The organism is Allobosea thiooxidans (genome assembly GCF_900168195.1).
GTDB lineage: Bacteria > Pseudomonadota > Alphaproteobacteria > Rhizobiales > Beijerinckiaceae > Allobosea > Allobosea thiooxidans.
Genome location: NZ_FUYX01000004.1, coordinates 443,245 through 485,373, shown reverse-complemented (window position 1 = coordinate 485,373; position 42,129 = coordinate 443,245). Strand labels below are relative to the sequence as shown.

40 protein-coding genes and 1 tRNA gene (1 of these 41 only partly in view) are annotated in these 42,129 nt (G+C 67.7%); 17 read left to right on the top strand and 24 right to left on the bottom strand.

Annotated features, from left to right (window positions below; genetic code table 11):
* The 7 genes from B5Y19_RS10525 to B5Y19_RS10495 form a co-directional block, all read right to left on the bottom strand.
* Positions 1-427, bottom strand: a 427-nt coding sequence (locus tag B5Y19_RS10525; RefSeq protein ID WP_139384341.1) for a dihydrodipicolinate synthase family protein, incomplete at its 3' end; no start/stop codon positions are given.
* Between the two features lie 8 nt (positions 428-435).
* Positions 436-1,860: an FAD-binding oxidoreductase gene (locus B5Y19_RS10520; RefSeq protein ID WP_055729754.1), complete on the bottom strand. Its 1,425-nt coding sequence runs from the start codon at positions 1,858-1,860 to the stop codon at positions 436-438.
* A gap of 2 nt (positions 1,861-1,862) precedes the next feature.
* Positions 1,863-2,546: an aspartate/glutamate racemase family protein gene (locus B5Y19_RS10515; RefSeq protein WP_055729753.1), complete on the bottom strand. Its 684-nt coding sequence runs from the start codon at positions 2,544-2,546 to the stop codon at positions 1,863-1,865.
* Positions 2,543-3,205, bottom strand: coding sequence for a flavin reductase family protein (locus tag B5Y19_RS10510; RefSeq protein WP_055729752.1), 663 nt, complete (start codon positions 3,203-3,205; stop codon positions 2,543-2,545). The genes B5Y19_RS10515 and B5Y19_RS10510 overlap by 4 nt, the downstream gene beginning before the upstream one ends.
* Before the next feature lie 5 nt (positions 3,206-3,210).
* Positions 3,211-4,455 (bottom strand): N-carbamyl-l-glutamate amidohydrolase ErtE, encoded by a 1,245-nt coding sequence (locus B5Y19_RS10505; protein ID WP_055729751.1) that lies wholly within the window; start codon positions 4,453-4,455, stop codon positions 3,211-3,213.
* A gap of 5 nt (positions 4,456-4,460) precedes the next feature.
* Positions 4,461-5,810, bottom strand: a complete 1,350-nt coding sequence (locus B5Y19_RS10500; protein ID WP_055729750.1) for a hydantoin-5-propionate amidohydrolase — start codon at positions 5,808-5,810, stop codon at positions 4,461-4,463.
* Positions 5,811-5,856: 46 nt separating this feature from the next.
* The gene (locus tag B5Y19_RS10495) at positions 5,857-6,954 is read right to left on the bottom strand and encodes a thiohydantoin desulfurase (RefSeq protein ID WP_055729749.1); all 1,098 of its coding nucleotides are present in this window, start codon (positions 6,952-6,954) and stop codon (positions 5,857-5,859) included.
* 118 nt (positions 6,955-7,072) lie between these two features.
* On the opposite strand from B5Y19_RS10495, the gene B5Y19_RS10490 reads away from it, so the two are divergent.
* The 5 genes from B5Y19_RS10490 to B5Y19_RS10470 all read left to right on the top strand — a co-directional run bounded on the left by B5Y19_RS10490 (position 7,073) and on the right by B5Y19_RS10470 (position 11,141).
* Positions 7,073-7,999 carry a LysR family transcriptional regulator gene (locus B5Y19_RS10490; protein WP_055729748.1) on the top strand — a complete coding sequence of 309 codons (927 nt, stop codon included), beginning with the start codon at positions 7,073-7,075 and terminating at the stop codon, positions 7,997-7,999.
* Between the two features lie 144 nt (positions 8,000-8,143).
* Positions 8,144-9,019, top strand: a complete 876-nt coding sequence (locus B5Y19_RS10485) for a substrate-binding periplasmic protein (RefSeq protein WP_244555549.1) — start codon at positions 8,144-8,146, stop codon at positions 9,017-9,019.
* A 14-nt stretch (positions 9,020-9,033) separates the two neighbouring features.
* Complete coding sequence (locus B5Y19_RS10480; RefSeq protein ID WP_055729853.1) at positions 9,034-9,783, top strand: amino acid ABC transporter ATP-binding protein; 750 nt, start codon at positions 9,034-9,036, stop codon at positions 9,781-9,783.
* Between the two features lie 9 nt (positions 9,784-9,792).
* On the top strand, positions 9,793-10,467 hold the full coding sequence (locus B5Y19_RS10475) for an amino acid ABC transporter permease (protein WP_055729747.1): 675 nt from the start codon (positions 9,793-9,795) through the stop codon (positions 10,465-10,467).
* Positions 10,467-11,141 carry an amino acid ABC transporter permease gene (locus B5Y19_RS10470; RefSeq protein WP_055729746.1) on the top strand — a complete coding sequence of 225 codons (675 nt, stop codon included), beginning with the start codon at positions 10,467-10,469 and terminating at the stop codon, positions 11,139-11,141. Before B5Y19_RS10475 ends, B5Y19_RS10470 begins: the two co-directional genes overlap by 1 nt.
* 19 nt (positions 11,142-11,160) lie before the next feature.
* Here B5Y19_RS10470 and B5Y19_RS10465 read toward each other — a convergent pair whose 3' ends face one another.
* On the bottom strand, positions 11,161-12,012 hold the full coding sequence (locus tag B5Y19_RS10465; protein ID WP_055729852.1) for an NHL repeat-containing protein: 852 nt from the start codon (positions 12,010-12,012) through the stop codon (positions 11,161-11,163).
* A gap of 74 nt (positions 12,013-12,086) precedes the next feature.
* On the opposite strand from B5Y19_RS10465, the gene hydA reads away from it, so the two are divergent.
* Complete coding sequence (gene hydA / locus B5Y19_RS10460; protein ID WP_055729745.1) at positions 12,087-13,529, top strand: dihydropyrimidinase; 1,443 nt, start codon at positions 12,087-12,089, stop codon at positions 13,527-13,529.
* A gap of 17 nt (positions 13,530-13,546) precedes the next feature.
* Here hydA and B5Y19_RS10455 read toward each other — a convergent pair whose 3' ends face one another.
* Positions 13,547-14,494, bottom strand: a complete 948-nt coding sequence (locus B5Y19_RS10455) for an N-carbamoyl-D-amino-acid hydrolase (RefSeq protein WP_055729744.1) — start codon at positions 14,492-14,494, stop codon at positions 13,547-13,549.
* 253 nt (positions 14,495-14,747) lie between these two features.
* Entirely contained in the window at positions 14,748-15,680 is a 933-nt protein-coding gene (locus B5Y19_RS10450) for a LysR substrate-binding domain-containing protein (protein WP_079591424.1), read from the bottom strand.
* Between the two features lie 124 nt (positions 15,681-15,804).
* Here B5Y19_RS10450 and dapF point away from each other — a divergent pair, with 124 nt between their 5' ends.
* The 6 genes from dapF to B5Y19_RS10420 all read left to right on the top strand — a co-directional run bounded on the left by dapF (position 15,805) and on the right by B5Y19_RS10420 (position 20,699).
* Entirely contained in the window at positions 15,805-16,677 is an 873-nt protein-coding gene (gene dapF / locus B5Y19_RS10445; RefSeq protein ID WP_055729742.1) for a diaminopimelate epimerase, read from the top strand.
* Positions 16,674-17,429, top strand: a complete 756-nt coding sequence (locus B5Y19_RS10440; RefSeq protein WP_055729741.1) for an amino acid ABC transporter ATP-binding protein — start codon at positions 16,674-16,676, stop codon at positions 17,427-17,429. The genes dapF and B5Y19_RS10440 overlap by 4 nt, the downstream gene beginning before the upstream one ends.
* A gap of 43 nt (positions 17,430-17,472) precedes the next feature.
* Positions 17,473-18,264 (top strand): ABC transporter substrate-binding protein, encoded by a 792-nt coding sequence (locus B5Y19_RS10435; protein ID WP_055729740.1) that lies wholly within the window; start codon positions 17,473-17,475, stop codon positions 18,262-18,264.
* Between the two features lie 79 nt (positions 18,265-18,343).
* Entirely contained in the window at positions 18,344-19,042 is a 699-nt protein-coding gene (locus tag B5Y19_RS10430; RefSeq protein ID WP_055729739.1) for an amino acid ABC transporter permease, read from the top strand.
* A gap of 1 nt (position 19,043) precedes the next feature.
* Positions 19,044-19,730, top strand: a complete 687-nt coding sequence (locus B5Y19_RS10425; protein WP_055729738.1) for an amino acid ABC transporter permease — start codon at positions 19,044-19,046, stop codon at positions 19,728-19,730.
* A 3-nt stretch (positions 19,731-19,733) separates the two neighbouring features.
* Positions 19,734-20,699 (top strand): 1-aminocyclopropane-1-carboxylate deaminase/D-cysteine desulfhydrase, encoded by a 966-nt coding sequence (locus B5Y19_RS10420; protein WP_055729737.1) that lies wholly within the window; start codon positions 19,734-19,736, stop codon positions 20,697-20,699.
* A gap of 43 nt (positions 20,700-20,742) precedes the next feature.
* Here the strand turns inward: B5Y19_RS10420 and B5Y19_RS10415 are convergent, their stop codons facing one another.
* The 5 genes from B5Y19_RS10415 to B5Y19_RS10395 form a co-directional block, all read right to left on the bottom strand.
* Positions 20,743-22,032, bottom strand: coding sequence for an NAD(P)/FAD-dependent oxidoreductase (locus B5Y19_RS10415; protein ID WP_079591423.1), 1,290 nt, complete (start codon positions 22,030-22,032; stop codon positions 20,743-20,745).
* Positions 22,033-22,302: 270 nt separating this feature from the next.
* Positions 22,303-23,124, bottom strand: a complete 822-nt coding sequence (locus B5Y19_RS10410; RefSeq protein WP_079591444.1) for an ABC transporter permease — start codon at positions 23,122-23,124, stop codon at positions 22,303-22,305.
* Between the two features lie 44 nt (positions 23,125-23,168).
* Positions 23,169-24,110: an ABC transporter permease gene (locus B5Y19_RS10405; protein WP_055729850.1), complete on the bottom strand. Its 942-nt coding sequence runs from the start codon at positions 24,108-24,110 to the stop codon at positions 23,169-23,171.
* Between the two features lie 7 nt (positions 24,111-24,117).
* Positions 24,118-25,722 carry an ABC transporter substrate-binding protein gene (locus B5Y19_RS10400; RefSeq protein ID WP_079591422.1) on the bottom strand — a complete coding sequence of 535 codons (1,605 nt, stop codon included), beginning with the start codon at positions 25,720-25,722 and terminating at the stop codon, positions 24,118-24,120.
* A 126-nt stretch (positions 25,723-25,848) separates the two neighbouring features.
* Positions 25,849-26,706, bottom strand: a complete 858-nt coding sequence (locus B5Y19_RS10395; RefSeq protein ID WP_055729848.1) for a LysR family transcriptional regulator — start codon at positions 26,704-26,706, stop codon at positions 25,849-25,851.
* Positions 26,707-27,094: 388 nt separating this feature from the next.
* Here B5Y19_RS10395 and B5Y19_RS10390 point away from each other — a divergent pair, with 388 nt between their 5' ends.
* Together B5Y19_RS10390 and B5Y19_RS10385 are read left to right on the top strand one after the other, a co-directional pair.
* Positions 27,095-28,318, top strand: a complete 1,224-nt coding sequence (locus tag B5Y19_RS10390; RefSeq protein ID WP_055729847.1) for a cyanate transporter — start codon at positions 27,095-27,097, stop codon at positions 28,316-28,318.
* Positions 28,319-28,387: 69 nt separating this feature from the next.
* Positions 28,388-29,584, top strand: coding sequence for an amidohydrolase family protein (locus B5Y19_RS10385; RefSeq protein WP_055729846.1), 1,197 nt, complete (start codon positions 28,388-28,390; stop codon positions 29,582-29,584).
* Positions 29,585-29,641: 57 nt separating this feature from the next.
* On the opposite strand, the gene B5Y19_RS10380 is transcribed toward B5Y19_RS10385, so the two are convergent.
* Positions 29,642-30,874, bottom strand: a complete 1,233-nt coding sequence (locus B5Y19_RS10380) for a benzoate/H(+) symporter BenE family transporter (RefSeq protein ID WP_079591421.1) — start codon at positions 30,872-30,874, stop codon at positions 29,642-29,644.
* A gap of 110 nt (positions 30,875-30,984) precedes the next feature.
* On the opposite strand from B5Y19_RS10380, the gene pdxR reads away from it, so the two are divergent.
* Positions 30,985-32,472, top strand: coding sequence for a MocR-like pyridoxine biosynthesis transcription factor PdxR (pdxR, locus tag B5Y19_RS10375; RefSeq protein WP_055729844.1), 1,488 nt, complete (start codon positions 30,985-30,987; stop codon positions 32,470-32,472).
* Positions 32,473-32,623: 151 nt separating this feature from the next.
* Here pdxR and mnhG read toward each other — a convergent pair whose 3' ends face one another.
* The 7 genes from mnhG to B5Y19_RS10340 form a co-directional block, all read right to left on the bottom strand.
* Positions 32,624-32,992 (bottom strand): monovalent cation/H(+) antiporter subunit G, encoded by a 369-nt coding sequence (gene mnhG, locus B5Y19_RS10370; protein WP_055729843.1) that lies wholly within the window; start codon positions 32,990-32,992, stop codon positions 32,624-32,626.
* On the bottom strand, positions 32,989-33,270 hold the full coding sequence (locus B5Y19_RS10365; RefSeq protein WP_055729842.1) for a K+/H+ antiporter subunit F: 282 nt from the start codon (positions 33,268-33,270) through the stop codon (positions 32,989-32,991). The genes mnhG and B5Y19_RS10365 overlap by 4 nt, the downstream gene beginning before the upstream one ends.
* Positions 33,267-33,752 (bottom strand): Na+/H+ antiporter subunit E, encoded by a 486-nt coding sequence (locus tag B5Y19_RS10360; RefSeq protein WP_055729841.1) that lies wholly within the window; start codon positions 33,750-33,752, stop codon positions 33,267-33,269. Before B5Y19_RS10360 ends, B5Y19_RS10365 begins: the two co-directional genes overlap by 4 nt.
* A complete protein-coding gene (locus B5Y19_RS10355) occupies positions 33,749-35,392 on the bottom strand; it encodes a monovalent cation/H+ antiporter subunit D (RefSeq protein ID WP_210190116.1) in 1,644 nt (547 codons plus the stop codon). Before B5Y19_RS10355 ends, B5Y19_RS10360 begins: the two co-directional genes overlap by 4 nt.
* The gene (locus B5Y19_RS10350) at positions 35,389-35,730 is read right to left on the bottom strand and encodes a Na+/H+ antiporter subunit C (protein ID WP_079591419.1); all 342 of its coding nucleotides are present in this window, start codon (positions 35,728-35,730) and stop codon (positions 35,389-35,391) included. The genes B5Y19_RS10355 and B5Y19_RS10350 overlap by 4 nt, the downstream gene beginning before the upstream one ends.
* On the bottom strand, positions 35,721-38,624 hold the full coding sequence (locus tag B5Y19_RS10345; protein ID WP_055729838.1) for a monovalent cation/H+ antiporter subunit A: 2,904 nt from the start codon (positions 38,622-38,624) through the stop codon (positions 35,721-35,723). Before B5Y19_RS10345 ends, B5Y19_RS10350 begins: the two co-directional genes overlap by 10 nt.
* Positions 38,625-39,070: 446 nt before the next feature.
* Positions 39,071-39,155: transfer RNA gene (locus tag B5Y19_RS10340), tRNA-Leu, on the bottom strand.
* A 275-nt stretch (positions 39,156-39,430) separates the two neighbouring features.
* Between B5Y19_RS10340 and B5Y19_RS10335 the strand changes: the two genes are divergently transcribed.
* Both B5Y19_RS10335 and B5Y19_RS10330 read left to right on the top strand, forming a co-directional pair.
* Positions 39,431-40,435, top strand: a complete 1,005-nt coding sequence (locus B5Y19_RS10335) for a complex I NDUFA9 subunit family protein (protein ID WP_055729837.1) — start codon at positions 39,431-39,433, stop codon at positions 40,433-40,435.
* Positions 40,436-40,458: 23 nt separating this feature from the next.
* Positions 40,459-41,139 (top strand): HAD family hydrolase, encoded by a 681-nt coding sequence (locus tag B5Y19_RS10330; protein WP_055729836.1) that lies wholly within the window; start codon positions 40,459-40,461, stop codon positions 41,137-41,139.
* 12 nt (positions 41,140-41,151) lie between these two features.
* On the opposite strand, the gene B5Y19_RS10325 is transcribed toward B5Y19_RS10330, so the two are convergent.
* A protein-coding gene (locus tag B5Y19_RS10325) for a 2-hydroxyacid dehydrogenase (protein WP_055729835.1) crosses the window boundary here: on the bottom strand, positions 41,152-42,129 show its 3' portion. 18 nt of this gene lie beyond the right edge of the window; only the last 978 of its 996 coding nucleotides appear in the window; the start codon falls outside the window, past its right edge — the gene reads right to left on this strand; it ends in the stop codon at positions 41,152-41,154.

Sequence of the window (42,129 nt, the reverse complement as noted above, 5' to 3'; positions counted from 1 at the left end):
GGAAATCCTGCAGCACGAAGGGCGTCTTCGGCCCCAGCGTCTCGGCCGCCATGGCGTAGTAGGAGAGGATCTGGTCGTCGGTGCGCAGCGTCGAGGGCGGCGCGACCATCACGCCGGCAGCGCCGTCGCCCATCACGCTGTCGCTGAGCTCGCGCATCGCGGCGAAGCCGGACGCCGAGACGCCGGCGACGACCGGGACGCGGCCGTCCACCCGCTTCAGCACGCGGCGCACGAAGATGCGGGATTCGTCCGCCGTCAGCTTCGGCGCCTCGCCCATCATGCCGAGCACGGTGAGACCGGTCGCGCCCTTCTCCAGATAGAAGTCGACCATGCGGTCGGTGCTGTCGAGATCGAGCGCGCCGGTCTCGGTGAAGGGCGTCACCGCGATGACATAGACACCCTTCGCGGTTTCATCGAGCAGAGCCATGGTCGTCCTCAGTTCTTGGTGGCGGCAGGCATGAGCTTGCCGGGGTTGAGCAGCCCTGCCGGGTCGAGCAGGTGCTTGAGCTGGTGCATCAGTTCGAGTTCGAGCGGCGCCTTGCGCAGCGGCATCTCGTCGACGCGCAACTGGCCTATGCCGTGCTCGGCGCTGATCGAGCCGCGCCGGCGGCCGATCTCGTCATGGACAATGCGGGTGAGTTCCGGCGCGATCGCCGCGAAGGCGGCCGGATCCTGGCCCTCGGCCGGCAGCAGGTTGTAGTGCAGGTTGCCGTCGCCGAGATGGCCGAAGACGATCGGCCTGACGCCGGGCGCCACCCTCCGGACGGCGGCGTCGGCGACGGCCACGAATTCGGCCATGGCCGAGACCGGCATCGAGACGTCGTGCTTGGCCGCCTTGCCCTCGCGCACCAGCGCTTCCGAGACGCCTTCGCGGATGCGCCAGAAAGCCTTGGCCTGCGTGCCGTCCTGCGCGATGGCGGCGTCGAGCACGAGGCCGGCTTCGATGCCCTCGGCCAGTGCGGCTTCGAGGCGCTCGCGCAGTTCAGGTTCGTCGTCCTGGTCCGAAAGCTCGATCAGCACGGCCGCCGGGGGCGTTGCGGCCAGTGGCAGGCGGGCATCGCCGATATGGCGCAGGATCAGCGCCAGGCACTCGCCGGTCATGAACTCGAAGGCGGTCAGCCGGTCGCCGCAACGGTCGCGGACCGTCGCCAGAAGCGCGAGCGCGGCAGCGGCGTCCCGAACCGCGACGAAGGCGCTTGCCCGGGCATGCGGCCGGGCGAAGAGCTTGAGCACCGCGCCGGTGATGACGCCGAGCGTGCCTTCCGAGCCGATGAAGAGGTCGCGTAGGGCGTAGCCGGTATTGTCCTTGCGCAGCGCCGTCAGCCCGTCCCAGACGCGCCCATCGGCGAGGACGACCTCGAGCCCGAGGGTGAGCTCGCGCATGGTGCCGTAGCGCAGCACCGCGACGCCGCCGGCATTGGCGGCGAGATTGCCGCCGATGGTGCAACTGCCCTCGGCGCCGAGGCTGAGCGGGAAGAAGCGTCCGGCTGCCCCGGCTGCCTGCTGAACCTTGGCAAGGACGACGCCGGCATCGACGGTGATCGTGTTACCGACCGCGTCGATATTGCGAATGCTATTCAGTCTCGTAAGCGATAAGATGATCGCCTGGCCCGATGCGTCGGGCGTCGCCCCGCCGGACATGCTTGTATTGCCGCCCTGCGGCACGACCGGCGCCTTGTGGCGTGCGCAGATGCGCATCACGGCGGCGACATCCGCCGTCGAGCCGGGCCGGACGACGGCGCGCGCGGCGCCGCGATATTTGCCGAGCCAGTCGGTGATGAAGGGCGCCTGGTCCTGCTCGGAGACGAGGACGTTCGCCTCGCCGAGGACCCCGGCGAGTTCCGCGATCAGATCGTCCATCCTCAGGCTCCGCGGAGGGGACGCCCGCCCCAGCCCAGCTGCACGCGCCCGATCGCCATCGTCACCGCCGCTTGCGTCGGCTCGACGATGGGGATGCCGAGCTCCCGTTCCAGCGGTTCACGAAAGCGCGCCATGCCGGCGCAGCCCATGACCAGCACATCGGCATGATGCGCGTCGCGCAAGGTCCTGCCGACGGCGATCATCCGGCCGAGCGTGAGCGCATCATCGGCCATCTCGGCGATGGTCAGGTTCACCGGCAGGTCGCCGGCAAAGCGGTCCATCATCCCCATGGCGCCGAGATAGCGCAGATGGCGCGGGATCGAATTCTGCAGCATCGCGACGATGCCGAAGCGCTGGCCCAGCGTCAGCGCCGTCAGCACGCCGGATTCGGCGATGCCGAGCACCGGCTTCTCGCTCTGCTCGCGCAGCGCATGCATGCCGGGATCGGAGAAACAGGCGATGACAAAGGCGGCCGCTTCATTCTCCAGCCCGGCGGCGCGCTTCAGCAGGGCCGGGATCAGCCCGTCGACATCGCGCTGCGACTGGATGCCGGGGGGGCCCTCGGTCAGCGTCAGGCATTCGATCGCGGGGCCGCCGGCCATGCGCAGCGGCGTGACCGCGACATCGATCTCCTTGGTCACGCGCACGGTCGAGTTCGGATTGATGACGTAGATCGTGCCGCTCACGACACCTCTCCTTCCGGGGTGGTTTGCGTCCGCTCGCGCCAGCCTGCGAGCGTCTGGCGCGGCTCCTGAAAGCGGTCGCCCAGGCCGAGATACCAGTCCGCGCCGTGCAGGCGGCCGACGAGGTCGAGCTTGTCGATGTCGACATGCAGGCGCTCGTCGACGATGCCGTCGCGGATGTGGAGATGGACGATCTCGCCGACGACGAGGTTGCGGTGCCGCGTGCCGAGCGAGAGCGAGACCGTCTCGCGGCATTCGAGCTGGACCGGGGAGGCGGCGAGCCTTGGCGCCGCGATGGTGATGCTCGGCGCGGTCGCGAGCCCCGCCGCCTCGATCTCGTCGATCTCGCCGGGGAAGTCGATGGCGCAGATCTGCATCGCCTCGACCATGGCGCGATCGACCAGGTTGACGACGAAGCTGCCGGTCTTGCGGATGTTGCGCATCGTGTCCTTCAGCGGCGAGGGCGCATTGTCGCGCCCCTCGATGCCGAGGACGACCAGCGGCGGTGCATGGCTGAAGACGTTGAAGAAGCTGAAGGGCGCGGCATTGGCTCGGCCCCCCGCATCGACGCTGGTGACGAGCGCGATCGGGCGCGGCAGCACCGTATTGACGAGGAGCTTGTAGAGATCGCGCTCCGCCAGATCGCCCGGGGCCCAGTCCATCGGCTCTAACCCAGGCTCACATCGAGCAGGCGCACCGTCTCGGCCAGCACGCGCGCTCCGTCGCCGGCCTGTTCCGGCGTGATCGACTCTTCCGGCGCATGGCTGCGCCCGTCGAGGCAAGGCACGAAGATCATGCCGACCGGGCCGATATGGGCGATCTGGACGCCGTCATGGCCGGCGCCGCTGGGCAGGTCGCGCGTGGCGAGCCCGAGCGAGGTGGCGGCATTGGCGATGGCCGAGCGGATTTCCGGCGCGCAGGCGGTCGGTGCGACATGGCTGATCGGCTCGACCGCGATGGTGAGGCGCAACTCCTCCAGAGTCGGGCGCAGGTCGCGCACCAAGGCATCGCCGAAGGCCTTGACCGCCGCCTCGTTGCCGGAGCGGACCTCGAGCGTCAGAACCGCCTCGCCGGGCACGGCATTGGCGGCGTTGGGGCTGACTTCGATGCGCCCGAAAGTGGCGACGAGCGGCTGGTTGTCCCGCGCCGTGGCGAGCGCCCGCTTATAGGCAGCCTCGACCAGCCTGGCGGCACCGACCAGCGCGTCGGCCCGCAGCGGCATCGGCGTCGCGCCGGCATGGTCGGCCCGGCCGGTGACGACGATGCGCTCGCGGCGGATACCGACGATATCGGTGACGATCCCGATCGGGATCTGCTCGTTCTCGAGCACGCGGCCCTGCTCGATATGGACCTCGACATAGGCCGCGACGCCATCGGCGGGGCGCTTGACCGCAGCAAGTTCCTCCGGCCGGCCGCCGATGAAGGCGATGCCTTCGCGCAATGTCATGCCGTCCGGGCGGGTGAGGGCGAGGTGCTGCTCGCTGAGGGCGCCCGCGAGCGCGCGGCTGCCGATGCAGGAGAGGCCGAATTCGCTCGGCTCCTCCGCCAGGAAATCGACGACCTCAAGGGTATGGCGCAGCCTGTCGCCGCGCTCGCTGAAGCTCTGGGCGACCTCCAGCGCGGCGAGCACGCCGAGGATGCCGTCATAGCGGCCGCCGGAGGGCACCGTGTCGGAATGCGAGCCGATCAGGATCGGCTTAAGCGCCGGGTCGGCGCCGGCGAGGCGGCCGATCAGGTTGCCGGCCGCGTCGAACTCGGTCTCCAGCCCGGCCTCGCGGAATTCCGCCGCCAGCCATTCGCGGCCTTCGAGGAAGCGCGGGGTGAAGGAGCGCCGTGTCCAGGGGCGCTCGGGATCGGTGATCCCGGAGAGCGCTTCGATGCGCCGCCACAGCCGGTCCTGATCGATCGCCATGACGCTCAGGCCGCCGGGCGCAGGAAGCGGCCGTCACCGGCCTTGTTGCGGATCTCCTTGCCGTCCCAGGCGAGCTGGCCGCGGACATAGGTCGCGGCGACGCGGACGCGGAATTCGCGGCCTTCCATCGAGCTCCACTTCACCGCCGCCAGGCTCTTGCTCGGATCGTGGATGAAGCGGCCGGGCTCCAGCACGGTGATGTCGGCATCGGCGCCGGCTTCGAGCCGGCCCTTGTCGGCGAGGAGGAAGGCCTTGGCCGGTCCCTCGCAGAGCTGCTTCACCACGATGGTCGGAGAAAGGCCGTGCTCCTCGCAGCCAGTCCAGAGCGCCGGCAGCAGCGTCTCGATGCCGGGGCCCCCCGAGGTGTTCTTGAAGATCATCGGGTCGCCCTTCTTCTCCAGCCCCCAGGAGACGTGGTCGGACGAGATGAAGTCGCAATGGCCGGCGGCGAGGTGGCTCCAGAGCAGGTCGCTCTCGGCCTTCGGGCGGATCGGCGGATAGTGCTTCACCTTGGCGCCGAAGCGCGGCACATGCTCCTCGGCGTTGAGCATGAAGTACTGCACGCAGCTCTCGACCGTCGCCTTGTGGCCGGCGCGCTTGTACATGTTGCAGATCTCGAAGCCGCGCGAGGTCGAGACGTGGACGGCATGGGCGCGAGCCCCGGTCTCGGCGCCGAGCTCGTAGATGCGGGCGGTGGCGAGGTTCTCGACCAGCGGGGTATGGGCGCGCAGGAAGGCGTCCGGGCCGGTGTCGCCGGCTTCGGTCAGCTTCGCGATGTTGCGCCTTGTCATCTCCTGGTCCTGGTTATGGACGCCGCAGAGCAGGCCGGTCGGCTCGATCAGCTTGAAGGCTTCGTAGAGCGTGTCGTCGCCGATGCGGGGAAAGCGCGTCGGGTTGGCCTCGAAGGTCGAGAACTTGAAGGCGCAGGCGCCGGCCTCGACCAGGCCGGGAATGGCATGGAGCCCGTTCTCGATGGTGATCGTGGCGTAGAGCGCGACGTCGACATGGGCGTCGCGCTCGACCACCGCGACCTTCTCGTTGAAGAGCTTGGCGCTGGTGACCGGCTCCGGCTCGTCATAGGGCATATCGACCATGACGGTGACGCCGCCGGCCGCCGCCGCGCGCGAGCACATGCCGATGCCTTCGTGATTGGCCTGGCTGCCCGAGTGGACCTGGCCGTCGATGACGCCGGGCATGATCCACTGGCCGCGGAAATCCTGGGTCTCGCGCGCCGAAGGCGGCGTGCCTGAGCCGACCTTGCCGATCTTGCCGCCGGTGACGGCGACATAGCCGTCTTCGATGATCCGGTCGGAGAGCACGATGTTGCCGCGGAGGACGAGGTCGAAATCGCTCATGGTCAGGGTATCCGGTTGTTCCTGCGGGGTATGCGGAGCGCGTCGGCTAGCTTGCGCGGCCGAGCGCGTAGTCGGTGAAGTTCATGCCGAGCGCCTTCTCGACGATCGGATAGACGCTGGGGTCGGTCACGCTGGAACTCAGCGGGATCTTGTCCTTGGGCACACGCAGCACCCAGAGTTCCATGCCCTCGCGGACATGGCCGGCGCTGACCGGCTGGCCGTCGCTGTCGAGCGTGGTGATCACGTCCGGGAAGGAGGCATGGCGGGCGCCGTCGAGATCGGTCACGGCCATGTATTCGTTCATGACATGGATGATGCGGGCTGCGGCGGCGGTGCCGACCTGGATCGTGCCGATGTCGAAGGCTTCGTTGGTGTAGCGGACATCCTTTCTTGCGACGGGGCCGCGCGCGATGATCGAGCCGCCGGTCTGGTCGCAGATCGCGTCGATCACGGCGTTGCCGCCCTTGGGCTTGGCGTCGAGGATGCGTTCGCCCAGCGCCAGCGCCATCGAGATGCCGCCGAGCGCGGCGTTCTTGCGGACGTAAGCCGCCGAGACCGGGTTGCGGCAGGAGGCGATGAAGCCGCCCGACATGTCGGAAGCCGTGCGCAGAATCGGCGAGACCTTGGCCGTCGCGCCGCGGGTCACAAGCTCGATGTACTGGTTCTTGGCGCGATTGCCGCCGACCGCGACCTGGATCGTCGCCTCCGGGCTGTTGGCGAGGCCGATCGAGCCCATGTCGCCGGTGGGATGGGCGCGGATGTCGCCGACCGCGTCGACCACCTTCACGCCCAAGATTGCGCTCGGCAGCCAGGCGTTCAGCGTGCTCGACATGCCGTTCTGGCCAATGATCAGGCCGTAGATCGGCTTGCCCAGCGCCTCCTGCAGCAATTGCACCGCCTTGACGTAGTCGATGCCCCACATCTCCCATTCGGTCGTGCCGGCTGGCGCGCCGATGGCGGCGGCGGTGGCGATGATGGCGTCGTCGGGGATCTCGTCCATGGTGACGAGTTCGGGCCTGCCGGTGTTGACCGCGGCGGTGCCGAGCATCCGGCCATGATCGGCCCAGCCCCCGCCGCCCGCGGCGAAGACCGAACCGCCCGCAACGGCGGCCTCGACATCCTTCATCGTCAGAAAGCGTCTCATCGGCCGGCCTCTTCCCTCTCGCGAGCCGGTCGTTGCCGGCGCAGGGCCAAGCTTAGAGCGCTGTACGCGAAATGAATCATGCTTATTATGCGGCCGATCATAACGGGATGTTATCCGCATGCGGCTCAATCTGCGCCAGATCGAAGTCTTCCGTGCCATCATGATCACCGGTTCGATCAGCGGCGCGGCGCGGCTGCTCTCCGTCTCGCAGCCAGCGATCAGCCGCCTGCTCGCCTATACCGAGGACAGGCTGGCGTTGCGCCTGTTCGAGCGCGTCCGCGGACGCGTCCAGCCGACGCCCGAGGCGCGGCGGCTCTTCCAGGAGGTCGATCAGGTCCATCAGGGCGTGGTTCGGGTCAACGAGCTGGCGGACGAGCTGCGCGAGCGCGGCACCGGCTCGGTGCGGATCGTCGCCAGCCCGAGCGTCGGCCAGGCGCTGGTGCCGGACGCCATCGCCCGTCTGCGCGAGCGCTTTCCAGACCTGCGCGTCGAGTTCGAGGTGCTGACCCTGCTCGAAATCATCGCCAAGGTCGTCGCCGGCCGCGCCGATCTCGGCGTCTCGATCCTCCCCGTCGACGAGCCGACGCTCGACATGGAGGTGCTGACCGAGGGGCGCCTGATGGTGATCATGCCGCGCGATCACGCGCTCGCCCGGCTGCGTGTCGTCCGCCCAGCCGACCTTGCGCCCTATCCGCTGATCGGCTTCGGTCCGCAGACGCCCTATGGCGACGTCGTCGGGCGCGCGCTCGCGCTGAAATCGGCTCCGCTCAGGATCAGCACGGTCGTCCGCTTCACGCCGGTCGCCTGCGCCATGGTCCGTGCCGGTGCCGGCATCGCGGTCGTCGACGAGTTCGTGCTGCGCGGCCGCACCTGGCCGGAACTGGTGTCGCGCCCGCTCGCGCCCAAGACGCGCGTGCGGGCGCATCTGCTGACGCCGCGCTTCGAGCCGCTATCGCGCACGGCGAGCGCTTTCGTCGACATTCTGCGTGGTCTGGTGCCGCCTCTGCCGAAAGGCCAGGAGGCAGAGACGGTCGATAGCGCTTAACATCATGTTATGGAAACCCGACAAGAAATAATTGGCAGGGCATGATTTCGCCCTGTTAGGTTTCGCTCCAGACGTGGCCGGATTGTTGCAAGAACAGGGGCGCAACGATCGCGGCGTCGCCGTCGTACAACGGGAGCGGGAAGCATGAAGCTGAATTCGATCGGGGTGGCGCGCGCCGCCATCAGGGGCATGGCGTTGGCCGCCCTCATCGCGACTCCGGCCATGGCGCAGGACGCCGACCATCCGCAGGGCGAGAAGCTGAAGGTCGCCTGCGATCTCGGCTTCGCACCCTTCTGCTTCAAGACGCCGACCGGCGAGACGACCGGCTTCACCTATGACATGTCCGTCGCGCTGGCGAAGCAGCTCGGCCGTCCCGGCGTCGACGTGACGGATTCGAACTTCTCGGCGATCTTCGCCGGCTTGTTCTCGAAGCGCTACGAGATGATCCCGGCGCCCACCAACATCACGCCCGAGCGCGCTGCGCAGATGCTGTTCAGCGAGCCCTATATGCCGACGGGCCTCGGCTTCCTCGTCAAGAAGGGCGGCAAGATCGCCAATCTCGAAGAGCTGAAGGGCAAGGCGCTGACCGTCAACAACGGCTCGATCTCGGACAAGTGGCTGACCGACAACGAGGCCAAATACGGCTTCACCATCCAGCGCTACAACAAGAACGCCGACGCCGTGCAGGCGGTGATGATCGGCCGCGCCTTCGCCAATGTCGCCGATGCGCCGGTCTCTCGCTATGTCGCGACGCAGACGCCGATGGCGGATGTCGCCTTCGTGCTCGACAGCGGCCGCAATTTCGGCATCGCCTTCCGCAAGGAGGACGCCGCCTTCCGTTCGCAGGTCGAAGGCGCTCTGGAATGCATCAAGACCGACGGCACGCTCGCGAAGATCCACGAGAAATGGTTCGGTGTGAAGCCGGATGCGGGCTCCTCCTCGGCGAAGGTCTATCCAGGCACGGGCGCTCCGGATTTCGAGGGCTACGACGCCGCCGAGCGCAAGGCCGCCTGCAAGTGACCGCGCAGCCCGCCATGACGGCCGCATCGCCCGAGACGATCGTTTCGATCGAGGGGCTGCGCAAGAGCTTCGGCCAGGTCGAGGTGCTGCGCGGCGTCGATCTCAAGGTCGGCAAGGGCGAGGCCGTCGTGATCGTCGGCTCCTCCGGCTCGGGCAAGAGCACCTGCCTGCGCTGCATCAATCGCTTGGAGGAGCCGACCGCGGGCATGATCCGCGTCGGCGGGCAGGAAGTCACCGGCCCGAAGGTCGATCTCGACAAGCTGCGCCGCGGGATCGGCATGGTCTTCCAGGGCATCCATCTCTACCCGCACAAGACGGCGCTGGGGAACGTGACCCTGGCGCTGCGCAAGGTCGTCGGCCTGGGCAAGGAGGAGGCGGAGGCGAAGGCCCGCCACCATCTCGAGGTCGTCGGTCTCGCCCACAAGGCCGATGCCTACCCGGCCGAGTTGTCCGGCGGCCAGCAGCAGCGCGTCGGCATCGCCCGCGCCATGGCGTTGGAGCCGCAGGTCATGCTCTTCGACGAGCCGACCTCGGCGCTCGATCCCGAACTCGTCGGCGAAGTGCTCAACGTCATGGTCCGCACCAAGGAGATGGGCATGACCATGATCGTCGTGACCCATGAGATGAAGTTCGCGCGTGACGTCGCCGACCGCGTCGTCTTCATGGACCACGGCGCGATCCTGGCCGAGGGCACGCCGCAGGAGATCCTGGTCAACCCGCAGCACCAGCGCATCCGCGATTTCGTGATGCGCTCCCACGGCTGACGGGCGCCCATGGACCAGATCGTCCGCTACTTCTTCGATTTCTCGCTGATGTCGGCCTATTGGCCGGACATCCTGCGCGGCTTCCTCATCACTGTCGAGATGTCGATCCTGACGATCGTGATCGGCATCCCGCTCGGCCTCGCGCTCGCGGTCCTCAGGCTCTACGGCATCCGCCCGCTGAACTGGCTGATCATCTTCTACATCGACTTCTTCCGCTCGATCCCGCAGCTCGTCCTGATCGTGCTGGCCTATTTCGCGCTGCCCTATTTCGGGCTGGTGCTGGAGCCGTTCACGGCGACGGTGCTGGCGTTGGCGATCGTGCTCTCGGCCTTCGCGGAGGAGATCTTCTGGGCCGGCATCAACGCGGTGCCGAAGGGCCAGTGGGAAGCCGGGCGCTCGACGGGCCTCAGCTTCACCAGGACGCTGGCCTACATCATCCTGCCGCAGGTGGTGCGCATCTCGATCCCGCCGCTGACCAACCGCGCCATCGGCATCAGCAAGGGCACGACTTTGGGCTCTGTCGTGGCCGTTCCTGAGCTGCTCAACGTCACCTCGAGCATTCAGTCCAACGTCGCCAATCCGACGGCGCTGACCGTCGGCGCGCTGCTTTTCCTCCTGTTGTTCCTGCCCTTCGTGCGCTTCACGCGCTGGCTGGAGCACGCCTACGCTCATCCGAGGTCGTGATGAACGAACTCGTCACCACATTCTTCAATCTCGACGTCCTCGCCGAGGTCTGGCCGCTGCTGCTGCAGGGCTTCTGGATGACGCTGGCGCTCGCCGCCGTCGCCGTCCCGCTCTCGGTGCTCACGGGCATCGCCATCGCCATGGCGCAGGACGTTCCGAGCAAGCTGCTGCGCTTCCTGCTGATCGCCTATGTCGACGTGCTGCGCGCGATCCCGCCGCTGGTGCTGCTGATTTTCATCTTCTTCGGCCTGCCTTTCCTCGGCCTGAAGCTGAACGAGTTCACCGCGGCCGTGCTGGCGCTGACGCTGAACGGCTCGAGCTATTTCGCAGAGATCTTCCGCGCCGGCATCGAATCCGTGCCGAAGGGCCAGCGCGAGGCCGCGCGTTCCACCGGCCTGAGCTGGTACAAGAGCATGATCCATGTCGTGGTGCCGCAGGGCACGCGCAACGTGCTTCCCGACCTGGTCAGCAACACGGTCGAGCTGGTGAAGCAGACCTCGATCGCCTCGGCGGTCGCGCTCCAGGAGCTGCTGCGCTCGGCCCAGCTCGCCCAGGGCCTGCTCTACAACCCGACTCCGCTGATTGCCGCGGCGATCGTCTACTTCCTGATGTTCTGGCCCTTCGTGCGGCTGGTCTCGCGCCTGCAGAACCGCACGGCCGTGTCGGCGGCGTGAGGCGGCACGCCCCGTCGCCTCAGATCGCGACGGGGAAAAGCCGGGTGATGCGGTTCGGATTGGTCTCGGCGAGGAAGATGTCGCCCGCGGCCCCGAGCCAGAGGCCATGGGCGCCGTTGAGGACCGGCCGGCAGCGGCCGAGCAGGGCGCCATCCGGCGAGAGCAGGCTCAGCGTCGGGATGGAATCGCAGACATGAATCCGGTCTTCCGCATCGGCGATGACATCCTGGGGGCGCAAAAATGCGTCCCACACGGCCAGACACGCCCCTTCGGCACTGAAGCTCTGCACGCGGCTGTTCTCGCGATCGGCGACGATGACGCGCCCGTCGCTGAGCACGCAGATGCCGTGCGGCGTCAGGAAGGCGCCGGGTGCGGTTCCAAGCGAGCCCCAGCTTGCGATCAAGCTGCCGCTCGCATCGAAGCGATGGATGTGGCCGTTGCCATAGCCGTCGGCGACATAGAAGCCGCCATCGGGCGCAAACGCGATGTCGCTGGGGTGGTTGAAGGGCTGGCCCGGCCGGTGGCTCTCGCCGATTTGCTTCTGAACGCGGCCTTCGTCATCGCAGAAGAGGATGCGATGGGCGTCGCGGTCGACGATGGCGAGGCCGCCAACGGGCATGGTCGCGATCTTGTGGGCATCGAGGCAGAGCGCCTCGCCCCAGCTCCTCAGGAAGCGGCCATCGGCCGCCAGCGTGACGACGCAGGGACCATCTGGGTCCACGGCGCTGTCGCGGCGCAGCAGGACATGGACGAGACCGTCCCTGTCGACCGCGAGATCGGTGATCCGTCCCGGCGTCGAGGGCAGGGCGCCCCAGGGACGCTCGACGCCGTAGAGCCTGCCGCCGAGCGCGACGCGCAATTCCGTTTTCATCCTGACCTCGTCGCTGTTTCGCGCGCCGCGGGTGCCCATCGCTTCAGGGCCCCGGCCGCAAGGGGAGAAAGACCATGAGCGAATTCGATCTCGTCATCCGCGGCGGCACGGCCGTCACCGCTTCCGAAATCGGGGCTTTCGACATCGCCATCGCCGGCGGCCTCGTCGTCGCGATCGGCGCGGGGCTGCCGCGTGGCAAGGAGGAGGTCGATGCGCAGGGTTTGCTCGTCCTGCCCGGCGGCGTCGACAGCCACGTCCATCTCGACCAGCCCTTTTCTTCCGGTGCGGACATCGCCGACGGCTTCGACAGCGGCACGGCCTCCGCCGCGGCGGGCGGTACGACGACGATCGTCTGCCATGCCCCGCAGATCCGCGGCGGCTCGCTTGCCGGCGCCGTCGCGGCCTATGCCGAGAAGGCGAAGCAGGCGCGGATCGACCATGCCTTCCATCTGCTGGTCAACGATCCGACACCTGAGGTGCTGGAGCGCGAATTGCCTGCGCTGGTCGAGGCCGGGCACCGCTCGGTCAAGATCTTCATGACCTATGACAGCAACCGGCTCGGTGACGCACAGATCCTGCAGACGCTGGCTGCGGCCAGGCGCGCAGGCGCGCTCGTCTGCGTCCATGCCGAGCATCACGAGCTGATAACCTGGCTGACGCAGGCGCTGCTGGCGGCCGGGCAGACGGCGCCGCGCCATCTCGCCTGGGCCAAGCCGATGGTGGTGGAGCGCGAGGCGACGCATCGCATCCTCGCGCTGGCCGAGGCGTTGGATACGCCGATTCAGATCTTCCACGTCTCCGGCCGGCAGTCGGGCGAGGAAGTCGAGCGGGCGCAGGCGCGCGGGCAGAAGGCCTGGGCCGAGACCTGCACGCAATATCTCGTGCTCGACGAGGCTGACATGGACCGCCCGGGCTTCGAGGGCGCGAAATTCATGATCTCGCCGGCTCTGCGCTCCGCTGCGGATCGGGAAGCGCTCTGGCGGTTCCTGCGCGACGGCGTCATCGACATCGTCTCGTCCGACCATTCGCCGCTGCGCCACGACGATCCGCGCGGCAAGAAGCAGCATGGTGAGAACGCGCCCTTCAACAAGATCCCGAACGGCGTGCCCGGTCTCGCGGCGCGGTTGCCCATCCTCTACTCGGAAGGCGTCGCCAAGGGGCGCATCGATCTGCGCCGTTTCGTCGATCTCGTCGCGACCAATCCGGCCCGCCGTTTCGGCCTGGCGCCGCGCAAGGGTGCGCTCGCTGTCGGGGCGGATGCCGATATCGTGCTGTTCGATCCGAACCGCCGCGTCACCCTGACCAAGGCCATGCAGCACCATGGCAGCGACTACACGCCCTATGAGGGCATGGAGGTGCAGGGCTATCCGACGGCGACCTATCAGCGCGGCCGCCTCGTCTTCGACGGCGAGCGCGTGCTGGCTCAGCCGGGGCAGGGGCAGTTGCTGGCGCGCGGCCCTTATGCCGAGATCGCGCCGACCGGCGGCTTTCCGACCCCGTTCGATCCGTTCCGCTGAAGCCGGCAAGAGGGCGCTCAGGCGCCCTCAGGCTTTCCGAGCGGGGCGCCGACGCCGGTCCGCTCGGTGATCAGGCCGTAATGCTCGACGCGGCGGTGGCGAATGAAATCGAAGATCGTCGCCTTGCCGAAACGGGTGTCGTCGAGATCGCAGGGATGGACGAGCACGCCGTCCTCCTCATGCTGGACCTCGCCGACGATCTTGCCGTCCGGCGCTGCGATCAGCGTGCCGCCGAAGAGATGGTGCCCGTCTTCCGTGCCGGCCTTGGCGACGGCCACGACCCAGGTCGAGTTCTGGTAGGCGCCGGCCTGCACCGAGAGGCGGTGATGGAACAGCCGGTCTGCCGCAGTCTCGTTCTTCGATTGCGAGTTGGCGGAAGGGGTGTTGTAGCCGAGCACGACCATCTCGACGCCCTGTAGGCCCATCACGCGATAGGTCTCGGGCCAGCGCCGGTCGTTGCAGATCGCCATACCCATGAGACCGCCTTCGAATTCCCAGACCGGGAAGCCGAGATCGCCGGGCTCGAAATAGCGCTTCTCGAGATGCTGGTGGGCCCGCTCGGGATCGAATTCGACATGGCCCGGCAGATGGATCTTCCGATACTTGCCGACGATCCGGCCGCCGCGGTCGACGAGGATCGAGCTGTTGAAGTGGCGCCCCTCCGGGGTGAGCTCGGCATAACCGAAGCTCATGGCCATGCCGAGGGCCTTCGCCTTGTCGAAGAGCGGCTGCGTCTCCGGGCCGGGCATGCTGTGCTCGAACCATTGATCCGCCTCGGCGCGGTCCTCGCTGTACCAGCGTGGGAAGAAGGTGGTCAGCGCCAGTTCGGGGTAGACGATGAAGGTCGCGCCCTGCGCCTTCGCCTGCTCCATCAGCGCGATCATGCGGTCGATGACCTGCCTGCGGCTGTGGGCCTTCTGGATCGGCCCCAGTTGAGCGGCGGCGACTGTGACGATGCGTGGCACGTTCGTTCCTGATCAGATCGGGGCGGGGTTGCTCGATCCTGCTCCGCCGGGCCCCTTCGCGGCCGCTGCGTCGCCTCCGAGGCTGGCTTTCGCCAGCGCCGCCCCATGGTTGTCGGGTCGTGCTGGAGACTTAGACCGCCGCTTCCCATTCTTCATATGCTTTGATTGGGAGTGGTCATAATCCGACGTTATGCATTTGCCGGCCGGGCAGGCCTCTCGACACGGCCGCGATCAACGCCCCCGGCGGTACCGGTCATGACATGCGCTCCGTCAAGCCACGCGCGGCCAGCCGCCGGGCGATTGTCGTGATCGCTTCCGTCGTCACCTCGGCGATCTCGTCTCCCAGCCGATTGCGGCCGGTGGCGTCGGGGCGCCACAGATTGACGGCGTAGGCGATCGGCTGTGCCATCGGCCGGACCACCACCTGCGTGCCGTCCGATGCCAGCGCCGTCATCGGGTTGACGATCGCGACGCCGAGGCCCGCGCCGACCATCGCCGCCATCGACGACGCGGTCGTCGTCTCGATCGCCAGGCGAGGCGTCACCCCGGCACCCTGGAACCAGAGGTCGACGCGGCGGCGATAGGTGTCCTCGTCCGAATAATAGATGACGTCGTACTCGCCGAAATCGGTCGGCCTCAGCCTGTCGTGCTGCGCGAGCGCATGGTCGGGAGGCATGATGCAGACGAGGTCGCCACAGCGCATCGTGGTGGTGACGCCGGCCGTGCCCGAAATATTACCCTCGACGAGCGCCAGGTCGAAGAATTTGGCGAGGATGTCCCGCGTCAGCGCGCCTTCCTCCAGCGAATGGACCTTGAAGGTCGTGTCGGGCCGCTTCTGCCGCAGGGCGCGGATGACTTCCGGGATCAGTGCATGGGCAAAGGCCGGCAGGCAGGCGATGGTGAGCCGATGCAGCCGTTCGCCCCGGATGGCCAGCGCGGCCCGCTCGATCTCCGCGAGGCTGAGGAAGGAGCGCTGCACCACGATATTCAGGGCAAGCGCCCGCGAGGTCGGCTCCAGGCGCCGGCTCTTCCGCTCGAACAGCGCAAAGCCGAGCTGGGCTTCGAGCGCCTTCAACTCGCGGCTGATCGTAGGCTGCGAGGAGGCCAGTTCCTGCGCGGTCTCCGTCACGCTCAGCGTGCGCAGCAGGGTCTGGAACATCTCGAGCTGACGATGTGTCAATCGCACGGCATCCCTCCGCTGGTCGATTATATCGAAAATGAATGAATAGGGCACAAACAAGAATTTGACGGCATGAATTCGCTTGATAGCTTGCCATCGAGATGTCGCGAAAGACCGGGGGGACGACGCGGTGTTCAGGGGCGATCGCCGCTTCCTTGCTGGCGAGGGGACGGAGTTCATCAAGTGCCACGGCCTGGGCAACGACTTCGTCGTTGTCGACGGGCGCGATGCCGGATTCACGCCGCCACCGGAGTTCATCCGCTGGATCTGCGATCGCCGCATCGGCATAGGCGGCGACCAGCTCCTCGTGCTCGAACCCGGGCGCGCGCCCGGAGCGACGTTTCGGCTGCGGATCTACAATGTCGACGGAACCGAGGCGCCGGCCTGCTTCAACGCCACGCGCTGCGTCGCCTGGCTGGTGATGGAGGAGAGCGGGCAGGAGCATGTTCTCGTCGAGACCGTCGGTGGGCTGATCGCGGCCCGGCGCGAGGGGCCGAGGCGGGTGAGCCTGAAGATCGGTCGCCCACAATGGGATTGGCGCGCCATTCCGCTCGCCTGCCCGCTCGAAGAGGCGGGTGCGAGCCTCGAGAATGGCCCGCTGCGGGATCCGGTTGCCGTCAATGTCGGCAATCCGCATCTCGTCTATTTCGTGCCGGAGCGGGACGCGCTCGACGTCGTCGCCCTGGCCGATCCGATCCAGAAGGGGCCGGGCCTGCCCGAGCAGGCCAATATCGGTGTCGCCGAGATCGCAGGAGAGGCCACCATTCGCCTCGTCGTCTACGAACGTCCCGGCATCCTGACGCTGGCCTGCGGCAGCGGCGCCTGCGCGGCGACGCTGGCCGCGCGCCGGCGTGGTCTGATCAGCGCGGACGCCGTCACCGTCGAAATGCCCGGCGGCACTCTGCGCGTCGAGGTTGGGGAGGGTGACGAACTCACCCTGACCGGTGATGTCGCGGTCTCCTTCTCCGGGCGCATCCCCTCCAGTGATACGAGGCCGCGATGAACGCCGCCCCCATCGTCGTCGTCGACAAGATCTACAAGACCTTCCCACCGGGCCATGGGCGCGTCGCCCATCGTGCGCTGGACGACGTTTCGCTGACCATCGCGCCGGGGGAGGTTCTGGTCATCATCGGCCCCTCGGGCTCCGGCAAGAGCACGCTGCTGCGCACGCTCAACGCGCTGGAGACAGTCGATGAGGGCGGTATCACGGTGAACGGCATCTCGCTCACCGACGGACGCGCCGATCTGAACAAGATGCGCGCCGAAGTCGGCATGGTGTTCCAGAATTTCAACCTCTTCCAGCACAAGACGGCGCTCGACAACGTGGTCATGCCGCAGACCGTCGTGCGCCGGCGGCCGCGCGAGGAGGCGCTTGCGCGTGCCCGTGCCCTGCTCGAGCAGGTCGGGATCGCCGACCGCGCCAGTCATTACCCGAGCCAGCTCTCGGGCGGCCAGCAGCAGCGCGTGGCGATCGCCCGCGCTCTGGCGATGGATCCGAAGCTCATGCTGTTCGACGAGGCGACGTCCGCGCTCGATCCGGAGATGGTCGGCGGCATCCTCGACCTGATGCGGCGCCTTGCGGGGGCGGGGATGACCATGGCCGTCGTGACGCACGAGATGGGTTTCGCGCGCGAGGTCGCCGACCGCGTGATCTTCATGGATCAGGGCCGCATCGTCGAGGAAGGGGTGCCGGACGCGCTGTTCTCCGCGCCCCAGCAACCGCGGACGCGGGCATTCCTCGATCAGATTTTGTGAGGACGGCGTGGCCAGAACCACGCCTGGAGAGGGAAGAACGGTCATGTTGAACTTGCGCAAGACATTTCTTGGCGTCGTGGCGGCCTGCCTCGGCATCGCCGGCGCCGCCAAGGCGGACGAGATGGACGAGATTCTCAAGCGCGGCGAGCTGCGCGTGGCCGTGCAGTCGCAGGGCGCGCCCGTCAGCTTCGTCAACAAGAAGGGCGAGCGCACCGGCCTTGCGGTCGAGCTGGCCAAGATGATGGCGACCGATCTCGGCGTGAAGGTCGTGTTCCAGGACTATGACTGGAAGGGCCTCATCCCCGCGCTTCAGGCCGGCAAGGTCGACATGATCGCCGCCGACATGACGCCCACCCCGCAGCGTGCCGCACAACTGCTGTTCTCGCGCCCGATGTTCTACCAGGAGACCGTGGCGGTCGCGCTGAAGGATTCCCCGGCCAAGAGCTTTCAGGACCTCAACAAGAGCGGGCTGAACCTCGGCGCCACCCAGGCCAGCTCCTATGGCGAGGCGATCAAGCGCTTCATGCCGCAGGCCACGCTCAAGGAGTTCGCCGGCGGCACCGCGGCCGTGGCGCAGGCCCTGTCGGCAGGCCGCCTCGATGGCGCCGTCTCCGATCTCGGCAACGTCTCGAATTTCGTGCGCGAATTCGGCAACCTGAAGATCCTCGACGGCGTCATCACCCGCGAGCCGCTGGCCTTCGCCGTCCAGGCCAATCACTTCCATCTCAAGCATTGGCTGGACAACTATGTCGAGCTGATCACCGCCGATCGCCGCCTCGACAAGCAGGTCGAGTATTGGTGGAACAGCAGCGCCTGGGAAAAGGACCACAAGTAAGACGAGCGGGCCGGCCCTCCCCGGGCCGGCCCGTCCTTGCGGCCGTCTCGCGCCGCGATCCTGACGCGAACGGGCCGGGATGAGCTGGATCCTAGACTTCTACAACTACAAGATCGTGGCGCAGTATCTCGACCGCTTCGCCACGGGCATGGCCGCGACGCTGACCGCCGCGGGGATCAGCCTCGTGCTCTCCGTCCTGCTCGGCATCCTGATCGCACTCGTGATGCTGTCGAAGAAGGCATGGCTGCGCCGGCCCGTGGCGGCCTATGTCGCCTTCATCCGCGCCACCCCTCTGCTGGTGCAGATCTACCTCGTCTATTACGGCCTGCCGGCGCTTCTGCCCTTCGCCAAGAGCTGGAGCGACATGGCGTTCGGCGTCGCCGCGCTGACGCTCAACAGCGCCCCCTATATGGGCGAGATCATCCGCGCCGGGATCGAATCCGTGCCGCGCGGCCAGTTCGAGGCGGCCAAGGGGCTTGGCATGACCTATCCCCAGCGGCTGCGCTACGTCGTGCTGCCACAGGCCTTCGCCATCACCTTGCCGCCCCTGCTCGGGCAGACGGCGGTGCTGATCAAGGACACCTCGCTCCTGTCGATCATCACGGTGTTCGAGTTCACCAGCGCCGGCATCCTGCTCAACAGCGAGCGCGTGCGGCCCAATGAGAGCTTCCTGACCATCGCGCTTGGCTATCTCGCGATCTACCTGGTCGTGCTGCTCCTGACCAACAAGGCACGCGCCGCGCTCGCCGGCCCCGCCTGGAATGCAGGGGGGCGCTGAGATGGTCGAGCGCTACTGGAATATCGTCGTCGCGCTGGCCCCCTTCCTCTGGAAGGGCTTCCTGGAGACGCTGATCGTCTCGCTGGTCGGCGTCGTCGCCGGCTCGCTGCTCGGCTTCCTGATCGGGGTGATCCGGAGCCAGCGTGTCGCCGGGCTCACCGGGTTGCTGGGCGCCTATATCCATTGCCTGCGCGGCACGCCCTTCCTGGTGCAGCTCTACCTGTTCTATTTCGTGCTGCCGAACACCGGCATTTCCTGGCTGAGCTGGGATTCGCGCACGGCCGCCTTCGTCGCGCTGTCGATCTACACCTCCAGCTACGTCGCCGAGATCGTGGCGAGCGCCATCGACGCCGTGCCCGTCGGCCAGTCGGAGGCCGCGACCGCGGTCGGCATGACCAGGCTGCAGCGGCTCTGGCACGTCGTCCTGCCGCAGGCGCTCAAGCTCACGGTTGCGCCGATGAGCGGCGTCTATGTGATGATCATCAAGAGCACCGCCATCCTGTCGGTTGTCGGCATCTCCGAGCTGACGCGCCAGGGTGAGATCGCGATCCTGCGCTACCCGCGCGACATCCTGTTCATCTACGGGGTGATCGCCGCGATCTACTTCCTCTATTGCTATCCCGTGCTGCGCTTCGCGCGCTGGATGGAGAAGCGCGTCGGTTCGGCCCGGCCCACGGAGCTCGACTGACCGATGCTTGACAGAATCCCCCGGATCGAACTTCTCGCCGGCCCGACTCCGCTCGAACGCATGGCCCGAGCAGGCGCGGCCGTCGGGCATGACGGGCTCTGGATCAAGCGCGACGACGTGATGTCGCTCGGGCTCGGCGGCAACAAGGTCCGCAGCCTCGAATACTGGCTCGGCGAGGCCGCGACGACGGGGGGCGACATGCTGGTCGTCGCCGGCGCTCCGGCCTCAAACCAATGCCGCCTCGTCGCCGCCGCCGGCGCCAGGATGGGCATTGAGACGCTCGTTCTCTATGCCGGCGACGAGCCGGGAGCGCTCGGCGGCAATGCCATGCTCACGCGCCTGTTCGGAGCCCGCATCCGCTGGCTCGGGCCGGTGACCGAGGTGGAGAGAGGAAGGCGTGCCGCCCAGGTCGTCGAAGAGCTGCGCGCGCATGGGCGCCGACCCTATCTGATCGGGAATCCGGTCGTCGCCGCGCTGGGCTATGTGCGTGCGGCCCAAGAGCTTGCCGAGCAGGTGGGGGCGCTCGACCTGCGCCATGTGCTGCTGCCGGGCTCGATGGGGCCGACCGAGGCCGGGTTCATCTTCGGCTCCGCCGTGATCGGCGCGCCGTGGACGGTCCATCTCGTCAGCGTCGAGTATCCGGAGGAGGAGCTGCGCAGGCGCGTCGCGACACTGGTGAAAGAGCTGCAGGCGCGCACCGGCATCGTCCCGCCGAAGGATCCGATGGCGACGGTACGCATGGACATGGACGAGCTGGGGGCCGGCTATGGCGTGGCCACATCGTCATCGCGCGATGCGGCCGCCTTTTTCGCGACCCATGAGGCGCTGGTTCTCGAGCAGACCTATGTCGCCAAGACCTTCGCTTCCCTCCTGCGGCAGGTGAGGCAGGGCGCGATCGCGCCGGACGAGCCGGCCTGCGTGCTGCACACCGGCGGTGTGCCGGCGCTTTTCGCGCAGCAGGCGGGTTAGGTCGGCCTCGATCCGGTTTTCCGCTTGGTTGAAGGGCGGGGTCTCAAGGACCGGCGTCCCGCCCCTTCTGGCCCTGCGTGATCAGCCGGGCGCTGTGCTGGCCGGAGATGAAGGTCCAGAACCAGCTCCAGGCGACGGCGACGCGGCTGCGCGCGCCGATCAGGAAGAAGATGTGGATGACGCCCCAGAACCACCAGGCGATCCATCCGCGCAGGTGAAGCCAGCCGAAATCCACCACCGCCGCGCTCTTGCCGATGGTGGCGAGGTTGCCCTGATGGCGGTAGCGGAAGGGGGCCGGTGGCGGCGCTCCGGCCAACCGGGCGCGGATCACGCGTGCGACATAGGCGCCCTGCTGCTTGGCGGCCGGCGCGATGCCGGGCACCGGCTTGCCATCGGCCGTTGCCACCGCGGCGGTGTCGCCGATGACGAAGATTTCCGGCCGTCCGGGCGCGTTCAGGCTGGCATCGACGCTGGCGCGCCCGGCCCGGTCGGCCGGGATGCCGAGCCAGGCGGCGGCGGGCGAGGCTGCGACGCCCGCCGCCCAGACGACGGTGCGGCAGCCGACGAACTCCTCGCCGATCGTCACGCCCTCGGCGCTGATTTCAGAAACCGCTCGGCCGAGCAGAACCTCGACGCCGAGCTTCTGCAACGCTGCCCTCGCATAATCCGACAATGTCTCCGGAAACGCGGCCAGGATCCGCGGGCCGGCCTCGATCAGCAGGATGCGGGCATCCCGGGTGTCGATATGGCGGAATTCCTGCCAGAGGATCTGCTTCGCAAGCTCGGCGATGATCCCGGCCAATTCAACACCGGTCGGGCCGGCGCCGATCACGGCGAAGGTCAGCAATGCCCGCCTCTTTTCCGGATCGGTCTCGCGCTCGGCCTGCTCGAAGGCCAGCAGCATCCGCCGCCGGATCGTGGTCGCATCCTCCAGCGTCTTCAGGCCGGGCGCCAGCGCCGCCCATTCGTCCCGCCCGAAATAGGAATGGCGTGCCCCGGTCGCGAGCACCAGCGTGTCGTAGCCGATCGCCGAGCCATCCTCGAGCAGCACCTGCCGGCGCTCCGTATCGACGCCCGCGACCTCGGCCAGCAAGGTGGTGACGTCGGCTCGCTCGCGGAACAGCCGCCGGATCGGCCAGGCGATCTCGGAGGTGGCGAGGATGGTGGTGGCGACCTGGTAGAGCAGGGGCTGGAAGAGGTGGTGGTTGCGCTGGTCGATCAGCGTGATCCGCAGGCCTGCGCCCTTGAGATCGCGCACGAGCTGCAGCCCGGCGAAACCTGCTCCCACGACGACGAGGTGGTGGGCGACCGGGGTGGCTTCGGCTTCGGCCATGGCGATGTGGCTCCTCGGATGATCGTGAAGAGGCGATCATCTTCGTAGCCGACGGGCGCGTCGTCCGCGAGCAGGCAGAACGCCGCCATGCGCTTTCTCCAGGCAGGTCAGGCAGGTGTGGCGCAGCGGCGGCCGCTTTCGGTCCGGCATCGCCAGCGAATGTGGCGGGCAAAAAAAGCCCCTCCGGTGTCGATGCGGAGGGGCGAGTCGCGCCGTGGAGAGCAGCTCGGCGCCGGGGCTGGCGCAGGCTCCCCGGGGAGGCGTCCGGGATTACATCCGCTTGCGCATGCGCGGATCGAGGGCATCGCGCAGGCCGTCGCCCAGCATGTTGATGGCGAGCACGGTGATCGACAGGAACAGCGCCGGGAAGAAGATGATGTACGGCTTGATCTGCCAGAGCGAGCGGCCCTCGGCCATGATGTTGCCCCAGGACGGGGTCGAGGGCGGCACGCCGGCGCCGATGAAGGACAGCGCCGCTTCGGCCAGGATCGCGACCGCGCAGATATAGGTGGCCTGGACCGCGATCGGCGCGAAGGTGTTGGGCAGGATGTGGCGGAAGACGAGCCAGGGGATGCTCGCCCCGCAGGAGCGGGCCGCCTCGACATAGAGCTCCTCGCGCAGGAAGAGCACCACGCCGCGGATGAGGCGCACGACCCGTGGTGTCTCGGCGATCGTCACGGCCAGGATGACGTTCCAGATCGAGGCGCGGTTGAGCGCGATCAGGGCGATGGCGAGCAGGATCGAGGGGATCGCCATCAGCCCGTCCATCACCCGCATCACGATGGCGTCGAAGCGGTGCATGAAGCCGGCGAAGACGCCGATCAGCACGCCGAGGATGGTCGAGCCGAGCGCCACCGAGAAGCCGACGATGAGCGAGACCCGCGTGCCGTAGAGGACGCGCGAGTAGAGGTCGCGCCCGAGCAGGTCGGTGCCGAACCAGAAGGCGGCCGACGGCGGCTTGGCGCGGTCGAAGGCAGAGACCGCCGTCGGATCCTTGGTGCCGAGCCAGGGCGCGAAGATCGCGACCAGGATCAGCAGGGCGAGCACGGCGAGGCCGCCGGCGATGTTGGGGTGCGAGGCGGCGCGCTGCATCCAGCCGGGCCGCCGCGCCGCCGGGGCGGGAGAGGAAAGGGCGGTCAATAGCGGATCCTCGGATCGAAGACGGTGTAGAGCATGTCGACTAGCAGGTTCACCAGCACGTACATGAAGCTGAACAGCAGGATGACGCCCTGGATGACGGGGTAGTCGCGCCGCAGGATGGCATCGACCGTCAGGCGGCCGAGGCCGGGGATGGCGAAGACGGTCTCGGTGACGATGGCGCCGCCGATCAGCAGGGCGACGCCGCTGCCGATGGTGGTGATGATCGGCACCGAGCAGTTCTTCAGCGCATGCTTGAACAGGACCATGCGGTTCTCGACGCCCTTGGCGCGGGCGGTGCGGACATAATCCTGCTGGAGCACCTCGAGCATGGTCGCGCGGGTGATGCGGGCGAGGAGGCCGATATAGACGCTGCCGAGCGCCGCCGCCGGCAGGATCAGGCTGCGGACCGCTGGCCAGATCCCGTTCGAGAGCGGCACATAACCTTGCACCGGCAGCCAGCGCAGGGTGAGACCGAAGACGAAGGCGAGCAGATAGCCGACGACGAAGGACGGCACGGAGAAGCTCAGCACGGCGAACACCATCACCATGCGGTCCTTCGCGGTATTGTGCTTCCAGGCCGCGATCACGCCGATCGGGAGCGCGACGGCCACCGAGATGACGAGCGTCATCAGCATCAGCAGATAGGTCGGCTCCAGCCGCTGCGCGATCATCTTGGCGACCGGCTGGTTGGTGAAGAGCGACAGGCCGAGATCGCCGTGCAGCAGGCTCCAGACCCAGTTCCCGAAGCGGATCGGGAACGGGTCGTCGAGCTTGAGCGTGGCTCGGATGCGGGCGATGTCCGCGGCCGTCGCCTGGTCGCCGGCCATCAGCGCCGCCGGGTCTCCAGGCGCCAGATAGAGCAGCCCGAAGACGAACAGCGCGACGAAGCCCATCACCGGCAGCGACGCGGCCAGGCGGCGGAGGACATGGGAGAGCATCTGCCCCTCAGCCCTTCGTCTTCATCGTGGTGAAGAGCGGCCGCTGCAGCTGGATGTCGGTCAGGTTGTTACTGTAGCCGCTCACCGTCGCGAAGGCGCCGAGCGGGATATAGGGAACGTCGACCAGCGCCTGCTTCTGGATCTCCTCGCAGATCTTCTTCTGCGCGGCCTCGTCCGGTGCGTCGAGCCATTGCTGGCGCAGCTCTTCGAGGCGCGGCGCCGTCGGCCAGCCGACCCAGGCGTCCTTGCCGTTGCCGCGCAGGCCGATATGGCCGACCGGGTTGAAGTTGCTCATGCCCGACAGCGCGGTCAGGAAGATGTTCCAGCCGCCCTTGCCCGGCGGTTCCTGGCTCTGGCGCCGCTGCATCAGCGTGCCCCAGTCCATGGCCTGGATGTCGACGTTCAGCCCGACCTTCTTCAGCGTATCGGCGGCGAGCAGGGTGCAGGGATGGGTCCAGGGATAATCGACCGGGTCGAGCACTACGACCGGCTCGCCATCGTAGCCGGCGGCCTTGATCTCCGCGGCAGCTTTCTTGAAGTCGCGCGGGCTGGTGAAGGCCTCGAGCCCGGCCTTGTTCGCCATCGGCGAATCCGGGCTGAAATAGCCGACGCCGAATTGCCAGAACGCCTTGTTCTCCTCGCCGAACGTGCCGGCCATGATCGCTCGCTGGTCGATGGCCTTGAGGAGGGCCTGCCGGATCGCCGGGTTGTTGAACGGGGGCTGCAGGTGGTTGAAGCGCATGATCGCGAAGTTGGGCGTCGAGCGCGGCAGCAGCTGAACGCTCGGTTCGGCCTTGAGCACGGGCAGGAAGTCGGCGCCGACCATTTCGATGATGTCGACTTCGCCGGCTTGCAGCGCGGCGGCGGCGGTCGAGGCGTCGGCGATGATGTTCCAGACGACCCGGTCGAAATGCGCGATCTTCGGCCCGGCCGTATAGGAGGGCGGGAAGCTGTCGCTGCGCGGCTTGTAGCCCGCGAATTTCTCGAAGACGGCCTTCGAGCCGGAGACCCACTCCTCCTTGACGAAGCGGTAGGGGCCGCTGCCGATGCTCTCGCGGACCTGTTCGTTCGGCGAGGTCTGGGCCAGCCGCTCTGGCATCATTGCCGGCATGTTCGAGCCGCTCGTCGCCAGCGTCATCGGCAGCAGCGGGAACGGCTTCTTGAGCTTGAACTGGAGCGTGCGGTCGTCGACCGCGGTCAGCGTCTCGACCACGGATAGGAGCGCGCTGCCCATGAAGTCGCGCTTGCCCCAGCGCTGGATGCTCGCGACGCAGTCCTTCGCCAGAACCGGCTGGCCGTCATGGAATTGCAGGCCGTCGCGCAGCTTGACCGTCCATTGCAGCTTGTCGTCCGAGACGCTGTGCCCCTCGGCCATCTGCGGATGGACGTTGTAGTCCTTGTCGAAGCCATAGAGCGTGTCGAACACCATATGGCCGTAGACCGCGACGATGGTCGAGGTGCTCCAGACCGGGTCGAGGATGTTCAGGTCGGCTTCGGGAATATAGCGCAGCTCCTTCTTGCCGGCGGCCTGGGCCGGCGCGGTGAAGATCGGAGCCAATTGGGCGAACACTGCCGACTGAGCGGCAAGCTTCAGGACGTCGCGACGGTTCATCCTCATCATGTTTCCTCCCCGTTATCGGTCTTGTTGGGGAGCGATCATGATGCGGCGTTCGGTATGCGCAAATTAAATTACACAATGCCAGTTATTTGATATTTGGATGCCGCTTGGCGTGGCCCGTCATAGCTGCGCGCCGGTGCTGAACCGCTCGGCCAGCACCGCGCTCATATTCTCGACCAGTTCCGCGATCGGCCCGCTCTGCTCCCAGGAGTAGATCGAGATCACCATTGCGGGTTCCTTGCCGAAGGGGGCATAGGGCCGGACGCGCCGGCCGGCGGCGGCCTCGATCGGCAGCAGTGACAGGCCGAGCCCGGCCTCGACGCCAACGAGCACGTTGTGCAGGCTGCTTCCCGAGAAGGCGATGTACCAGCGCCGCCGCTCGCGCTCGATCCGCTCGAACATCGCCTCGCGATAGAGCCCGCCGGGCGGGAAGGCGACCAGCGGCAGCGGGTCCGGCCATGTCGCCGGCGCGTCGAGGCTTTCGAACCAGGCCATGGCTTCCGGGAAGGTCGCGCGGTGGTCCGAGCTGGCGGCGGCCTCCTTGACGATGGTGATGTCGAGTTCGCCGGCGCGGTAGCGCTTCGTCAGGTCGCGGCTGAGGCCGGCGAAGACGTCGAGCCGGATCTCGCGATGCTGCCGGGCGAAGCTGGCGAAGACCTTCGCCATGGCATCCGTAACGATGTCCTCGGGCACGCCGATGCGGACCGAGGCGGTGCCGGCAGGGTCGCCGAGCATCGCCTCCGCTTCCTGCTGCAGCGCCAGGATGCGACGGGCATATCCCAGCAGGCGTTCGCCCGACGCCGTCGGCCGGACCGGGCGCGCGACGCGGTCGATCAGTTCGAGCCCGACCGCCTCTTCGAGACGGGCGAGCTGCTGGCTGATGGTCGATTGCGTCATGTTCAGCCGCTCGGCGGCTTGGGTGAAGCTGCCGGTGTCGGCGATCGCCGCGAAGGAGCGCAGGAGGCGTGGGTCGAGCATGGGGAAACCGGGCCGCTGATGACCTCCGGCCTGATGGTCGGAGCGAGGTCCTGATCATTCACAGATTCATTGATGTGCATCCAGATATTTAATTTTCATATGGCGCGTAGCCTCCCTTATCTAGTTTTCAGGGCGGTCGCGCTCGAGCGGCGGGACATCGGACACGGACGCGCGGCGCTCCGGCCCAGTGGCACCCGCGCCAGAAGGCAAGGCAGGAGGCGGAATTGCTCAGATCCTTCTCGATCCGCGCATCTGCTTTTCCGCTGCGGCCCTTCCCGCTGCGAAGCCCGTTCCCGGAGTGGCCGATGAATATGGGCGGCCTGCCGGCATGTCCGGAAATGGCCGGCGACCTCCAAGCAGCGCGGAAGCGGAGGCTGGCCGGGCCCGCATGAGCGCCACGAAGATCAATTCCGCCCCGTCGCGCCTGCTGCTGCTGGCCGTGGTCGTACTGGTCGGCCTGAATCTCAGGCCGTTCCTCACCGGCATCGGGCCGCTGACATCGCGCATCCAGGAGGCGACCGGCCTCGACTACCGGAGCATGTCGCTCTTCACCCTTGTACCGATGGTGCTGATGGGCGTCTGTGCCCTGGCCGGCAGCTGGCTCGAGCGTGTGACGGGCGCGCGGGCGGCCGTCATCGGCGCGCTGCTCGTCCTTTGCGTGGCCTCGGCCCTGCGCCTGGTCGTCGGCAACGGATATGCGCTGATTGCGACGGCTGCCTTCTGCGGCATTGGCGTCGCTGTCGTGCAGGCCGTCTTCCCCGGCATCATCAAGGCGCATTTCCCGCATCAGGTCGCCGTCGTGATGGGACTCTACTCGGCCATGCTGATGGGCGGCGGGGCGCTGGGGGCGCAGGCTTCGCCGGTTATCGCCGATCTGACCGGCAGCTGGCATGTCGGCCTGGCCTGGATCGCCGTGCCGGCGGCGCTCGCCGCCCTGCTTTCCGCTTTTGCCTTGCCGCGTGGCCGGGCAGTGCGCAGGGGCACGTTGCGCACGGGCCTGTTGCTGCGCCGGCCGCGCACCTGGCTCCTGATGGCCTGCTTCGGCCTGGTGAATGGCGGCTACTCCACCATCGTCGCCTGGCTCGCGCCCTATTACCAGACGCTCGGCTGGACCAGCGCCGCGAGCGGCGGCCTTCTCGCCATCATGGCCGCGAGTCAGGCCGTTGCGGCGCTCGCCATGCCGGCGCTTGCGGCGCGCCGCCAGGATCGGCGCCCCTGGATCATGCTGGCGCTCGGTCTCCAGATCACAGGCTTTGCCGGTATCGCCTTCTGGCCGAACCTGGCCCCGCTGGGCTGGACGGTCCTGGTGGGTGCCGGCCTCGGCGGCAGCTTTGCCCTCTCGATGGTGGTCGCGCTCGACCATCTCGAGAATCCGGCCGATGCAGGGGCGCTATCGGCGGTGATGCAGGGCGGCGGCTTCCTGCTTGCCGGCCTGTCTCCCTTGATCGTGGCGGTCCTGCGCGACCATAGCGGCAGCTTTGCCGCGGGCTGGCTCATGCATATGGGCTGTGCCGCGCTGGTCGCGCTGCTGTCCCTGCGCTTCGTCCCGCATGGCTATGCGCGCTCGATGAATGTTCCGGTCGGCAACGAACCGGCGATTGTGCGCCCGTGATCCGCTGCGATTTGCGGAGAACGGGCAATATGCCCGGCAGCAAGCCGGGCTTGGAGAGAGGAAACGCGAATGGCTGAAGAGCTTCTGATCCGGAACGTCCGGCCTGCCGGCGGAGAGGCGACGGACGTCCTGGTCCGCGACGGGAAGATCGCGGCGATCGGGGCCGGCGCCGCCGCTGCGGGCGCCACGGCGTTCGACGCCGGCGGCGACCTGATGATCCCCGGCCTGGTCGAGGCGCATACCCATCTCGACAAGAGCTTCTGGGGCATGGGCTGGCAGCGGCACACGGCCGGGCCGAGCCTGATCGAGAAGATCGAGACCGAGCGCCGCAACCGCCGCGAGCTCAAGCTCGATCCCGATCGGCAGTCGCAGCGGCTCGCCGGCCAGATGGTCGGGAAGGGCACCACCCATATCCGCAGCCATGTCGACGTCGACACCGAGGTCGGCCTTGCCGGCATCGAGGGCGTCATGGCGATGCGTGAGCGGCTGAAGGATGTCGTCGATGTCGAGATCGTCGCCTTCCCGCAATCCGGCCTGCTGGTCCGGCCGGGCACGCTGGAACTGCTCGACCGGGCGCTGGCGCTCGGCTCGGAAGTGGTCGGCGGCCTCGATCCCTGCGCGGTCGACCGGGACCCGAAGGGGCATCTCGATGCGATCTTCGCGCTTTCGCAGAAATATGGGCGCCCGATCGACATCCACCTGCATGAGCGCGGCGAGATGGGCGCCTTCTCGATGGATCTGATCCTCGAGCGGACGCGCGCGCTCGGCATGCAGGGCAAGATCGCGATCAGCCATGCCTTCTGCCTGGGCATGCCGGATGTCGACCATGCCCGCAGGCTGATCGATGAGCTGGCCAAGGAGCGCATCACGCTCGTCACCACCGCCCCGGCCGCTTCTACGGCGCCGTCGGTCATGGCCTGCACCAAGGCCGGCGTCGTGATCGCCGGCGGTTCGGACGGTGTCCGCGACAGCTGGAACCCCTATGGCATGGGCGACATGCTGGAACGGGCGATGCTCGTCGGCCTGCGCAACAATTTCCGCCGCGACGAAGAGGTCGAGCTCGCGCTCGATGTCTGCACCTATGGCGGCGCCAAGGTGATGGGGCTTCCCGATTACGGGCTTTCCGTCGGCTGCTTCGCCGATCTGGTGATCCTGCCCGGCGAGAACCTGGCCGAGGCGGTCATGGCGCGCCCGGCCGAGCGGACCGTCGTCAAGCGCGGCAGGATCGTCGCTCGAAACGGCAAGCCGGTCGGGCTCGACGCCTGACGCCAGGCGACATCGCCGTCGCCGCGGGCCAGCCCCGCGGCGACGATCGCTGGTCCCTCACTTCGCGGCGCCTTCGCCCACCACAAGCTCGGTCCGCTCGCGGCGCGGCAGCCGGCCGTTGAGCACGAGATAGGCGGCGAACCCGATCAGCAGCCCCCAGAACGCCCCGCCGATGCCGAGCAGCTTGATGTTCGCGGCCGAGGCCAGGAAGGTGATGAGCGCCGCTTCGCGGGAGGCCGGATCGGCCATCGCGCCCGCCAGGCTGCCACCGATCGTGCCGAGCAGCGCGAGCCCCGCAAGCGTCGTGATGAAGGTCGCGGGAAAGGCCATGAAGACGGCGGCGAGGGTGACGCCGAACACCCCGACCAGCACATAGAAGCAGCCCGCCGCGATGCCGGCTAGCCAGCGCTTGGTCGGGTCCTCATGCGCCTCCTTGCCGGTCGCGATCGCCGCCGTGATCGCGGCGATGTTGAAGGCGTGGGAGCCGAAGGGGGCCATGATGAGCGAACCGAGGCCCGTCACAGTGACGATCGGGTTGGCGCTGGTCTTGAAGCCGTCGTTCCGCAGGACCAGCATCCCCGGCATGTACTGGCCGGTGAGGGTGATCAGAAACAACGGCAGCGCCACCGAGAGCAGCGCGTTCAGCGAGAAGGCCGGCATGGTGAAGACCGGCGCGGCGAGCTGAAGCCGCAGGCCCGACAGGTCGACGCGATCCTGCGTCAGCAGGAAGGTCAGCCCGAGGATCAGGATGCCGACCACCGCATAGCGGGCGGAGAAGCGCTTCAGGACGACATAGGCGACGACCAGCAAACCGACCAGCAGCGGATCGACATTCGCGCCGCCGAATGCGCCGATGCCGAACTGCAGCAGGATGCCGGCGAGCAGGCCCGAGGCGATGGCGGGCGGGATCAGCCGGATGACCCTCTCGAAGCAGCCCGAAAGCCCCAGCGCGACGAAGGCCGCCGCCGAGATCATGTAGGCTCCGACCGCTTCGGCATAGGGCGTCGTCGCGAGCGCGGAGACGAGAAAGGCTGCTGCCGGGGTCGACCAGGCCGTGATGATTGGCTCGCGATGGCGCCAGCTCAGGAAAAGCCCCGTCAGCCCGACGCCGATCGAAACGGACCAGACCCAGGACGCCGTCAGCTCCGGGCTGAGACCCGCGACCTTTGCGGCCTGGAAGACCAGGATGAAGGTGCCGCCGTAATTGACGATCACGGAGATTAGCCCGGCGATCACCGGATGAGGCAGGTCGCCCAGGCGAAGGGGGGAGGGTGAGGGGACGACAGGCATGGTCTTGGCAGGCTTCTGGGGAACGGGGCGCGACGGCGGTGAGATGCCTTGACATCTAGCCGCCCGATGGTCTGTTCGTTCCTTCCATTTCATCCAAGACAGTCAGACCATTGTTCAGGCGTTCCCAGCTCGAGACCGTGAAGGCCTGGCTTGCCCATCCCGCCCAGGCGGGGATGCCTCTGCACGCCCGGATCCAGCGGGCGATCCGCCAGTTGATTCTGGCGGGTACGCTCGGACCGGGGAAGCCGCTGCCCGCCTCGCGCGCGCTCGCCGGATCGCTCGGCGTCTCGCGCGATACGGTGGAGGCGGCCTATGCCCAGCTTCATGCGGAAGGCTTTATCGACCGGCGCGTCGGCAGCGGCAGCTTCGTGGCGGAGGCGACGGAATTCTCGCCGGGGCGCCGAACTTCCCAGCGCGGCGCGCTGTCGTGCAGCCAGGCTCCGAGACTGAGCAGGCGGGGCAGCGCTGTGTTCCAAAGCGGTGGCGTTCGCGAGCTGCTGTCGCCGCGACCCTTCGCGCATGGCGTGCCGGAAACCCGCAGCTTTCCGCTGCGGCTGTGGGAGCGGCTGCAGCGCCAGGTGCTCAAGGAAGCCGGCACGCAGGTTCTCCTTCACGGCGACCCGCAGGGCAGCGAACAGCTGCGGCGTGCCGTCGCCGATTATGTGAATCTCGAGCGCGGCGCGCGCGCCACGGCCGACCGGGTGCTGATCCTCACCAGCTCGCAGCAGGCGCTGACGCTGTGTGCGACCATGCTGCTCGATCCCGCCGAGCGCATCTTCATCGAGGATCCGGTCTATTACGGCGCCCGCAGGGCGTTCGACGCGGCGGGGCTCGAGGTGGTCCCGATCGGCCTCGACCATCAAGGGCTGCTGGTCGAGCAGATCATCGGCGACCCGCGCCGGGCGAGGGCGGTCTTCCTCACCCCTTCGCACCAGTTCCCGACCGGGGTGACGCTGACGCTCGACCGCCGGCTGGCGCTGATCGAATGGGCGGCCCGGCATCAGGGCTGGATCATCGAGGACGATTACGACAGCGAATTCCACTATGCCGGCAAGCCGACGGCCTGCGTGCAGGGCCTCGATCCGCATGACCGGACCATCTATATCGGCACCTTCACCAAATCCCTCTTTCCGGGCCTTCGGATCGGCTACGTCGTCCTGCCGCCACAGCTCGTGAAGCCGATGACGGCAGCGCGGACCTTGCTCGACGGACATTCCGCTCCGATGGCGCAGCTGACGCTCGCCCGCTTCATCGAAGGCGGGCATTTCGGGGCGCATGTCCGCGCCATGCGCGGGATCTACGCCGAGCGGCTCGCGGTGCTGGCCGGCCTCGTCGACAGGCATTTGTCGGATTTCGCCGAAGCGCGGGTGCCCATCGGCGGTCTGCAGATGCCCTGCACGATCACCTGCGGGATGACCGAACGCATGGTCGTCGACACAGCGCAGCGCGTCGGCGTCGAGCTTCTGGGATTGTCGTCGCTCCATGCTGCGGGCAACGGCCAGCCCGGGTTCCTGATGGGTTTTGCTGCCTATACGCCTGCCGAGATCGAGGTTGCGGTCCGCAAGCTGGCCGATGCGCTGCGGACGGCAACGCGCTGAGAGGTCGGGCCGAAGACCGCGTCGGGCCTTCGTCGGCCGCCTCGAAGGGGCGGAGACCATCGGGGAGGGCGGCTCGGGATGCGCGAATGCCCGGCCGACGAGCGCGAGGTCGATGCTCGGAGGCGGTCAGAACCCGGACGCCAGTTCCCTTTTAAGCATCGTGCGGGTGGCGCAGGAGGGAGCGCGGCGGCACGCCCTCGTTTCCCTCGGTTCGATCGCGATAAATGGTGGCGCGCGCGAGCAGCATGAGCGTCACCGGTGTCGTGACGGTGATGAAGACGCCGATCAGGATCTCGTGGATGATGGGGCGTGAGCCCAGCGCCGAGAAGCAAACGGCCGATGCGAGCAGGATCGCGCCGGTCCCCCAGCTCGTGCCCAGGGTCGGTGCGTGCACCCTCTCGAAGAAGCTGCGGAAGCGCAACGTGCCGATCGCTCCGATGAGGGTCAGCCCCGCGCCCAGAACGACGAGGAAGGCCGTCAGAAGGGCCGCCCAGGCAGGAAGATCTTCGAGGTGGTTCATTCGATCACCTCGCCCCGCATGAGGAACTTGGCGAGGGCGACGCTCGAGACGAAGCCCAGTACGGCGATGATCAGGGCCGCCTCGAAATAGATCGCGCTGCCGGTGCGAATGCCGATCGTCAGGATCAGCAGCATGGCGCTGACATAGGTGGCGTCGAGGCACAGCACGCGGTCCTGCGCGCGCGGCCCGCGGATCAGCCTGTAGGCGCTGCAGGCCATGGCGGCCACGAGCATGGCCTGGGCGGCCGTCACCGCCCAGAGGAGGATTGCCGCCGTCATTCGAATATCTCCATCAACGGCTGCTCGTAGCGCTGCTTGATCACGGAGACCCATTCGGCTTCGTCGGCAAGGTCGAGCACATGGATCAGGAGGACGCCCGTATCGGGGGCGAATTCGACCCAGGCCGTCCCCGGCGTGCTGGTGACGATGCAGGCGAGCACGGCGAGCCCCGTCTTGTCACGCAGATCGAGCGGGATCGCGACGAAACCCGGGATCCGCTCGCGGCGGTTGCCCTGAAGGATGATGCTGGCGACCGCGATGTTCGACTGCAGGATATCGAAGGTGACGACGCCCAGGAGCTTCGGAATGAGCTGCCAGCGCCTCAGCCGTGGCTTGGATGGCTGAAGCGCCGCCATGGCGCGGGAAGCGCCCACGGCGACGGCGCCGCCGAGGAGGAACTGCCCGACCGAGAAGGACGTCAGCAGCATCCACATCAGCAGCAGCAGCGCGGTCAGGACCGGATAGGGCAACAGGCGGCTCATCGCGAGACGCCCGCGGGATGGCCGGTCGCCAATACGCCCTGAATATAGGTCGAAGGGGCATGCAGGGCGCGGGCCGCGGCCTCGGTGTAGTCGAGCAGGGCGCCGCCCTGCACGGCGAGCAGCGTGCACAGCGCCAGCAACCCGATGATCGGAGCGACCTCGACCACCAGTACGCGGGGCACGATCGTCTCCAGCGGCGCCCAGAAGGTCTGGATGCCGGTTCGCATCATCGCGATCAGCGCCGCCAGGCCGGACAGGATGATCAGCGCGGCAAGCAGCCAGACGCGCCCCGGGATCTCGGCGGGCGAGCCCAGACCGGACGGGTTCAGCATGCCGGTCAGCATGGCGAATTTGGCGATGAAGCCCGAGAGCGGCGGCAGGCCGGCGAGCAGCAACGCGACGCAGCCGAACGACACGCCCAGTATGGCGAGTGCTCCGGGCATGGCCACGCCGACCTCCTCGTCGTCATGCTCCTCGACCTCGTCCTCGTCGGTTTCGTCGCCATAGGCTTCCATGGTGACCGCCAGGAGGTCCGCGCCCGGTGCGCGCGCCCGCTCCACCAGCTCGATCAGCATGAAGAAGGCCGCGGTGCTGAAGGTCGAGCTGACGAGATAGAACAGGGCGCCCGAGACGACAGCAGTGTCGCCCAGGCCGACCGCCGCGAGCAGGGTGCCTGCCGAGATCAGGACGCTGTAGCCGGCGAGCTTGCCCATCGCCTGGGATGCCAGCATGCCGAATGTCGCGAAGGCGATGGTCGCCATGCCGCCCCAGAGCAGCACCGGCCCGCCGAAGCCGGCCGAGACCCCCGCCGTGGCGCCGAAGAGCAGCAGAGTGAGGCGCAGGAGCACATAGGCGCCGACCTTGGTGAGCACCACGAAGATCGCCGCGACCGGCGCAGCCGCGGCCATATAGGCGGAAGGCAGCCAGAAGCAGAGCGGCCACATCCCCGCCTTGATCAGGAAGGCGATTCCGAGGATCGCCGCGCCCGCATAGACGAGCCCCCGGTCGTCGGCCGCGATTCCGGGCAGGCGGACAGCGAGGTCCGCCATGTTCAGCGTTCCAGCGATCCCGTAGATCAGGCTGACGCCGACGAGGAAAAGCAGCGACGCCGCCAGGTTGATCGCGATGTAGTGCAGCCCGGCCCGGACCCTGAACGCGCCGGAACCGTGCAGCAGCAGCCCGTAGGACGCCGCGAGCGTGACCTCGAAGAAGACGAAGAGGTTGAACAGGTCCCCGGTCAGGAACGCGCCGCCAAGCCCCATGAGCAGGAACTGGAAGAGCGTGTGGAAATGCGGCCCGGCCCGGTGCCAGCGCGCCATCGAGAAGACCAGCGCGGCGACGGCCAGGATCGAGGTCAGGGCCAGCATCAGTGCCGACAGCCGATCGAGGACGAGCACGATGGCGAAGGGCGCCGGCCAGTTGGCGACGGCATAGGAGAGGGACAGGGCGCCGCCTTCGCCCGGAGTGCCGTCGGCCATGTGCATCAGCGCGGCCGCCGTGGCCACTAGGAGCAGGCAGGAGGCGAGGTTGAGGAGCGCCTTGAGCGTGTGACGCAGTTCGTCGATCAGCAGGAGCCCCGCTCCGGTGACGAGCGGCAGCAGGATCGGAACGATGAGGAGATGCCTCGTCCACTCCATCAGCGCTGCTCTCGCCCGTCGACATGGTCGTTGCCGGTTAGCCCGCGGGCGACGAGCAGGACCACCAGCAGCAATGCGGTCGTGGCGAAGCCGATGACGATCGCGGTGAGCACCAGCGCCTGCAGAATCGGGTCGGCGTAGTCGGCCGGATTCCCGGCACCGCCGGGGCCGAGAACGGGCGGCGCGCCGACCGTCAGCCGGCCCATGCTGAAGATGAACAGGTTCACCGCATAAGAGAGCAGCGAGAGGCCGATGACGAGCTGATAGGTGCGCGGGCGCAGGACGAGCCAGACGCCGGATCCCGTAAGCGCTCCGATGGCGATCGCGAGCGTCAGTTCCATCGTTGGCGCTCCTCTCCGAGGCGGGCCGCGCGCAGGCGGCGTATCGATTGGTGGGCGATGGCGATCAGCATCAGCACCGTCGCGCCGACCACGAGGCTGAACACGCCGAGGTCGAAGAAGGTGGCGCTCGCCAACGGCACCTTTCCGATGAGCGGCAGCTCCACATACCGGAAGTAAGAGTTGAGGAACGAATCGCCGAACAGGATCGCGGCCGCGCCGGTGAAGGCCGCCAGCAACAGGCCGCCGCCGATCCAGGCGACCGGCAGGATGCGCAGCCTGTCCTCGACCCAGACCGTCCCCGCCGCCATGTATTGCAGGATGAAGCCGGCCGCCATCGCGACGCCCGCCGCAAAGCCTCCGCCGGGGGCATCGTGTCCGCGCAGGAACAGATAGGCGGCCAGCACGATGATGACGGGGAACATCCACTGCATGATCACGGACGGCACGTAGAGATATTCCTCCTTCGTCGCTTCGGCCTCGGTGTTCGGTTCGGCCTCGTCAAAGGAACGCTGGATGAGCTGCTGCTCGGGGCGTTCGATCGTGTCGGGGGCAGGGCGGAACCGCCGCAGCAGGGCGAACACGCTCAGCGCCACGATGCCGAGCACCGTGATCTCGCCGAGCGTGTCGAACCCGCGGAAGTCGACGAGGATGACGTTGACGACATTGCGGCCGCCGCCTTCGGCATAGGCCTTCTCCAGGAAGAAGCTGGCGATCGTCTCGGGCGGCGTGCGGGTCATCACGGCATAGGAGACAACCGTCATGCCCAGCCCTGCGATGACGGCGATCGCCAGGTCGCGGAAACGGCGCAGCCGCAACGACCAGTCGCCCGGTTCGGCCAGGGCCGGCGAGCGCTTGGGCAGCCAGCGCAGACCGAGCAGGATGAGCACGGTGGTCACGATCTCGACGACGAGCTGGGTCGCGGCGAGGTCCGGCGCGGAGAGCCAGACGAAGGTCAGGCAGGTCACGAGGCCCGTGCCGCCCAGCAGCGCGAGGGCCGCGAGGCGGTGGAACTTGGCCAGATACGCAGCCGCGATCGCGCAGGTGACGCCCACGCCCCAGAGACCGGTGAAGGCGAGATCGACGGTTCCGCCGCGGTCGGAGGTGAGGTCGAGCCCGATGGCGAACACGGCGGCGGCGCCCGCTACAAAGGCGGCCGCAACGACCAGGCGCATTTGCGGCTGGAGCCGCGTGGTGCCGAAGATCTCCTCGATCAGGCGCGCCCATCGCCACGAGATCGCGACCATCACCCGCTCGAAGATGCGCTGGCCGTCGATCCGGCCGAGCAGCAGGGGGCGCTCGGAGCGTTCGAGATAATTGCCGGCGACGAAATACAGAAGCGCGCCGCATACCAGCGCGACCACGCTCATCATCAGCGGAATGTTGAAGCCGTGCCAGATCGCCAGGCTGTATTGCGGCGTGGCGGCGCCGAGCGCGGACGACACGGCCACGTGAAGGAAGGGGCCGATGGTCAGGGCGGGGATCGTCCCGATGACAAGGCAGGCGACGACCAGGAACATGACCGGGAACCGCATCCAGAACGGCGGCTCGTGCGGCTCGCGCGGAAAGCTCTCGGGCGGCGTTCCCAGGAAGATCGAGTGGATCAGCCGGAGCGAATAGGTCACGGCCAGCGCACTGCCGAGCACGGCGGCATAGGGCGCGGCCGTGTCGAGCCATGAATCGGCGTGGGTCTCCACGGCCTCGGCGAAGAACATCTCCTTCGACAGGAAGCCGTTCAGCAGCGGCACGCCCGCCATGGCGGCGCTCGCCACCATGGCCAGCGTGCCCGTGATCGGCATGTAGCGGAACAGGCCGGAAAGCCGCCGCAGGTCGCGCGTGCCGGTCTCATGGTCGATGATGCCGGCGGCCATGAACAGCGACGCCTTGAAGGTCGCATGGTTGATCATGTGGAAGATCGCCGCCACCGCGGCGAGCGGGCTTCCGAGGCTGAGCAGCAGCGTGATCAGGCCGAGATGACTGATCGTGGAGTAGGCGAGAAGCCCCTTCAGGTCGTGCTGGAACATGGCCAGATAGGCCCCGAGCACGAGCGACGCCATGCCCGCGATGCCCACGATCATGAACCATTCGGGCGTGCCGGCGAGCACCGGCCACAGCCGCGCCATCAGGAAGACGCCCGCCTTCACCATGGTGGCCGAATGCAGGAACGCCGAGACGGGCGTTGGCGCGGCCATGGCGTTGGGCAGCCAGAACTGGAAGGGGAACTGCGCGCTCTTCGTCAGCGTGCCGAGCAGGATCAGCAGGAGCGCCGGGACGTAAAGCTCATGCGACCGGATGAGGTCTCCGGACCGGAGCACCACGTCGAGGTCGTAGCTGCCGACGATATGGCCGAGCAGGAGCACGCCGGCCAGCAGGGCGAGACCTCCCATGCCGGTGATGGTCATCGCCATGCGGGCGCCGTCGCGCGCCGCCTGAAGATGATGCCAGTAGCCGATCAGCAGGAACGAGAAGATGCTGGTCAGCTCCCAGAACACGACCAGCAGGATGAGGTTCCCCGCGAGAACCACACCCAGCATCGCGCCCGAGAACGCCAGGAAAAAGAGATAGAAGCGGCGGACCGGGTCCTCGGCCGAGATGTAGTATCTGGCGTACATGACGACCAGCACGCCGATGCCGCTGACAAGGACCGCGAAGATCCAGGCGAAGCCGTCCATCCTGAGCGTGAAGTTGAGCCCGAGGGAGGGGATCCACTCGATCTGGTGCCGAACGACGTTCCCGCTGCTGACGGATGGATAAAGCGAGATCGCCAGGGCCAGGCAGGCGACCATGGTTGCCCCGGTAATCCAGGTCGCCGACTCGCGGCCCCCCCGCACCACGACCATGGCCAGGCTGGCGACGAAAGGCAGAACCAGAATCAGGACTAGCGGGGAAAGCGCCATCGTTCTCCTTGGGTGTGATGATTCGTGTGTTCTTAGGCTACCGAAGCTGATCCGCCAATGACGAGCGGACGCGTCGCGCCTGCGACATCGGCTCCCCTGCGCACGATTGTCGCCTGGATTCGGATGGGTACGGGCTGGCGGTCGCCGCCCGCGCAGGCCGATCGCCTCAGTCGAAGCGTGACCGGCCCAATTTCGGGATCTTGTTTTCAGCGAGGCGACGCGTCGTCGCGAATGGTCGCAGCGGTGTTCTCGTCGGAGCTCGGCAGCGTCACGCTCTGTCCGAAGACATGCGCGGCAGCGATGGCCTGGGAGACCTTGATGTTCGGGGTAGCAGCGGCCGTCCTTGCTGGCAAAGAGACGGCGTACCGAAAGGGAAGCGGGTGAAATCGCGTTTCACGCAAACCCTTATCAACACTCACCTCTTCCTCGCATAAGCGAGAAGGGGGTGGTGCCCAGGAGAGGACTCGAACCTCCACGGCTTTCACCACTGGTACCTGAAACCAGCGCGTCTACCAATTCCGCCACCTGGGCAACGGCGGTTCGTTTACGGGGGCCGAGTCGCCCTGTCAACGGGCTTGTGAAAAGGAAATGCGGTGCGTTCGGGCGCGGCTGTGGAAATCGTCCCGCCGCGCCGTCGCCGCGAGGCGAAACCGGCCGGTCGGATGACGTTTGGGCGGGCTCGCCGCCCCATCATCGGGCGTAATGCCGCAGGCGCAGGGCAGGGCTGCGGTTTGCCGCAAAAGGGATTTCCACTTTCGCGGAACATGATCTAGGAGGTCACAAGCATTCTAAGCGGAGCTTTCGCGATGGCCTCTCAGGCGCCGGCCCAGCAACTCGTCACGGTTTTCGGCGGTTCCGGATTCGTTGGCCGCCATGTCGTGCGCGCGCTGGCCAAGCGCGGCTATAGGGTGCGCGTCGCGGTGCGCCGTCCCGATCTCGCAGGCTTCCTGCAGCCGATCGGAACCGTCGGCCAGATCCACGCCGTGCAGGCCAATCTGCGCTATCCCGCTTCGGTGGCGGCCGCGGTGAAGGGGGCGGATGCCGTCGTCAATCTGGTCGGCATCATGCAGGAGCAGGGCCGTCAGGGCTTCTCCGCCGTGCAGGCGAACGGTTCGCGCGCGGTGGCCCAGGCCTGCGCCGCCGCCGGAATCGCCCGCCTCGTCCATGTCTCGGCGCTTGGCGCCGCGGCCGAATCACGCTCGTCCTACGCCCGTACCAAGGCGGAAGGGGAGGCGGCCGTCTTCGCTTCCGTGCCCGGCGCGGTCGTGCTCCGGCCTTCGGTGATGTTCGGGCCGGAGGATACCTTCTTCAACCGCTTCGCCTCCATGGCGCGGATGCTGCCCGTGCTGCCGCTGGTCGGCGATGGGGCGACGAAGTTCCAGCCTGCCTTCGTCGGCGACGTCGCGGAGGTTGTCGCCCGCGCCATCGACGGGACGGTCGAGGGTGGGCGCGTCTACGAGCTCGGCGGTCCGGAGGTGCTCAGCCTGCGCCAGATCGTCGAGGAGACCTGCCGCATCATCGGTCGCAAGCGCCTGCTGGCCCCGCTGCCGTTCCCGCTCGCGCGGATCATGGGCAGCGTGCTGCAGTTCGCCGACATGCTGACGCTCGGCCTCATCCCGGACGAGCTGGTGCTGACGCGCGATCAGGTGACGCTGCTCGAGAGCGACAACGTCGTCTCCGCGGCCGCCGCCGCCGAGGGCCGTGATTTCGCCGGGCTCGGCATCGCGCCGACCTCGGTCGAAGCCATCGTCTCGTCCTATCTCTGGCGCTTCCGCAAGACCGGCCAGTTCGACACCGCCCGCGCGAACTGAGGGGCGAGACTCGGGAGGCGCCCGTGCCGTTCGAGCTTGTCATCTACGATTGCGACGGCACGCTGATCGACACCGAGACGCTGTACGCGGAGGTCAGCCTCGCCCTTTGCCATGAGATCGGCCTGAGGAACTGGACGCTCGATCACTATGTCGAGCATCTGGTCGGCATTCCGCTGGCCGATGGCTTCAAGGTCATCGAAGCGGCGCTGGGGCGATCCCTGCCGGGCGATTTCGAGGCGAGGATCGAGGCCGCGGTAGCGGGGCGTCTCGCACAGGAGCTGCGTGCCCTGCCGGGCGTGAGGGAGGCGGTTTCAACTCTGTCCGGCCGCCGCTGCGTCGCCTCCTCGACGACGCTCGAGCCTCTGCGCCACAACCTCGCCTTGGCGGGCCTGCTCGACCTGTTCGATCCGCATGTCTTCTCGGCCTCGCAGGTCGCGCGCGGCAAGCCCGCGCCGGACGTCTTCCTGTTCGCCGCGGCGCAGATGGGCGCGGGGCCGGGGCAATGCCTGATCCTGGAGGATTCGGTGCCCGGCGTGCAGGCTGCCAGGGCCGCCGGCATGCAGGTAGCAGGCTTTATCGGCGTGGCTCATGACAAGGTGCGCATGCGCGAACGCCTGCTGGCCGCGGGCGCCGCGGTGGTGATCGACGGCTATGACGATTGGCCGGCCGCGGCGGCGCGGCTCGCGGAGCTGCCGGCCGCCTGACCCCGGCCTCGCTCAGAGCATGCTGGGCAGCACGCGGTCCGGCGGCTTGTGGCCGTCCATGAAGGTCTTGATGTTGACGATGACCTTCTCGCCCATGTCGGCGCGGCCCTCATGGGTGGCCGAGCCCATATGGGGCAGCACCACGACCTTGTGCTGGCGGGCGAGCTTGAGCAGGCGCGGATTGACCGCCGGCTCGCTCTCGAACACGTCGAGCCCGGCGCCGGCGAGTTCGCCGGCTTCGAGCATGCGCGCGAGCGCGGTCTCGTCGACCACTTCGCCGCGGGCGGTGTTCACCAGGATCGCATCCGGCTTCATCAGCTTGAGGCGGCGGGCCGAGAGCAGGTGGTAGGTCGCGGGCGTATGCGGGCAGTTGACCGAGACGATGTCCATCCGCGCCAGCATCTGGTCGAGCGAATCCCAATAGGTGGCGTCGAGCTTCTCCTCGATGCGCGGATCGACCCGGCGGCGGTTGTGGTAGTGGATCGAGAGGCCGAAGGCCGCGGCGCGCTTCGCCACAGCCTGGCCGATCCGGCCCATGCCGACGATGCCGAGTCGCTTGCCGGTGATCCGCCGGCCGAGCATCCAGGTCGGCGACCAGCCGGCCCAGTCGTCGTCGGGGATGACGCGGGCGCCTTCCGCGATGCGCCGGGCCACGGCGAGGATCAGCGCGATCGTCATGTCGGCGGTGTCGTCGGTGAGCACGCCTGGCGTGTTGGTGACGGTGATGCCGCGCTGCACGGCGCTTGCCACGTCGATATTGTCGACGCCGTTGCCGAAATTCGCGATCAGGCGCAGCTGGTCGCCGGCCTGGGCGATGATCGCGGCATCGATCTTGTCGGTCACGGTCGGCACCAGCACGTCGGCGGTCTTCACCGCCTCGACCAGCGCTGCCGGCGACATCGGCTTGTCGTCGATGTTCAGCTTCGCGTCGAATAATTCGCGCATCCGGGTTTCCACCACGGCGGGCAATTTGCGCGTCACCACGACCAG

Bases quoted from the DNA above. Each gene is read 5' to 3' on its own strand.
- B5Y19_RS10350 (WP_079591419.1), bottom strand. From the start codon at position 35,730: ATGGAACTGACGCTCGCGATCGCCATCGGAGCGCTTACGGGATCCGGC.
- B5Y19_RS10385 (WP_055729846.1), top strand. From the start codon at position 28,388: ATGGCTGAAGAGCTTCTGATCCGGAACGTCCGGCCTGCCGGCGGAGAG.
- hydA (WP_055729745.1), top strand. From the start codon at position 12,087: ATGAGCGAATTCGATCTCGTCATCCGCGGCGGCACGGCCGTCACCGCT.
- B5Y19_RS10415 (WP_079591423.1), bottom strand. From the start codon at position 22,032: ATGGCCGAAGCCGAAGCCACCCCGGTCGCCCACCACCTCGTCGTCGTG.
- B5Y19_RS10335 (WP_055729837.1), top strand. From the start codon at position 39,431: ATGGCCTCTCAGGCGCCGGCCCAGCAACTCGTCACGGTTTTCGGCGGT.
- B5Y19_RS10485 (WP_244555549.1), top strand. From the start codon at position 8,144: ATGAAGCTGAATTCGATCGGGGTGGCGCGCGCCGCCATCAGGGGCATG.
- B5Y19_RS10475 (WP_055729747.1), top strand. From the start codon at position 9,793: ATGGACCAGATCGTCCGCTACTTCTTCGATTTCTCGCTGATGTCGGCC.
- B5Y19_RS10390 (WP_055729847.1), top strand. From the start codon at position 27,095: ATGAGCGCCACGAAGATCAATTCCGCCCCGTCGCGCCTGCTGCTGCTG.
- B5Y19_RS10440 (WP_055729741.1), top strand. From the start codon at position 16,674: ATGAACGCCGCCCCCATCGTCGTCGTCGACAAGATCTACAAGACCTTC.
- B5Y19_RS10435 (WP_055729740.1), top strand. From the start codon at position 17,473: ATGTTGAACTTGCGCAAGACATTTCTTGGCGTCGTGGCGGCCTGCCTC.
- B5Y19_RS10465 (WP_055729852.1), bottom strand. From the start codon at position 12,012: ATGAAAACGGAATTGCGCGTCGCGCTCGGCGGCAGGCTCTACGGCGTC.
- B5Y19_RS10395 (WP_055729848.1), bottom strand. From the start codon at position 26,706: ATGCTCGACCCACGCCTCCTGCGCTCCTTCGCGGCGATCGCCGACACC.
- mnhG (WP_055729843.1), bottom strand. From the start codon at position 32,992: ATGAACCACCTCGAAGATCTTCCTGCCTGGGCGGCCCTTCTGACGGCC.
- B5Y19_RS10400 (WP_079591422.1), bottom strand. From the start codon at position 25,722: ATGAACCGTCGCGACGTCCTGAAGCTTGCCGCTCAGTCGGCAGTGTTC.
- B5Y19_RS10505 (WP_055729751.1), bottom strand. From the start codon at position 4,455: ATGGCGATCGATCAGGACCGGCTGTGGCGGCGCATCGAAGCGCTCTCC.
- B5Y19_RS10420 (WP_055729737.1), top strand. From the start codon at position 19,734: ATGCTTGACAGAATCCCCCGGATCGAACTTCTCGCCGGCCCGACTCCG.
- B5Y19_RS10470 (WP_055729746.1), top strand. From the start codon at position 10,467: ATGAACGAACTCGTCACCACATTCTTCAATCTCGACGTCCTCGCCGAG.
- B5Y19_RS10480 (WP_055729853.1), top strand. From the start codon at position 9,034: ATGACGGCCGCATCGCCCGAGACGATCGTTTCGATCGAGGGGCTGCGC.
- B5Y19_RS10430 (WP_055729739.1), top strand. From the start codon at position 18,344: ATGAGCTGGATCCTAGACTTCTACAACTACAAGATCGTGGCGCAGTAT.
- B5Y19_RS10510 (WP_055729752.1), bottom strand. From the start codon at position 3,205: ATGGACTGGGCCCCGGGCGATCTGGCGGAGCGCGATCTCTACAAGCTC.
- B5Y19_RS10425 (WP_055729738.1), top strand. From the start codon at position 19,044: ATGGTCGAGCGCTACTGGAATATCGTCGTCGCGCTGGCCCCCTTCCTC.
- B5Y19_RS10500 (WP_055729750.1), bottom strand. From the start codon at position 5,810: ATGAGCGATTTCGACCTCGTCCTCCGCGGCAACATCGTGCTCTCCGAC.
- B5Y19_RS10520 (WP_055729754.1), bottom strand. From the start codon at position 1,860: ATGGACGATCTGATCGCGGAACTCGCCGGGGTCCTCGGCGAGGCGAAC.
- B5Y19_RS10405 (WP_055729850.1), bottom strand. From the start codon at position 24,110: ATGCTCTCCCATGTCCTCCGCCGCCTGGCCGCGTCGCTGCCGGTGATG.
- B5Y19_RS10365 (WP_055729842.1), bottom strand. From the start codon at position 33,270: ATGACGGCGGCAATCCTCCTCTGGGCGGTGACGGCCGCCCAGGCCATG.
- B5Y19_RS10495 (WP_055729749.1), bottom strand. From the start codon at position 6,954: ATGAGACGCTTTCTGACGATGAAGGATGTCGAGGCCGCCGTTGCGGGC.
- B5Y19_RS10345 (WP_055729838.1), bottom strand. From the start codon at position 38,624: ATGGCGCTTTCCCCGCTAGTCCTGATTCTGGTTCTGCCTTTCGTCGCC.
- B5Y19_RS10410 (WP_079591444.1), bottom strand. From the start codon at position 23,124: ATGCAGCGCGCCGCCTCGCACCCCAACATCGCCGGCGGCCTCGCCGTG.
- B5Y19_RS10360 (WP_055729841.1), bottom strand. From the start codon at position 33,752: ATGAGCCGCCTGTTGCCCTATCCGGTCCTGACCGCGCTGCTGCTGCTG.
- B5Y19_RS10380 (WP_079591421.1), bottom strand. From the start codon at position 30,874: ATGCCTGTCGTCCCCTCACCCTCCCCCCTTCGCCTGGGCGACCTGCCT.
- B5Y19_RS10490 (WP_055729748.1), top strand. From the start codon at position 7,073: ATGCGGCTCAATCTGCGCCAGATCGAAGTCTTCCGTGCCATCATGATC.